Annotated in this window: 51 protein-coding genes (1 of these 51 only partly in view); 27 read left to right on the top strand and 24 right to left on the bottom strand. The window is 43.4% G+C overall.

The window, feature by feature from the left end:
- The 5 genes from OH456_RS17980 to OH456_RS17960 all read left to right on the top strand — a co-directional run.
- Positions 1-291, top strand: the 3' portion of a protein-coding gene (locus OH456_RS17980; protein ID WP_252038103.1) for a formate C-acetyltransferase. 2,010 nt of this gene lie to the left of the window's left edge; only the last 291 of its 2,301 coding nucleotides appear in the window; its start codon lies off the left edge, out of view; the stop codon is at positions 289-291.
- Entirely contained in the window at positions 281-1,168 is an 888-nt protein-coding gene (locus OH456_RS17975) for a [formate-C-acetyltransferase]-activating enzyme (RefSeq protein WP_270033998.1), read from the top strand. Before OH456_RS17980 ends, OH456_RS17975 begins: the two co-directional genes overlap by 11 nt.
- A 2-nt stretch (positions 1,169-1,170) precedes the next feature.
- Positions 1,171-2,028, top strand: a complete 858-nt coding sequence (locus tag OH456_RS17970; RefSeq protein ID WP_252038101.1) for an SDR family oxidoreductase — start codon at positions 1,171-1,173, stop codon at positions 2,026-2,028.
- Between the two features lie 64 nt (positions 2,029-2,092).
- The gene (locus OH456_RS17965) at positions 2,093-2,770 is read left to right on the top strand and encodes a fructose-6-phosphate aldolase (protein WP_006071774.1); all 678 of its coding nucleotides are present in this window, start codon (positions 2,093-2,095) and stop codon (positions 2,768-2,770) included.
- A gap of 101 nt (positions 2,771-2,871) precedes the next feature.
- Entirely contained in the window at positions 2,872-3,207 is a 336-nt protein-coding gene (locus tag OH456_RS17960; protein ID WP_006071772.1) for a PTS fructose transporter subunit IIB, read from the top strand.
- Between the two features lie 2 nt (positions 3,208-3,209).
- Here the strand turns inward: OH456_RS17960 and OH456_RS17955 are convergent, their stop codons facing one another.
- Positions 3,210-4,070, bottom strand: a complete 861-nt coding sequence (locus tag OH456_RS17955; protein WP_270033997.1) for a helix-turn-helix transcriptional regulator — start codon at positions 4,068-4,070, stop codon at positions 3,210-3,212.
- Between the two features lie 204 nt (positions 4,071-4,274).
- Here OH456_RS17955 and OH456_RS17950 point away from each other — a divergent pair, with 204 nt between their 5' ends.
- Entirely contained in the window at positions 4,275-5,033 is a 759-nt protein-coding gene (locus tag OH456_RS17950) for a phytanoyl-CoA dioxygenase family protein (protein ID WP_270033996.1), read from the top strand.
- A gap of 62 nt (positions 5,034-5,095) precedes the next feature.
- Here OH456_RS17950 and OH456_RS17945 read toward each other — a convergent pair whose 3' ends face one another.
- The 4 genes from OH456_RS17945 to dsrO form a co-directional block, all read right to left on the bottom strand.
- Positions 5,096-5,338, bottom strand: a complete 243-nt coding sequence (locus OH456_RS17945) for a hypothetical protein (protein ID WP_038231183.1) — start codon at positions 5,336-5,338, stop codon at positions 5,096-5,098.
- Positions 5,339-5,591: 253 nt separating this feature from the next.
- On the bottom strand, positions 5,592-8,684 hold the full coding sequence (locus OH456_RS17940; RefSeq protein ID WP_270033995.1) for a tetrathionate reductase subunit A: 3,093 nt from the start codon (positions 8,682-8,684) through the stop codon (positions 5,592-5,594).
- A gap of 17 nt (positions 8,685-8,701) precedes the next feature.
- Positions 8,702-9,799, bottom strand: a complete 1,098-nt coding sequence (gene nrfD / locus OH456_RS17935) for an NrfD/PsrC family molybdoenzyme membrane anchor subunit (protein ID WP_270033994.1) — start codon at positions 9,797-9,799, stop codon at positions 8,702-8,704.
- Positions 9,796-10,563 (bottom strand): sulfate reduction electron transfer complex DsrMKJOP subunit DsrO, encoded by a 768-nt coding sequence (dsrO, locus tag OH456_RS17930; RefSeq protein WP_088877523.1) that lies wholly within the window; start codon positions 10,561-10,563, stop codon positions 9,796-9,798. The genes nrfD and dsrO overlap by 4 nt, the downstream gene beginning before the upstream one ends.
- A 170-nt stretch (positions 10,564-10,733) precedes the next feature.
- On the opposite strand from dsrO, the gene OH456_RS17925 reads away from it, so the two are divergent.
- Positions 10,734-12,569 (top strand): sensor histidine kinase, encoded by a 1,836-nt coding sequence (locus OH456_RS17925; protein WP_270033993.1) that lies wholly within the window; start codon positions 10,734-10,736, stop codon positions 12,567-12,569.
- Between the two features lie 17 nt (positions 12,570-12,586).
- Positions 12,587-13,189: a response regulator transcription factor gene (locus tag OH456_RS17920; RefSeq protein ID WP_171390912.1), complete on the top strand. Its 603-nt coding sequence runs from the start codon at positions 12,587-12,589 to the stop codon at positions 13,187-13,189.
- A gap of 19 nt (positions 13,190-13,208) precedes the next feature.
- On the opposite strand, the gene OH456_RS17915 is transcribed toward OH456_RS17920, so the two are convergent.
- Entirely contained in the window at positions 13,209-14,096 is an 888-nt protein-coding gene (locus OH456_RS17915; RefSeq protein ID WP_216610841.1) for a LysR family transcriptional regulator, read from the bottom strand.
- 133 nt (positions 14,097-14,229) lie between these two features.
- Here OH456_RS17915 and OH456_RS17910 point away from each other — a divergent pair, with 133 nt between their 5' ends.
- Together OH456_RS17910 and OH456_RS17905 are read left to right on the top strand one after the other, a co-directional pair.
- Positions 14,230-15,300 carry an HlyD family secretion protein gene (locus tag OH456_RS17910; RefSeq protein WP_270033992.1) on the top strand — a complete coding sequence of 357 codons (1,071 nt, stop codon included), beginning with the start codon at positions 14,230-14,232 and terminating at the stop codon, positions 15,298-15,300.
- Between the two features lie 372 nt (positions 15,301-15,672).
- Positions 15,673-16,305: a hypothetical protein gene (locus OH456_RS17905; RefSeq protein ID WP_270033991.1), complete on the top strand. Its 633-nt coding sequence runs from the start codon at positions 15,673-15,675 to the stop codon at positions 16,303-16,305.
- A gap of 113 nt (positions 16,306-16,418) precedes the next feature.
- Here the strand turns inward: OH456_RS17905 and OH456_RS17900 are convergent, their stop codons facing one another.
- From OH456_RS17900 to OH456_RS17875, 6 genes are all read right to left on the bottom strand, one after another.
- Positions 16,419-17,321 (bottom strand): LysR family transcriptional regulator, encoded by a 903-nt coding sequence (locus OH456_RS17900; protein ID WP_038231195.1) that lies wholly within the window; start codon positions 17,319-17,321, stop codon positions 16,419-16,421.
- 141 nt (positions 17,322-17,462) lie between these two features.
- Positions 17,463-17,861: a hypothetical protein gene (locus OH456_RS17895; protein ID WP_038231198.1), complete on the bottom strand. Its 399-nt coding sequence runs from the start codon at positions 17,859-17,861 to the stop codon at positions 17,463-17,465.
- Positions 17,862-17,868: 7 nt separating this feature from the next.
- A complete protein-coding gene (locus OH456_RS17890) occupies positions 17,869-18,858 on the bottom strand; it encodes a tetratricopeptide repeat protein (protein ID WP_240206020.1) in 990 nt (329 codons plus the stop codon).
- Between the two features lie 2 nt (positions 18,859-18,860).
- Entirely contained in the window at positions 18,861-20,189 is a 1,329-nt protein-coding gene (locus OH456_RS17885) for an anaerobic sulfatase maturase (RefSeq protein WP_088877515.1), read from the bottom strand.
- Positions 20,190-20,311: 122 nt separating this feature from the next.
- The gene (locus OH456_RS17880) at positions 20,312-20,668 is read right to left on the bottom strand and encodes a hypothetical protein (protein ID WP_270033990.1); all 357 of its coding nucleotides are present in this window, start codon (positions 20,666-20,668) and stop codon (positions 20,312-20,314) included.
- Positions 20,669-20,729: 61 nt separating this feature from the next.
- Positions 20,730-22,376 carry an arylsulfatase gene (locus OH456_RS17875; protein WP_240206019.1) on the bottom strand — a complete coding sequence of 549 codons (1,647 nt, stop codon included), beginning with the start codon at positions 22,374-22,376 and terminating at the stop codon, positions 20,730-20,732.
- 279 nt (positions 22,377-22,655) lie between these two features.
- On the opposite strand from OH456_RS17875, the gene OH456_RS17870 reads away from it, so the two are divergent.
- From OH456_RS17870 to OH456_RS17845, 6 genes are read left to right on the top strand one after another with little or no spacing between them, the layout of a single operon-like run.
- Entirely contained in the window at positions 22,656-23,618 is a 963-nt protein-coding gene (locus OH456_RS17870) for an AAA family ATPase (protein WP_239922244.1), read from the top strand.
- Positions 23,618-24,544 (top strand): DUF58 domain-containing protein, encoded by a 927-nt coding sequence (locus tag OH456_RS17865; RefSeq protein ID WP_270033989.1) that lies wholly within the window; start codon positions 23,618-23,620, stop codon positions 24,542-24,544. Before OH456_RS17870 ends, OH456_RS17865 begins: the two co-directional genes overlap by 1 nt.
- A complete protein-coding gene (locus OH456_RS17860) occupies positions 24,541-25,059 on the top strand; it encodes a DUF4381 domain-containing protein (protein ID WP_252038090.1) in 519 nt (172 codons plus the stop codon). The genes OH456_RS17865 and OH456_RS17860 overlap by 4 nt, the downstream gene beginning before the upstream one ends.
- Positions 25,056-26,045 (top strand): VWA domain-containing protein, encoded by a 990-nt coding sequence (locus OH456_RS17855; RefSeq protein ID WP_164491415.1) that lies wholly within the window; start codon positions 25,056-25,058, stop codon positions 26,043-26,045. Before OH456_RS17860 ends, OH456_RS17855 begins: the two co-directional genes overlap by 4 nt.
- The gene (locus OH456_RS17850; RefSeq protein ID WP_270033988.1) at positions 26,038-27,561 is read left to right on the top strand and encodes a tetratricopeptide repeat protein; all 1,524 of its coding nucleotides are present in this window, start codon (positions 26,038-26,040) and stop codon (positions 27,559-27,561) included. Before OH456_RS17855 ends, OH456_RS17850 begins: the two co-directional genes overlap by 8 nt.
- Positions 27,561-28,667 (top strand): BatD family protein, encoded by a 1,107-nt coding sequence (locus OH456_RS17845; RefSeq protein ID WP_270033987.1) that lies wholly within the window; start codon positions 27,561-27,563, stop codon positions 28,665-28,667. Before OH456_RS17850 ends, OH456_RS17845 begins: the two co-directional genes overlap by 1 nt.
- Before the next feature lie 106 nt (positions 28,668-28,773).
- Here OH456_RS17845 and OH456_RS17840 read toward each other — a convergent pair whose 3' ends face one another.
- The 6 genes from OH456_RS17840 to OH456_RS17815 all read right to left on the bottom strand — a co-directional run bounded on the left by OH456_RS17840 (position 28,774) and on the right by OH456_RS17815 (position 34,975).
- Positions 28,774-29,760 (bottom strand): HAD family hydrolase, encoded by a 987-nt coding sequence (locus OH456_RS17840; RefSeq protein WP_270033986.1) that lies wholly within the window; start codon positions 29,758-29,760, stop codon positions 28,774-28,776.
- A 523-nt stretch (positions 29,761-30,283) separates the two neighbouring features.
- On the bottom strand, positions 30,284-30,562 hold the full coding sequence (gene rplY, locus OH456_RS17835) for a 50S ribosomal protein L25 (RefSeq protein ID WP_006071740.1): 279 nt from the start codon (positions 30,560-30,562) through the stop codon (positions 30,284-30,286).
- A gap of 167 nt (positions 30,563-30,729) precedes the next feature.
- On the bottom strand, positions 30,730-32,091 hold the full coding sequence (locus tag OH456_RS17830; protein ID WP_270033985.1) for an ATP-binding protein: 1,362 nt from the start codon (positions 32,089-32,091) through the stop codon (positions 30,730-30,732).
- Entirely contained in the window at positions 32,084-32,740 is a 657-nt protein-coding gene (locus tag OH456_RS17825; protein WP_038230203.1) for a response regulator transcription factor, read from the bottom strand. Before OH456_RS17825 ends, OH456_RS17830 begins: the two co-directional genes overlap by 8 nt.
- Before the next feature lie 14 nt (positions 32,741-32,754).
- Complete coding sequence (locus OH456_RS17820) at positions 32,755-33,168, bottom strand: PepSY domain-containing protein (protein ID WP_031497177.1); 414 nt, start codon at positions 33,166-33,168, stop codon at positions 32,755-32,757.
- A 70-nt stretch (positions 33,169-33,238) separates the two neighbouring features.
- A complete protein-coding gene (locus OH456_RS17815; RefSeq protein WP_062459370.1) occupies positions 33,239-34,975 on the bottom strand; it encodes a DEAD/DEAH box helicase in 1,737 nt (578 codons plus the stop codon).
- 70 nt (positions 34,976-35,045) lie between these two features.
- Between OH456_RS17815 and rsuA the strand changes: the two genes are divergently transcribed.
- From rsuA to OH456_RS17800, 3 genes are all read left to right on the top strand, one after another.
- Positions 35,046-35,744 carry a 16S rRNA pseudouridine(516) synthase RsuA gene (rsuA, locus tag OH456_RS17810; RefSeq protein ID WP_270033984.1) on the top strand — a complete coding sequence of 233 codons (699 nt, stop codon included), beginning with the start codon at positions 35,046-35,048 and terminating at the stop codon, positions 35,742-35,744.
- A 228-nt stretch (positions 35,745-35,972) separates the two neighbouring features.
- Complete coding sequence (locus tag OH456_RS17805) at positions 35,973-37,178, top strand: Bcr/CflA family multidrug efflux MFS transporter (protein WP_270033983.1); 1,206 nt, start codon at positions 35,973-35,975, stop codon at positions 37,176-37,178.
- Positions 37,178-37,831, top strand: a complete 654-nt coding sequence (locus OH456_RS17800; protein ID WP_270033982.1) for a DUF2913 family protein — start codon at positions 37,178-37,180, stop codon at positions 37,829-37,831. Before OH456_RS17805 ends, OH456_RS17800 begins: the two co-directional genes overlap by 1 nt.
- A gap of 65 nt (positions 37,832-37,896) precedes the next feature.
- Here the strand turns inward: OH456_RS17800 and OH456_RS17795 are convergent, their stop codons facing one another.
- Positions 37,897-39,318, bottom strand: coding sequence for a DUF2867 domain-containing protein (locus tag OH456_RS17795; RefSeq protein ID WP_270033981.1), 1,422 nt, complete (start codon positions 39,316-39,318; stop codon positions 37,897-37,899).
- 266 nt (positions 39,319-39,584) lie between these two features.
- Between OH456_RS17795 and OH456_RS17790 the strand changes: the two genes are divergently transcribed.
- The 7 genes from OH456_RS17790 (at position 39,585) to fabV (ending at position 50,064) form a co-directional block, all read left to right on the top strand.
- Positions 39,585-40,256 (top strand): ABC transporter ATP-binding protein, encoded by a 672-nt coding sequence (locus OH456_RS17790; protein ID WP_006074745.1) that lies wholly within the window; start codon positions 39,585-39,587, stop codon positions 40,254-40,256.
- Positions 40,237-42,690: an ABC transporter permease gene (locus OH456_RS17785; protein WP_006074744.1), complete on the top strand. Its 2,454-nt coding sequence runs from the start codon at positions 40,237-40,239 to the stop codon at positions 42,688-42,690. The genes OH456_RS17790 and OH456_RS17785 overlap by 20 nt, the downstream gene beginning before the upstream one ends.
- Entirely contained in the window at positions 42,691-43,806 is a 1,116-nt protein-coding gene (locus OH456_RS17780; protein ID WP_006074743.1) for a lipocalin-like domain-containing protein, read from the top strand.
- 309 nt (positions 43,807-44,115) lie between these two features.
- Entirely contained in the window at positions 44,116-45,285 is a 1,170-nt protein-coding gene (gene nhaA, locus OH456_RS17775) for a Na+/H+ antiporter NhaA (RefSeq protein WP_006074742.1), read from the top strand.
- A gap of 391 nt (positions 45,286-45,676) precedes the next feature.
- The gene (locus OH456_RS17770) at positions 45,677-46,312 is read left to right on the top strand and encodes a TetR/AcrR family transcriptional regulator (RefSeq protein WP_081411584.1); all 636 of its coding nucleotides are present in this window, start codon (positions 45,677-45,679) and stop codon (positions 46,310-46,312) included.
- A 79-nt stretch (positions 46,313-46,391) separates the two neighbouring features.
- The gene (locus OH456_RS17765) at positions 46,392-48,674 is read left to right on the top strand and encodes an acyl-CoA dehydrogenase (RefSeq protein WP_270033980.1); all 2,283 of its coding nucleotides are present in this window, start codon (positions 46,392-46,394) and stop codon (positions 48,672-48,674) included.
- 187 nt (positions 48,675-48,861) lie between these two features.
- Positions 48,862-50,064, top strand: coding sequence for an enoyl-ACP reductase FabV (gene fabV, locus OH456_RS17760; protein ID WP_006074739.1), 1,203 nt, complete (start codon positions 48,862-48,864; stop codon positions 50,062-50,064).
- Between the two features lie 115 nt (positions 50,065-50,179).
- Here the strand turns inward: fabV and OH456_RS17755 are convergent, their stop codons facing one another.
- Both OH456_RS17755 and OH456_RS17750 read right to left on the bottom strand, forming a co-directional pair.
- Complete coding sequence (locus OH456_RS17755; RefSeq protein WP_006074738.1) at positions 50,180-51,862, bottom strand: aspartate:alanine antiporter; 1,683 nt, start codon at positions 51,860-51,862, stop codon at positions 50,180-50,182.
- A gap of 254 nt (positions 51,863-52,116) precedes the next feature.
- Positions 52,117-52,383 (bottom strand): GrxA family glutaredoxin, encoded by a 267-nt coding sequence (locus tag OH456_RS17750; protein ID WP_006074737.1) that lies wholly within the window; start codon positions 52,381-52,383, stop codon positions 52,117-52,119.
- A 409-nt stretch (positions 52,384-52,792) separates the two neighbouring features.
- Between OH456_RS17750 and OH456_RS17745 the strand changes: the two genes are divergently transcribed.
- The gene (locus OH456_RS17745) at positions 52,793-54,019 is read left to right on the top strand and encodes an iron-containing alcohol dehydrogenase (RefSeq protein WP_006074736.1); all 1,227 of its coding nucleotides are present in this window, start codon (positions 52,793-52,795) and stop codon (positions 54,017-54,019) included.
- A 52-nt stretch (positions 54,020-54,071) separates the two neighbouring features.
- On the opposite strand, the gene OH456_RS17740 is transcribed toward OH456_RS17745, so the two are convergent.
- The 3 genes from OH456_RS17740 to OH456_RS17730 all read right to left on the bottom strand — a co-directional run bounded on the left by OH456_RS17740 (position 54,072) and on the right by OH456_RS17730 (position 57,611).
- On the bottom strand, positions 54,072-54,926 hold the full coding sequence (locus tag OH456_RS17740) for a MurR/RpiR family transcriptional regulator (RefSeq protein ID WP_006074735.1): 855 nt from the start codon (positions 54,924-54,926) through the stop codon (positions 54,072-54,074).
- Positions 54,927-55,261: 335 nt separating this feature from the next.
- Positions 55,262-56,914: a pyridoxal-dependent aspartate 1-decarboxylase PanP gene (gene panP / locus OH456_RS17735; RefSeq protein WP_198557925.1), complete on the bottom strand. Its 1,653-nt coding sequence runs from the start codon at positions 56,912-56,914 to the stop codon at positions 55,262-55,264.
- Positions 56,915-57,098: 184 nt separating this feature from the next.
- Entirely contained in the window at positions 57,099-57,611 is a 513-nt protein-coding gene (locus tag OH456_RS17730) for a hypothetical protein (RefSeq protein WP_006074733.1), read from the bottom strand.
- Between the last annotated feature and the right edge of the window lie 60 nt (positions 57,612-57,671).

The following is a 57,671-nucleotide window of genomic DNA, read 5'->3' as shown; positions in this document are numbered from 1 at the left end:
AACTACTTACTGTCGAATGGTAGCTTGCTCAATGTGAAGTTCACGCCATCAACCCTAGAGGGAGAGCAGGGCATTACCAAATTAGGGGATTTCTTACGAGCATTTATGAAGCTCAAGCTGCAACACATTCAGTTCAATGTATTGAATGCAGACACGTTACGTAAGGCGCAAGAAAAGCCCGAAGATTACGCAGGATTGGTGGTGAGAGTAGCCGGCTATAGCGCTTTCTTCGTGGAACTATCGAAAGAAATTCAAGATGACATTATCCGAAGAACCGCTCATGAGCTGTAATTGCCAAACGAGCGAAACAGGTTGTTCAGAATCTGGGGAGTTTAGTGCGCCCCAGCTCAAAGCGCGAGTATTTAACATCCAGCGATACTCGTTAAATGATGGTGAAGGTATTCGTACCGTGGTCTTTTTTAAAGGCTGTCCTTTGAAATGTCCTTGGTGTGCTAACCCAGAGTCACGTTCGATTGATTTGGTAAACATTCGCAGGGAAGCCAAGTGCTTACACTGTGATGTTTGCGAGCAGGACGCGGATGAGTGTCCAAGTGGTGCGTTTGAACAAGTCGGTTATGACGTCACTATTGAAGAGCTGGTAAAAGAAATTGCTAAAGATGATGTGTTCTATCAAACATCAGGCGGTGGCGTCACCTTGTCTGGTGGTGAGATTCTGGTGCATGGCAGATTTTGCATCGAACTTCTAAAGCAGCTAAGAAGACTGGGATACAAAACGGCGATTGAAACCTCAGGACATGGAAATAGTAAGCAGTTGAGCGATATGGCTCAATATTGCGATGAAATTCTGTTTGATTTCAAATTGATGGATGAGGTCAGAGCTAAGGAGATCATCGGCATTAATCTGGATAAGGTACTCGAAAGCTTTAAGACGTTAATGGCCAAACCTTGCAAGGTCATCCCCAGATTACCGCTAATACCAGGCTACACCCTCGATCTCATTAATGTTGATAGGGTACTTGGCTTTATTGCTCCTTACGATATTGAAGAGGTCCACTTATTGCCATTTCATCAATTTGGCTCAAATAAATACGACACATTGGGGATGCACTACACCATGAAAGACATCCCAGTACCGACAAAACAAGAAATTGATGCGATTCAGCGCCATGTCGAAGCGCATGGATATAAAGTCGTCATAGGAGGCTAGACATGAGCAAGAAACGAATTTTGATTACAGGAGCGGGTGGTTTTTTTGGTACTCGATTTATAAATCGTTACCAAGGTGAATTTGAGATTAAAGGGACGGACGTTGCGCAACTGGATATCACTGATAACAGAGCCGTTAACCAGATATTTACCGAATTTCAGCCTGATTTCGTGATTCACGCTGCTGCTATTGCTGTAACGGATTTTTGTAATGAGCATCCTGAAGTTGCTCATAAAGTGAATGTCCAAGGTGCAATCAATGTCGCCAAAGCATGTAAGCAAGTTGGCGCGAAGCTAGTATTCATATCTACTGAGCAAGTTTTCAATGGTAACTCTGAAGCGGGTCCTTACACAGAACAATCAATCCCGGTTCCTGACACCGTTTATGGTCAGAACAAACTGGAAGCAGAGCGAGAGTTAGCGAGCATTCTGCCAGAAATGTGGGTGTTGAGGTTCACGTGGTTGTTTGGGTTGCCTGAAAGAAACACCACGATCAATCCCAATGTGGTTTGGAATGCCATTCAAACCTTATTCAAAGGGGGAGTGATGTACGAACGTGGTAATGAGTTCCGAGGTTTAACCTATGTGCACGAGCTTATCGAGCAGTTTCCTAAGATCTTTGACATCCCTTATGGCACCTATCATACCGGCGCACACAATGACGCGAGTCGTTATGACATTGCCGAGCATATTCTGACGGAACTCAAATTAGAGCAGCGTTTGCCGGACATATTGGTGCAATGCGATGCGCCTAAGACGCGTGATGTTCGTTTAGACACGAGTAAGCTCGCGGCACAGGGCATCCGCTTTACTGAGAGTAAACAAGCCATTACTCAGTGTTTAAAAGAATTTGGTTATTAAAAAAGTAAACGACGAACCGAAATGAGAGGGCGTCGTGACTAGTGAAAGTTATTGGAGATGTACCATGATTTATATGTTAGATACCGCCAATTTAGATGCGATTAAGAAAGCGGTAGACCTGTATCCGATTGCGGGTGTGACGACCAATCCAACGATCATCGCAAAAGAAAACCGTTCACTGCGCGATATCATTTTGGATATTCGTGAGTTAATTGGCTCTGAGCGTATGCTTCATGCTCAGGTGGTAGGTGACACTGCAGAGGTGATGCTGGAAGAAGCAAAGGCACTGCGTAAGCTTGACCCTGAAATCATTATTAAAGTGCCGGTGACACCGCAAGGTATTAAAGCGATGAAGCTGATCAGCGCTGAAGGTATTCGAATTACTGCAACGGCGATTTTGACTCCGCAGCAAGCATTGATGGCCGCTATGGCGGGTGCTGAATTCCTTGCTCCTTATGTGAACCGCTTGGACAACATCTGTGGTGATGGCACGTTGGTTGCGGCTGAAATGGCCCACCTAATTGATGTCTATAATCTAGATGCAAAAGTACTTGCTGCTTCATTTAAAAACGTTCAACAAGTCCATGAAGTGGCAAAAGCAGGGGTTCAATCCGTTACGATTGCACCAGATGTGTTTGACCAATTGCTTGTTCATCCGTTAACCGATTCTGGTGTCGCTGGCTTTATGAGTGATTGGCATGGCGCTTACGGTGAAGGCAAAACGGTTCTTGATCTATTATGAACATGATTAAAAACAAGTTTAGCTAGGATAGACAAAGACACGGATGCCTAGTGAGATTATACTCACTAGGCTTTTTGCTATAGGAAGATCTTAGGGTAATAATGAAGTTAGTTGGAGTTACGGCTTGTATCAGTGGCGTTGCGCATACCTATATGGCAGCGGAGTTGCTGGAGAAAGCAGCCAAAAAAGCAGGTTATAAAATCCAGGTGGAGACACAGGGAGCATTAGGCGCTGAGAATTCCTTAGAGCAAGCAGCAATTGATGCCGCGGACGTCGCATTTATCATTTCAGAGATCAACATTGAAGGGGCTGAGAGGTTCGAGCAATCACGCTTAATCAAGATGTCGATTTCAGATTTTTTGCGTAGTCCAGAGCTGGCGATTAACGCTATCGAGCGCGCTAAAGTAGCCCCAGCAGGGACTGTTATAAGCGTTTAGCTTTATTCTATCGTTCCGCTTTGGTAATGCGCCCGATATTCAGAAGGGGAGCGGTCTGTCTGCTGTTTAAATACTCGGCAGAAGTAGTTGCTGTCGTTGAATCCGCAGCGATGCGCAATCTCTTTCACTTTGGTGTCATACTGTTTGAGTAAGTACTTTGCCCTCTCTAAGCGAATATGCGTTAAATACTCATTGAACTTCACTTTTCCCTCTTTGTTAAAAAGTTGCGACAGGTAGTTAGGTGAGACGTAGAAATGTTTAGCGACTGACTCTCGCGTCAATGGCTCATGATAGTTCTGCTCCAAGTAATCTCTTACTGCATCGAACAACGCCTTACTCTTAGACGGCGTTTCGGGTGGGTTATGGATCAGGTCATGGATATGACTAAAGAGGCTGCTAGCCAAAAGGTGCAACGTATTCTGATCTTGAGAGTGCCATGATAATTCCTCAATGGCTTGAAGAATGAAGGAGCCTGTTCTCGGTCCGCGCCTTGCGACGTTCTCTTTTATTGCCGAATCGAACTTTTCACCATCCCAACTCAAAAGACTCATCCCAAAACTTTGCTTACCCACAAGGACTGACATGGTGACCACAGGTTTATCCCAATTAGGTTTATTCCAACTTTCGGTTGGTAAGTAGAGAACATCACCTTGTTTGAGAGTGACCTCCGTATCTGTTCCTATGCTATTACCAACGTCCATTTCCAGTTCACCAATTAACACCATTTCAATACGAGGAAAGTGAACTTGATACGCAAGCGGCGGTGGACTTGGTAGGTTACCTGCAAACAGCAATGAGTGGATTTGCTCCGTATGCGTTGCGTAGTGTTCTAAGGCTTCGATGAGGTAGGTTCTATCTAACATGCTTTATAACATTCTTCTAGGTGGTGGAGGCGGAACTAAATAAGAATCCAGTATACGCGACAAGCTTAATTGGTCTATTTGCGTTGCTTCACATTTAGTAAACGATCTTACAAATATCCAGTTTATCGTAGATATTGCCTACAGGATTATTACGGCTTTAACAGTAGATTGATAGGGGAAAAGTCAGCCGAGAAGGATAATAAAATGAGTCACGAATCTACAATAACTAGCCTCTACTCTTTAGAGGGATTAACACCGCATCAATATGATGATTTAGACACTCATGGCTTCACCATCATTCATGATGTGATTGACCCGGAGTGGCTTCAAGAACTCAGAGCAAAGTTTGACTACCTTGTAGAGAAAGAGGGAGATAACTTAGCCATTGAGCACCACCAAGAAGAGACGGTGACTCGAATTGCCAATTTGATTAATAAGGGCACCGTCTGGGAAAAAATCTGGTGTCATCCATTAGTGCTTGATGCCTGTGAGCATATCTTTAATGGCGAGTTCAAACTGTCGAGCTTGAATGGCCGCGAGGCTCACCCTGGTGGTGGCTTGCAACCGCTGCATGGCGATTGGAAGAAACCAAGGCCCGATTTCCCCAAAGTGCATTTAGTGAATTCTATCTGGGCACTTGATGATCTTTGTAGAGGCAATGGCGCCCCTCGGATTATTCCGGGCACTCATTTACGTCCAGAGTTACCAGAAGATGTTTTAGAAGATACCGAAGCAACGCATCCAGATGAAGTCTACCTTGAGTGTCCTGCTGGCAGTATTATGATTTTTAATGCCCACACCTGGCACGGAGGTACGGTCAATACGCTAGGTACGCGTCGCCGTGTATTGCATGGGTTGTATGTCGCTAAAGACGGGGTTCAGCAGCAAGACCAGAAGAAATGGTTAACGGCAGAAACCTCAATGAGACTTAATCAGTCGCAACGTCGACTGTTGGATGTTTAAGTTAACGGGTGTGTTGGGTAAATAAGTTGGCGCTAAGTATTCAACGCCAACTTTTCGTCTCCTTAGCGAACTTCTAATCCTAAATTGTACTGAGCGAGACAGCGCGTAACATAACTCACTTTCAGCAAGCCTGCGATGACGATAGTACTAATGTGCGCAGCGATTTGTTGAGGTAGCGTAAACAGGTGTGCATAGGGGTAAGACACCAGAATACTCACGATCATGGCAATAAAGGTGGCCACTAATGCGATGTTTGAGAAAGTGAGTAGGTGGTCGAAGTTAAATTTATTATGTTGAGCAGTCATAAGTTACCTCACTGGGATATTGTTTTTTTAATACTAATCTCACCTATTTCATTATCTGTGCCATGTTGTACTTTTGTTTTATTACAGTTACTTATGGTTTTTCTTTTCTTATTTTTATCAAAAAGACAATAACTAGTTTGTGTCATTTTGACTCTAATGTGTTTGAGTTGTTGGTGATTTGAGCGTAAATAAAGATAACAAAAAAGGCTTCTTACAAGATTGAAAGAAGCCCTGAAGAATTAGTAGAGGTAGATTAAGCTTTGCGAATCTTCGCGGGCAATGATTGGCGAGCAGCCGCGCCAACAACCCAATCCAGCATGACGCCTTTACCCTCTCGGGTAGGGTCAGTTAAGCCGATGTCATTGATATTTACTCCATCCATTTGACGACTTTTGATAGGTTGCTGCTTGTCACCAATCCAGTGAGCTCGTTGTCCTAATTCGGTATGCCCAAAACCATGCTCGAATCCAAGTGTGCCTTGAAGGATTCCTGGCACAACCATCGCAAGGGCCGTGGTGCTTGCTCCTGGCGTTTCGATGATGAACTCATCACCTGTTTTAATTCCTGCGTTGCTGGCATCATCCGGGTGAATGTAGACCGGATTGATACCTTTAATTGAGTTCAACCTTGGTGAAAGGTTAGAGACCGCACTATGAATATTGGATTTAAAGTTTGTTAAGCTAAATGGCCATTTGTCTTTTGGATAGCGATCTTCTAATGGTGTTCCATCTGCTAGCTTCTGCGGGTGCCATGTCGGGCAGCCACTGTAGTATTCACCAGTCATTGTGTTTCTTGAGCTGCCCACACGCTCGTTCCAAACAGCAAGCGGACGAGACCATTTGTACTTCATCTGTTCGCCTTTATAAGCCTCGGTAGCATTTTCAAATCGTCCTCCTCGAGCGAAAATGTAAGCAACGCGACTCACTTCCTCTGGTGTTAATGTCTTTTGCATACTCGGTAGTAGTCGTTCTAAGCCTGACCAGGCGATGTCTTCTGCATTGACGTCAGGTACTCCACCTTTCACATAAGCTAGGTTAGCGGCTGAACGCAAATAATAGTCGTCCGCAGAATGGATCCCATGCCATTGACCATTGGTATCTCGAATTGCTTTTTCACCGAAACCTCCCAATTCCATTTCTTTAGCGACATCGATTAAGAAGTTTTCTAAGCAGATAGAGCGACCGTCGGCAGATTTTTCTGTTCGAGCTTCGACGATAGGCCAACGTGCAGTTACAGTTTTTACTGGAACATCATGCCAGGGTGTTGCCATCCCCCAACTTTCGTAGGTGACAGTATCAGGTACGATGTAATCAGATAATGCAGTGGTTTCGTTGATAAAGGCATCGACAGAGACAATTAATCCGAGTTGCTTCGGGTCTCTTAGCTTGTCCTCTAATAATGTCTTTAGTCCTGGTACACCGTAAATAGGGTTTGCCATATGGTTAATCCATGCCTTAATGCGATACGGGTAACCATCAATGGCAGCGGATAAGTGCTCAGTCAGTAAAGGCGCTGCAAACGGATACCACGGTGCTCGCGTAGGGTATGGGGATTCTCCAGCTGCAACACGACGTTTGTACTCATTGGTCTTTTCATATGGAAATTTGCTGCGTGACAAGAAAACGCCTTTTGGCGCAGTTTTGCCAGGGAACTTCGTAAAGTCATAACGCGGGCCAGCAGCAGATGTAGGATAGCCGCCGGCTTTCGCCATTGCGCCTCCTTTCATGTTGATATTACCGATGAGCGCATTGAGCATCATTATGGTAAACGCGTTATAGAACCCATTGGTGTGCATGTTGCCACCGTGTGTATCCACTACCGCCTTAGTGCCATAGCTTGTGAATTTCTTAGCCAAAGCAGTGATTTCATTAACGGGGACTTCACACTGTTTGCTATAGACGTTTAAATCATGTTTAAAAGCTTCTTCTTTTAATCGCTGCAGAGACGATTTAACTCGGACTTTGCCTGAGGATAGCTCGACGGTTTGGTCAACAAACAACTCCGCTGAACCCGTTTGTGTGTTTAAACCAAATTGCCCAGATCGCGCATCAATAATCACGTAAGGATCGTTGTCAGATAGCGCTTCACCTTCGAATGGTAGGTTTAAATCGGAGGCGCGCAAAAAGGTACCATAGCGCGGATGATTTTCGTCACTAATCACCAAGTGCGTAGCGTTACACCAATGTGCGGTACCCGCGTTATGCATGGCATTCACACCAGGTTGGCTTAGGAAATTCTCATTGTATCGCCTGTTTTTGATGATCCATTGAATCATTCCTAGCACTAATGCGGAATCTGCCCCTGGTTTGATAGGTAGCCAATGGTTGGTATCAGCTGCAGCGAGACTAGAAGAGCCTGCCGGCAAGCTCGGAGTTACTATGGTGTAGGTAAGCTTGCCTTCTGTTCGTGCTTTAGCAAGTTGGCGTGCTTGACGTTTGAACGGATTACCAGCTTGAGCGGGAGACATGCCGATGAAAATGATGTACTCAGCGTTGTCGAAGTCAGGTTTAAGATGGGCAAATTTGTCTAGGTCATTCATAAATGCACCACTGCCTGCTCGGAACGCATAACCGCAATATGAGCCGTGATGGCCGAAGTTTCTGGTTCCAAAACTGTTGAAGGCAAATCGTTTAAAGATGTCATCTCTACCTTCATTACCAGCGTTGGTCATCAAAAGTTGATTGGCTTTAGGTCCATATTCTGGGTTATCTGCATCGACAGGAGTTACAAGATCTCGAATATCTTTGAGACCTTCGACATGCCCCTCACCGAATAAGTCTCCGCCGTGTACGACTTCTTGAATCAATTTCTCATAACTGATGGGTTGCCATTTCCCATCACCTCGCTTGCCCACACGTTTCAATGGTTGGGTAATTCGATAGGGACTATTGCGAATCTCCATCATGCCGTTGCCGCGAGCACAAGCTGTAGATCGCCTTTCGAGGCCAGATTCGCCAGCCATGCCTAAATAAGCATCCTTAACAGGCGTATTGAATGGAATATGCTGTTGGTGAGAGAGTGGATGGTATGGGTTACCAGCAATACGCAGTATTTCGTCATTGCGATTGTCGATACGTACACGTAAACCACATAAGGTCCAACATCCAAAACACATAGAAGGTGCCACGCGCTGGTTCTGGTTTGGTATTAGGTCGCCCGTTGGTGTCACTTTGTATTCAGGTTCGAGTGAGTTTCCATGGTGAATATTACGGGTTTTCTGTCCTGCAGTGCCTTCAACGACTCCATCGACCATATGCTTAGTAGTAGTTGAATAGCCAGCTGAAAAAGCACCCAGACCACCGACAGCTAGGCCAGATTTCAGAAACTGACGACGTTTGTTATCCATAGTGAAATCCTCTTAAATCAGTGTTGGTTTAGGGTAGTGGAGTTGATGTTCTGTTTAGACTGAACAAGCTCAGAGCAAAGTAAAGCAAGAGCAATCCACAGGCCAAACATACCTATAATCCCGAGCAAGCCATTGCTGCCCACAGGAAGGTGATAAGGGTAAGGACCAACATCAAATTTCGCGATGGTTTGTACTTCCATCATGGTGACCCAGCGAACACTCCATGCGCTGACAAGGCAGATAAAGGACAAGATAAACAAATAGAAAAAATGTGTTTTGTTGTCGCGTAGGCAGAAGAGCGACAACAGTATGTTGGCAACAAGCAGAACGGTAAGCAGTGCAATTTTATTAACCCACTGCGAGTTGGCATAAAGTGAAAACGCGGAATTATTCGATGCCCAAAGAGGGATTAATATGAGGGCTAATACGCTACTCAATATCATAGTCTGTTTCACTAGACGGGTATCTCCCAATGACAGTGCTTTCGGTTTTGAGGGAATAAGGAGCAGAATTAGCAGAGTGAAGCCAATTGCTGCTGAGAAAGCTGTGACGAACCAAATGAGTGGCGAGGCAGGTTGATTCCATAATGGACGGGACTGAACAACGGCTATCTCTGCGCCGGTATAGAGAGCAATTGTCAAACCAGAAATCACGGTGGTAATGGCTGCGCTCATCATTAGTTTACGGCTGGTGGTCCATTGCCCTAGTGATAACTTAGCAAAGAGTCGAAGCAGTTTATTGTTCTGATGTTGCAGCGCCACTAGGTCATTTCGAAGATAAAGCCAAGCTGTCGCCATCGCCAATAACGAAAATAGAGGTAGAAAAATCGAACCTAAAGACATCCAAGACCAAGGTGTGAAGTGTGCATAAAAGTGCCAAGCTCTACCTGGTTGATGCAGATCTCCGGTTAAGGCAAGTGGTCCAACAATCGCACCGATGGCCAAGGTCAGTGCTAAAGCAGCGCGCAAATGATGGCTGGTGTGAGATTGAAACGTGAGAGCAATCAAAAACAAAATAGCTGCAGCATAGGCTGAGCCAATGTAAAAAAAGTACTGTACCGCCCACGGGAGCCATGCGATAGTCTGAGGTTGAACTAGAACTTCAGTAATGTTCATACTTGCTCTCCTTGTGGTTCGTAAATAGCGGGTTGACCTTCAATGTGCTGAGTAAAACGTTCATTCATGCCGATATAAAACACGTGGGGATCGGTTCCTTCTTCCGGTTTTAACACCTTAATATCATCACTATGCTCGCTCATTAAGCGTCGAACTTCGCTGTGGGGATCATTCAGGTCACCAATGACACGTGCACCTCCAACACAAGTCTCGACACAGGCAGGTAGTAAGCCTTGCTCCAGCCTATGTGCACAGAAGGTACATTTATCTGCAGTCAAAGTGTCTTCATTGATAAAACGCGCGTCGTACGGACACGCTTGAACGCAGTAAGCACAGGCAACACAACGACTGTTATCAACCATAACGATGCCATCTTCACGTTGAAAAGTAGCTTGAACTGGGCAAACTGCTACGCAAGGCGGGTTATCGCAATGGTTGCAAAGGCGCGGCAGCATAAAGGATTTCACTTCTTTGGTAGCGGTTGAACCGTCATCCAAAGTGACTTCATATTGTTTTACCGTGGTTCGGAACTGACCAATTGGAGCTTGATTTTCGATACTGCAACCGACTGTGCATGCTTGGCACCCTACGCATTTGCGAAGATCGACAATCATGGCAAATCGTTTTCCAGTTTGGCCTTTTCGGTCGGGTTCCTGATTGTTCCTTATAACTGTACTGGCGGTAGCTGTACCAACGCCTGCAACAGGGATGAGTGCAGCGCCAGCTGTAATGGCGCTAAGAAAGCGACGTTTGGTGGAATCCATAACTCACCTGCTAAGATTAATGAAAGCCTGTTGGTATTGTCAGAATTGTTACTCGCTGTCGATATAGTGGATTTCCACATACCACGATCAAAGTTGATCTAAGACAAATGCCGAAGTGCCTCTATTGCTGCTATTCTGGTGCTCTAAATCTTAAGGATTAAAAACAATTCATGGTGAGAAGCACGCTACGTTGGGTTCGTTTATTGATGGTTATCGTTGGCACGATAACTGGATTTGCCTATGCAGGGCAGCAAGACCAAGGGACGAAGATAGATTCAACAACTAAGGCACAAGTGGATGTAGGGGTATTAGCTATCAGAGGGCATTTATATGCTCAGCAACGTTGGCAGCCGACTATTGATTGGTTAAATCAACAGATCCCTGGCGCGCATTTTGTACTGCATCCTTTAGATCTTGATGGAATGGCGAAATCGGTTAGAGAGCAGCGCATGGATTTCGTTTTAACGAATCCAGGGCAAGCCGTTCAATTAGGTCGTCAATACCCATTATCGTGGATAGCGACGATAGTAAGTCAAGCGCCAGAACGCTCAAACTACGGCATTGGTTCGGCTTTGGTTGTTCGGTCTGCCTCCCCATATAAGACACCAAGTGACGTTGCAGGTTTATCGATTGCTGCTGTTTCTAAAGATGCTTTTGGTGGATATCTAACGATGCGATACCAAGTTCTAACCGACGGAGGCGATCCTAATAGTTTCTTCTCCGATGTGCGCTACTTGGGGTTTCCAATTGATGCCAACCTATATCAACTTCGTGATAAGGCGGTAGAAGCGGCGGTTGTACCAGCGTGCTTGTTGGAACAAATGGAGAAGGAAGGATTGATAGATAAAGGGTTGTTGCGTGTGCTGAACCCTCTTGAACAAACGCATTCATCATGTGCTGTTTCTACACCTCTGTATCCTAACTGGTCGTTTGCAAAAACGGAACGCGGCTCATCTCAACTCGCCAAAGAAATCAGCCGAGCTTTGCTTGCTATGCCTGCTGACAGCCCAGCTGCGATTGCCTCAAAAGCGTCAGGCTGGACTTCTCCGGTTAGTTTACTCTCCATTGATAAACTATTTCAGGCTATGGATTTGCATCCGCTTCAGCAGCCTTGGTGGAAGGAAGCGATTCGTTGGTTAAGGTTGCATCAAGAATGGGCATGGACACTGTTTTTATTCGTGATTGTATTGAACGCGTATCACTTTTGGCTTGAATATCGTTTTAGCAAGAGTAAACACGACTTAGAACAGACATTACTGCGCCTCAAAGAAAAAAGTGAAATGTTAGAACATACACAGAGAGTCGCGATTATTGGTGAATTAGGCAGTAGTTTGGCGCATGAAATTAACCAACCATTAGCTGCCATTCGAAACTACAGTGAAGGTGGCTTGCTGCGCCTTGCCAAAAAGCGTCCTCCAGAAGACATTGTGCCAGTGTTGGAAAAAATCCAAGACCAAGTTGAGCGCGCCGATGCAATTATCAGCCGACTAAGGGATCTCATAAAGAAACGTGCGATCGCGAAGACAGAATGTGATGTTGAACAGTTGCTAGGGGATAGCATCGAGCTACTTAAATATCGATTAGACAAAAATGGTATTGAGATGGTTCGGAGTACAGAAGGGCAACAACGACTCGTCAATGTTGACGCGGTGGGTATACAACAAGTCCTTGTTAACGTGATCAACAATGCTATTGAGGCCTGCTCAAAGCTTGCTGAAAAACAACGTGACTATAAAGGAACGATAGCTCTTCATACTGAATATCAATCTCAAATGTTATCTATTCGAATCGCAGACAACGGTACGGGCTTGGAGCAAGATAACCCGACGCAAGCTTTTATAAGCAGTAAAAAAGATGGCCTAGGGTTAGGCTTGGCAATATGCCGCGATGTAGTGGAGATGCACAACGGAGAGTTACAAATACAATCAACGCAGCCGCATGGCTGTTTAGTCGTGATTACTTTGCCATACCATCCACCAGCAGACACCATGCTCACCGACGAGTAGCCAAGGAGTGATATAAATTGTGTGATAACCAACTGCCTGTATACGTCGTTGATGATGACGAATCTGTCAGAGATTCATTGGCGTTTATGCTTGAAGAGCAGGACTTTAATGTAACCAGCTTTCCTGATGGTGTGACTTTTTTAAATAGCGCTGATATCCAACAAGCGGGTTGTGTGATTTTAGATAGTCGTATGCCAAAGCTTCGCGGCCAACAAGTACATCAAATCCTGACAGAAGCACACAGTCCACTCGCGGTTATTTATCTGACGGGACATGGTGATGTTCCAATGGCTGTAGATGCCTTACAGTCTGGAGCCGTCAACTTCTTCCAAAAGCCAGTGAAAGGTTCAGAGTTAGCTCAAGCGATAGTCCTAGGGTTGGCTCAGTCATCTGCCAACCTAGATACAATGGAAGCAAAAAACGCGTATGCGTCGCTAACACCGCGAGAAAAAGATATTCTGCGCTTGATCATAGCCGGAAAGCGCAATATTCGTATTGCTGATGAATTGTGTATCGCTATGCGGACGGTGGAAGTTCATCGAGCCAGTTTACTGAGAAAATTCAAAGCAAAAACGGTGGCTGAGTTGGCGTTTATTTATGGTTTGACCAAAAACAGCTAGTCGAAGGAATTTTACCTCATTAAAGAAAGTAACTCTTCATGTGAGCTAAGAAGTATTCAACGCGCATTGGCTTTAGTTTTCGCTCTTTGTATACCATGTTAACAGACGATTGCTGATAGATTTCGTTTGGAAGGACAGGCACTAGCGTTTTATCGGTATCGTATTTTTCTACTAGGTTAGGCATGATGAAAGCTAGTCCTAGGCCTGAAGCACAAGCTTTGAAAATGGTATAGCCGCTATTGACTGTCAATGCCACTGGTAGCTGTTTAAGTACTGACTTATCTGACTCTTGATAAATGAATGGATTTTTAGATTTGAGCTGTCTATGAGGCGCTTTTAGGTCAGCAATAGAGCTAATGTCGCCATATTCTGAAAGATATGTCTTTGATGCCATAAGGTATCGTTTATATGATAGTAACTCACTTGAAATCAAGCTTTTATTACTTACTTCTCCAATACAAAACCAAATGTCGATGCCTTCTTCAAGCATATCGACTTGCCGGTTAGAAAAATCAAGATCGAGCAAAACTTTAGGGTACTTTCGGGAAAAACTCACGAGGGCGTCTTGAAGTAGGAGGTTACCAAGGTCAACAGGTACAACAACTTTCAAAATGCCTGTGGGCTCAAGTTGGTGGTGCATTATTTCATCTTCTGAACGTCTTAACACATCGTCCACATTTTGACAGTAGCGGTAGAGTGCTTTTCCCTCCTCAGTTAGGTCAAGTGCTCGTGTTGAACGTATGAGGAGTTTAACGCCGTAGTATGCTTCTATTTCTGATATCTTACGGCTTACAGTAGAGGCATTGATTCCTAGCTCTTCAGCGGCTTTAGACAACGAGTTTAGGTCTACTACACGCCGAAAGATGACAAGTGTATTTAAGTCAAAGCGATTATTGTTTCTGTGCAAAACTGTTCCTGATTTCGAGCCATTTAACCATAAGTCTATATGTAGATAATATGAAATCAATACACAGTATCTGATTGTAGTTTGCTCTTTCTAGGTATTGACGTTAATAGTACCGAATGAAGGACATTCTAAGATGAATTTAACTCTCCATAATCTTTCGAAACCTCTAACTTTAGCTGCCATTGTTCTATTGGTAATATCTGCTGTCAGCATGATTCTTAGTGACTTGTATTCTCCATTTACAACGGATAGTTACGTGATAAGTGATATATCGAAAATATCTACTGATATTGACGGTGTGGTAGAGCACATATACGTAAGAAATGGTCAATTTGTTAAAAAAGGTGACCCTCTTTTTAAAATTGAAACTGATGAACTTCAATCTAAGTACGATACCGCCTATGCAAATTTGATTATTCTAGAACAGAACTTTAAGAAGATTGAACTTGAAATGGGCTTGATTGAAAGCGAAATAAAGCAAAAAACAGAAATTGCCAGTAATAAAAAACAGCACTATATCAGGATGAAAACCCTTTTACGTAATAAAGCAATTAACCAGCAACAATATGATGATGCTTACACAGCATACATTGATGAAATAAGAGAAATAGAACAACTTAAAATCAAGTTACAGATTAACCACGTTAAGCTTGGCTCAGAACAAGGTGGAAACGGTGGGCTGATGTTAGGGAAAGCTATATTAGAAAAAGCTAGGAAAAACCTTAATAAAGCTACAGTACATGCTCCATTTGACGGAGTAATTACCAATATGCAGCTCGTAAAAGGTCATTTTGTATCAAAGAACTCACCGCAAATCGTCATAACCTCTCAATCACAGAGACAGCTCGTCGCTGATTTTAACGAAAAAGGTTTAGATCTTTTACCCAATGCGGATTGCTTGGTTGTGTTTGATGCTATACCCGGCAGAATATTCAAGACACAAGTAACTAGCATAGACCAAGCGATAACTGTAACTGGGGTTGGCGATCAAAAGTTAGGAGAGACCGCTACGGTAGCTCAGGGAGATAGATGGGTACGCAAAAGCCAATATGTTCGCTCTACTCTAAATATGCCAGATGTTGATAGCAGTTTAATTTCAGGTTCTCGAGCAACAGTAATGGTAGTTCGTGACGATAGCAAATACTGGAATTCGTTTTCATATATGACGATGCATATTATTGCATTATTTCGTTACCTATACTAATGAAAGATATATCCTATGTTTAACATAAAAGCACCAATGATAAGAAGTGCACTGTTCTTTACTCTATCGATTGTTATCACTGATATGCTGCATTTAGGAATGCCAGTATTTAGTGTTTTTTTAGGTCCAGCTTTGATCTTACGAGATAAGTTTAGCTTGAATAGATCATTAGTGTTCATATCTTTAGTTAGCATCTATTTTATTTCGGGCTCCTTGGCTGCGACAATACTCGACCATAACCAGTGGGCGTTAATAGTAATCTCGGTTTTCGTCATATATAGCTATTTGCGAATTGAAAAACTTGCATCATTTTCAACGGCGCCGCTATTTTTATATTGTTATGGACTTATCAATACAACATATGGAACTTCGATGGAGTTGTATTTTTACCAACTTCTACATGTCGCGTTCATGATGCTACTACTAGCAAAAGCTATTTTTTGGATTTTACCGACCCCAACTAACCAAATGTCATCCAGACAAAATCAAAAAGTCGCTAGGCGTTCTAAGACTCTGAATGTGATATCCACCATCATCATATCTCTATCCTTGGTTTACTTTCTATCGATTGAAGTTGGCAAGGCCATATTCTGCCTTTCAGTGATAATAAGTATTGTTTGTAGACCAGATTATGCTTCGATCATAAAAGGCCTAAAAAGTATCTTACCGCTGCAGGTATCCGGCTGTTTTATTGCGCTAGTATTGCATATGCTTGTGGCCGGTCATGGCCAAAATATACTGATGTTATCGCTAGTGATATTTGGCTTCTCCATTGTTGTATTTTACTTCGCTCATAGTTCGGAGAAAATCTCCAAGAAAATACCAAATTTCGAAATTGGACTCCTAGCAGCTACGCTGACACCGTTTACACTGTACACTCATTCAAGTGGATTCGATATTGGTCCATTTATTCGACGAGCTGCGAATATGGGTGTTATTTGGGGGTTGGGTACACTCATGATTGTGCTGCTGCCATGGTGTCTATCGTGGTTCAAGCGTATGTAAATTACTCTACGACTAGTTATTTTGTAGAAAGATAAGAGTATCAATATGATGTTTTAAGTAGGTACCAAAAGTGTGCTAGCTCAAACATTCAATGTGAGTACAGTAATAGAGTACTATCCAATGCTCTTAAATATAGTTTTAATCGTTTCACGAAGCCACTCATGACCTTTATCTTTCTTTTGTGATTGATGCCATGTCATGTATATGGGAACTTTCTTTGCAGAAAATGGTAATGGGAGTACATTCAAATCTAATCGTTCCGAAAATTTATTTGCATACCATTCACCACATACACTAAGCCACTCAGTTTCTGAAGCCAATTGCATGGCTGTTAGCAGTGAACCTGTAGAATAGGCTACTTTTCTAGTTGGAAGTTGGCCTTCGATAGCAAGAGAGTCTAGTGTATGAGTACTAAGACGTTGGCTGCGCCATGTAACGTGATGTGCTTGCATAAAGTCATCGAAAGATAATGAATCTTGAATAGTAGGATGCGACTTACTCGCTACAACAACTGCTTTTTGTTCCATTATAAGTTCATTGTGGTAGCCGTGTTCAGAGAGGGGAACGGTCGCCAGAATGACATCAACGGTTCTTCGGCGAAGGTCATCTTGTCTATCTGCTTCGTTCAAGTGTTCTACGTCTGCTTGAATCGTAATATGAGGAGCGTATTTCTGCTTATATTTGGTAATCGCAGGTACCATCATCAAATCAAAATCTTTATGGCTTGATATGCGGAAAGTTCTTTGACTCTTAGAAGGAATAAATTCTTGTTTAGAACTGGTGCCATTGAGCAGAAAACTCAAGGGGCCTTGTATTTCACTGTGCAGTTGAAGAGCAAAATTGGTAGGCGTTATCCCTCTGCCTTGTCGAATAAAAAGAGGGTCTTGATACTGATCTCTAAGGCGGTTGAGAGCGTGACTCACAGCCGGAGCAGTAATATTTAAGACCTCGGCCGCCTCGCTAACGCTTTTAGACTTCATTACAACATCAAAGGTTTTTAATAAATTAAGATCCATAACCTACTCTTTAAGCAACATTACAAAATGATAATGCATTCTATATGTATGATAGTCAATTTGTGGCTTAAGCAGTAATGAGAAAGTTACTGCTGGTGGGATGTATTACGATTAACGAGAAGTCTGTTGAAGTTTACTTATCTATGTTTTGATGTCGTCTATCATACAGATGTTGTAAGGCTTTCCTACCGACTGGCAGTGCTCCACCCATCTAGTTGGCCAAAAGATACGGCTAGACTTTCCTATTTGTATGCACGTCATTTCAACTCCTTGGTAACTAATCTGTTTGCCCAGAGGTAACGATTTATCTTTAGACAAATAACAGTGTTGTTTCAGTTCGTTTTTTTGGGCTAATTGGTAAACCCAGTTATCCTCGTTACTTTGCTTAAAAGCACTATAGTATGACGCGTTTGCATTGGTCACGGCGGAAACCTCTTGCTGTTGAGCTAACAATTGTCCTGCATCGGCTGTGAAGCTAATCGGTGCCACTATCATTGGTAAAAGGGTTAAGCATCGTTTTAACTGCGTAACTTTGTACATATCGTTATCATCTCTTTGTTTTGTGGAGAAGTTCATACTGTAAAGCATCATAATTCGCCTGAGGTACTCTAGGTTTTAGCTCATTTAGGCAAGACTTGGCAGCCGTATTGTTCGACTCTATGTAAACACTACATAGTGTGTACAGTTGCTCGGCAGAGCCTGACAGTTGATACGCATGTTCGAAAAGCGGTACAGATTTTTCGAGGTCAAAACCTTTTTGCGCTACGGCATATAAATACCAATAATAGCTATTCGTTTCAGCTAAAATGGCAGCGGATTTGAAGTCGGACAGCGCTTCGCGTTTGTTATCATTTCGTACACGAGCAAGTGCTCTGGCGTAATACAGTTGTGAAGCATTGGGATTTAACAGAATGCCTTCGTTCAGTACATCTAAAGCTTTGTCAGTATGACTGTCTGCGCGATAGGATTCTGATAATCCAACCCAAAAAGCTTGATTACTTGAGTCTTCTTCAATAAGTGATTTATAGGTCGTTATTGCTTTTTTAGTGTCACCTGATGCTTGATACACTTCAGCCAGTTTAAAGGTTGAAAAGGCGTCATGCTTCGATTTGTAATACTGTTCTAGTTTCGGGATATATAAATCAAGCTTGTGTCTCATAGATGTTGTTAACTTCGGATACATCTTTGCTAAGCTGTATGTTGCCGCATAGCTTAAGGTCGGGCTAGTATCACCTAAAAAAGGTGAAATGAGCTCCCAACGATAGTCGAGTGCTAACCCATCACTACCTACTATTGCTGCATGTTGAATGCGTTCATTATCCTCTTTGAGTGCTCGAGCGATGGCTATTAGAGCATTTTGGGAAGGCGTGATTCTTAACGATTCTAACGCGTCAATTCGTTGCTCGATTGGCTGAGACTTATCCTGAGCGACATATGCAGGATCATTTTTATTTGGATTGAAGTTTTCAGACGGTACTCCTGAAGCAAACACAGAAAACGACAACAAACCAATAAAGATTAAAGATAACGACTTCATGCCTATGCCTTGTGTTCAGAGATTATTTGATTATCGATTAGGGCTTGGTCACTATGCTTTCCATGAGCGACGGGTAAACCAAGTCTTCGCAGTGTAAATGCAAAGCCTGCATCTGCATGACGAAAGAACTTATTCCATCCCGCACACAGGTAGTTCAGGCCATTTTCGCCTTCTTTGGTCTTGATGAATCGATTTTTTGGACACTCTCCAAAGCATGCAAACTTATAGTCACATTCTCTGCATTGTTTAGGGAGGGATTTTGACTTCGCTGTACCGAACTGTTGTTGTTTAGCAGAGAACGCCATGTTTTCGAGTTCGGTCTCGGCAATATTACCGATTTTGTACTCTGGATAAACATAGTGATCGCACGTGTATACATCACCATTAGGTTCCATCGCTAAGCCCTTTCCGCACATTTCACCCAGAGTACAAAGAGGGTTTCTATGTCCCATCCACGCCTCAAGAAATGCTTCGAAATACTGAACAAATACGGTTCCCACATCGTTACATATCCATTCATTGAAAATAGCGATGAGAAAATTGCCCCATGCATGATCAGAAACACAGAACGGTTCCACTACGGAGTCTTTGTAGCCTGGAATAAGGCGTTTGTCACCTTGCATTAATCTCTCGTCAATCTGCCAAGTATTTGGTGCAGTTTCGCGGAAGGTTTTCATTTCAACAATTGGGATGAACTGCATCTGAGGTGACTTCACTACATCCCTTAAAAAGCGGTACACCTCTAATGGGTTGCGACTAGTTATATTGTTCACACAGGTAAGTGTTGCAAAGCTCACTTGGTGTTTATGTAACAATTCAACAGCTCTCATTACTTGCTTGAAGGTACCACGACCAGATTTGTTGGTACGATAGGTATTGTGCAGCAGTTCAGGACCATCAATGCTTAAGCCAACAAGAAAGTTGTTCTGTTTGAGAAACTTACACCATTTGTCATTTAAAAGGGTGCCATTGGTTTGAAGGTCGTTGGAAATAGTTACACCTTCAGGTTGGTATTTTTTTTGAAATTCAACGATCTTTTCAAAATAAGGAAGACCTAACATAGTAGCTTCGCCGCCCTGCCATGAAAAAGTAATCTGCGGTGTATTTTGGCCTTGAATATAATCTTTAATGAATTTTTCTAGTTTTTGGTCATCCAGTTTTGGTGAACATCCTTTTTTATACTCAAGCAGGTCTTCTTTACTTAAATAATAACAGTAATCGCAGTCTAAATTACATGCTGCGCCAATCGGCTTTGCCATTACATGCATGCGCTTAGATGGTTTGCCATTAAATTGTGGTCCCGCTTGAATTACAGGGCTGGTATCACTCATAAATAACCTTTCTCGTGTTTCGTTGATAGGGGTACTATAAGGCGTCCAATGCCAATTAATTGAATAGCGGTGCTTATTAGTTATTTAACTAAAACTAAATCCAACTATATGTGTATGCTCAATCAAGAACTCAAGGCACTGATTAGCTTCATTTTATCTTTCTCTGTAAGGTTCCCACTTTCAATTAAGATTTTGATGGATTGATAAACAGAAGACTCAGCACGTGCTGGTGCGGCCGTTTGTTTACTGGATGTCGTGGTAGTAGGCATGACAATTTGGGGCTGGCTTGGTGCCTTCTGGTATTGTTGTTGGCTAATTTGAACCATATCTGATTGGCCATTAGACATTTCTTTTGCCGTTTGCTCGTACTTATTAAAACGAGCGATATTTTCTAGTACTGCGCTGTTAGAGTCATCTGCAGTCGTTGCATGAGCGCAAGCTGATGTGACCAATAACAGTATTAAAGCTGCTTTATTCATGGTTTTCTCCAAAAAAGAGGGTGAACGTCAATTCACCCTTGTATCGTTAGTTGAGTTTTGTCTAGTGAGCAGTTTGAACTTTTGAGCCACCAGCACCTATACCAAAGTTTTTGTAAACCGTTTCACTTGCGCCAGACATGGTGAAAGATCCAGGACGTTGTGATGGTGGGTAATCCTTGTATGTCATTAGGTGTTCTTTAACCAACTGGTTAGCTTTATAAAACACAAATACATTGTCAATTTCCCAGTTCCAGTAGCCATTAGCGTTTTGATCAGCACGCTCAAATGGGTCTTGGCGAAGGTTGAATATTTTAGGCAGACGTAACCATGTGAACGGTTCTGCCCATAGAGCCATTGTTTTCGCACGTTGTTCACCGTACACAACTTTCCAATCCGTGCTGTGGTTTTTACCGCCACCGATGTAGTTGTCTTGTGAGTAGCGCATAGCAACGATCTGAGCGTCGGCGTTGTATAACATAATGCTCTTACGTGGAGTTTCTTTAGTGCGACCTGCGAAGTAATCATTCATGTTATAACCATCAAGATGGATCTTGAACTCTTTGTTGTTCGCTTTAAATCCACCTTTTAGAAGGTCTTGTTTGATGTGTGAGTTACCTGCAGCAGCGACTAGTGTTGGTAGCATATCTAGACCAGAAACCATGCCGTTTAGTACTCGACCACCATCCCAGTGACCGGCAGGCCAGCGAACGAATGCAGGTACGCGCCATGCACCTTCCCAGTTAGTTTCTTTTTCTGAGCGGAATGGAGTGATTGCACCGTCAGGCCATGCGTTATAGTGTGGACCGTTGTCGGTACCATACATGACTATGGTGTTGTCAGTTAGGTTGTTATCATCAAGATAATCGAGAAGTTGGCCGATGTTTCTGTCGTGAGACACCATGGCATCATTGTAGAAACCCTGACCAGAAATACCTCTGTCTTTCGGATTAAGGTGCGTTTTGAAGTGCATCTTGGATGAGTTCCACCAAACAAAGAATGGCTTGTGCGCAGCTTGTGCCTTGTCCATAAACTTAATAGCGTGTGCTGTAACGTCATCATCAATGATTTCCATGCGTTTTGTGGTCAATGGGCCTGTATCCTTGATTTGACCATCAGCCGTTGAATGGATGACACCACGAGGACCGTATTGCTCGGCAAACTTAGGATCTTTAGGGTAGAAGTCATGCTCAGGTTCTTCCATCGCGTCTAGATGATAAAGGAAACCGTAAAACTCATCGAAGCCGTGATTTGTAGGCAAGTCTTTATCTTTGTCACCTAGGTGGTTTTTACCAAATTGGCCTGTCATATAACCCATATCTTTAAGCGCTTCGGCAATCGTCATATCATCGTCAGCGATGCCTTGTGGAGCACCAGGAAGACCAACCTTAGTCATTCCGGTACGCAAGCCATCTTGACCGGTAATAAACGCACTACGACCCGCAGTACAAGATTGTTCTCCGTAGTAATCAGTGAAAGCGACGCCTTCATTGGCGACTCTATCTATATTGGGAGTTTCATAGCCCATTAATCCACGGTTCCAGTAGCTGATATTCCACATACCAATATCGTCACCCCACATCACTAGAATGTTGGGTTTTTCGGTGGGTGTAGATGGAGTTGATGGGGCAGCAGTTGCATTAACAGACGTCAATGCGGATAGCGCGAGCATTGCGGACGTTAATAGTGTCTTCTTACATGGTATTTTCATTTATCTTCACCAGTATGTATTTGAATTTAAATTATCATTCAGCATCTAAGCTTGAGGTGAATATTAATGATGTTTGGTGATTTGAATAATTACTAATGCTTAAAGTATTATTTATCTTAATTTAAATCATGGCTAAAGTGCTGATTTTTATATGCATTGTTGCTGCCTTTGTTGTGTTTTGCATGAGATTAGTATTGCTAAATGCTATTTTAAATACAATTAATTTATCTCAGTTTTCTTAAGGGCTAATATTTTCTCTTCAACTTATTGGAGGTAAATATGTCAGTGACAAGTATTAGCCGAGATATACAAACGTTATCTGAATCACTAACACATAAAATAATCGGTCAACAACATGTTGTTGATTCCCTCTTAATTGCACTCTTGACCGATGGTCATGTACTTTTAGAGGGTTTGCCGGGGACTGCTAAAACACGTTCAGTACGTTCGTTAGCACAGAGTCTCGATCTGGATCTAAACCGTATTCAATTTACCCCAGACCTTATGCCTAGCGATGTTGTGGGTTATGAATCTCTTAATGACGAAGGAATGATGTCTTTTGTCAAAGGGCCGGCGTTTACCAATATTCTGCTTGCCGATGAGATTAACCGCGCGCCTCCTAAGGTGCAATCTGCATTACTTGAAGCGATGGAAGAAAGACAAATCACTGTAGGTGGACAGAGCCATGAACTGCCTGAAATCTTCCTGGTTTTAGCGACACAAAATCCAGTTGAGCAAGAGGGTACCTACCCATTACCAGAGGCTCAGTTAGACCGTTTCTTAATGAAAATTGTTGTTGATTATCCCAAACGTGCCGATGAGCTAGCGATATTAAAGCTTGTCAAAAAAGAGCAACAATTTGTGGAAGCACTAATGCAGGTTGAGCCTTCTGTGGTGCTAGATGCTAGAAAGGCCATTCTAGACGTTTATGTCTCTGATTCTATCGAAAGTTATATTGTAGATTTGGTAATGGCAACACGCTCCCCAGACTTATATCAGACCAGCCAATTGTCCAAATGGATTCGAATTGGGGCGAGCCCCAGAGCAACAATAGCCTTAGACAAAGCGGCGCGAGCTTATGCTTTTCTCAAAAATAAAGACTATGTTGACACTGATGATGTTAGAGCGGTTGCGCATAGCGTACTCTGCCATCGTATTACTCTGAGTTTTGATGCGATGTCTGATGCCATTGATAGTAAAGCGGTAGTGGATGAGCTCATTAACGTGGTGGAAATTGTCTAATGCCTATATCTGACCCCAGAATAGTTGTGGATCGTGCCACGTTAATGGACCTCAAAAATAAAGCAAAGCGATTAACTCTTTATGCGAAGTTCAAGCCTGACGGTATCTTTTCGGGCCAAAATAGTTCCAAGTTTCGTGGGCAAGGGCTGAGTTTTGAAGAACTCCGAACATATCGAACTGGTGACAATATTAAGGACATTGACTGGAAAGCGAGTATGCGAGCGAATGGTCGTGTCACCAAAGTTTTTACCCAAGAGACGGATAGACCTGCTTTAGTACTTTGTGACCAACGTGCAAATATGTTCTTCGGTAGCCAACGTTACATGAAGTCGGTTGTTGCAGCGCAACTTGCTACGCTAATCGCTTGGTTACTGCACCTTCAAGGAGATCGTGTTGGTGGAATTACCATGGGTGCCAACCAAACTTTAGTTCAATATCCATCACGAACGACATCTCAAATATTGCGTTACATATCTGATATAACGACACTAAATAAAGCTCTACGCGACTCACCTAAAGAGAAAGCTCCCGCGTTTGTTCCGCTTCAAGAAACGTTGACGACTTATACTCCTTTGTTAGGCAGCAGTGGTACGTTAGTACTAGTTATAGATGGATTGGCGCTGACAAATCAAGAGCTTGACCAGCTTAAACGTTTGTCAATAAAGCATAACGTGATGGTCTTTCTCGTCACCGACTTGCTGGAACAGGATTACCAGTCGGCATCTGAGTTGTTAATAAGTGATGGTTCAAAGCAAATAAAACTTGATAACAACGCTCAAGATATACTGCGATATCAAACCGCATCTAATGAGCACTTTGCTAAAGTTCGCCGTTCGGTTCATCACTCTGGTTTACCTTTTGGTCTGTTTAATACTGTTGATGAACCCTACCTTCAGTTAAGTCAGCTTCTAAGAGAGGGCGGATGATGTTTACATATCAGATCCCTGAACCAGAAGTCTTTGGTAATTATATGTTAAAGGGTTTTAACGGCATCATCATGCCTAAGTACGTGTCGTTGACGCCAAAAACCCCAGCTGCTTGGGGCTTGATCCTATGTCTTGTAGTGATATTAGCCCTTACTATTTGGTGGCAGATTCACAAATGGCGAGCTAATGCATATCGACGAAAAGCGATATCACTGCTCCATAGGTTGCCGTTGGAGCAGGGTATTGCGCTCATTCCAAACGAATTGCGCCAGGTCGCTTCTATTGCTTATCCAAATTTACCTATAGGCACCTTAACTGGGCAAGAGTGGTACGAATTTCTAAATTCATCCGCAAAGACGACAATATTTACTAAGGCTATTCAAAAACATATTGAAGCCATTGCGTTTCAGAATCCAAGAGTTTGGACGTCGAATGTTGAACTCAACTCACAATGTTTAAGTGCCGCTATAGATTGGATTGCACACCATGGGGCAGAAAAAGGAGTCTCTTTATGACTTTATTAACACCTTGGTGGCTTCTCTTGGGATTAGTTGCACCGCTAGTCTATTTCTTGATGCCTGCGTATCGAGAAAGCGAAAGTGCTGTGCGAGTGTCATTTTTCCAGAAAGTGCTAGACACTACGAACAAGAGTGCGCAAAAAAACAGCTGCATTCCTCTTCGATCTAAAGTACAGAAAATATCACTGTTAATTACATGGGGCTTATTGGTTTTGTGTGCCGCTCAGCCTGTGATTCTTGGGGACAAAATCACTGAACAAAAGTCAGCTCGAGACTTAATGGTTGCTTTAGATCTCTCGAAGTCTATGAATAAAATTGACTTTCCTCAGCAAGACGGGCAGCTATCATCTCGATGGGGAGCACTACAAAAACTCATGTGGAAGTTTGGGGCAGAGCGACAAGGAGATAGGCTGGGTTTGATCGTGTTTGGCAGCGGCGCTTATTTACAAGTGCCTTTTACTCAGGAACTAGAAACGTGGACACAAGTTGTTGAAGGTTTGGAAACTGAGATTGCCGGTCCTGCGACAGCAATTGGTGATGCAATTGGCTTGAGTATACGCGCTTTTGACAAATCTGATGCAAAACAAAAAGTCTTGATTTTAGTCACTGATGGTAGCGATACGTCAAGTCAACTACCGCCGGTTGAGGCAGCAAAAGTGGCGAAAACACGTGATATTAAAATCTATACTATTGCGATGGGCAATCCTGATACAAAGGACGAAAATGCCAAAGTCGATGTGAACACTCTACGTCAAGTTGCCGCTTTAACGGGTGGAAAAAACTATTTGGCAATGAACAAAGATGCCCTTAAATCGGTGTTGCAACAAATTAACCAGATTGAGCAAAGCAAATATCAACAAAGCAGCTTTCAACCATATATCTATCTTTACCCATATCTTCTAACTAGCCTCCTTGCCTATTATGCTGTGATGTGGCTTGGGTTGTCTGTCGTTGAATGGAGAACGAGGAGTTCACATGGCTGATTATTTCCGAGCATTCCACTTTTTAGCGCCAGAGTATTTATGGTTGGTTCTACCACTCATTGCTTTGATCGGGTTTTTATTCAAAAAGCGCCACAATAAATTATCCATATCGACGACAGCAATCGCACCACATTTGCTCTCGGAGCTAGTAGAACAACCTAATAAAAAAGAAGGATATGGGCCTATTTTGGCGGTATCAATTGTTCTATTGATTGTTATTGGCACGTTGTCTAAACCAGTTTGGCAAGTTGCAGATACCTCATCACAAGACAATCCACCACTTTACGTTGTAATGGATGAATCATCTTCAATGAATAAGGTAGATATTCCACCTAGTCGAAATCTAAAAGCACAGCTGATCGTAAAACACCTGCAACAAACTGGAATGAATCGTCCCATATCGATAATTGCAATGGCCGGTAGTAGCCATGTTTTGCTACCACCGTCATCAGATCAGGATTTATTGACGCTCTATCTATCTTACTTAGCGCCAAACGTGATGCCCTTTGATGGCGGGGACTTATCCAATCTGATAGCGCGATTAAATAACACCAAAGGGCTGAAGTTAGATGAATCTCAATTGTTGTTGGTCACTGATGGCGTTTCTTCAGGAGAGCAACAGTTAACGTCTTTTATCGAAAAACATCACATAACAGCGGCGGTGCTTTATCTCAATGAACTAGGTTTGCAAACGGCAAAGAACCTAACAGTTACTTCATTTGATGGAAGAGATATGACGATAAGTGATAACTCGCTTAGAAATTACTTTCTGAATTTCCATGAAAAGAGCTCAAAAGGCAATCACTGGCAGGATGAGTCGCACTGGTTGATCATTATATTGTCAATCTTTGTAGCGTTATGGTTTCGAAAAGGATGGACATTGCAATGGACTCTTTGTCTGTTATTACTGCTTCCTCACAGTCAAACTGCTGAAGCTGGTGCGTTAGATTGGTTTATGACCAAAGACCAGCAGGGGATGGTACTAATGTATATGGGTAAATTTCAACAAGCAGAGCAATCATTCCAAGACCCTAACTGGAAAGGGGTCGCTTGCTACTACCAAGAAAATTTCAAATGTGCAGAGACAGAATTTGCCAAAATAGGTAATGCCACAGCGATTTTCAATATGGCTAATGCAGCGGCTCAGGATGGAAGATATAAGAAAGCTCATCAACTGTATTTAGCCCTGCTAGAAGTAGACCCAAATAATGTTAAAGCTCAGCAGAACCTTGACAAGGTAGATGCAATTCTACTCGAAATGAAGCTACTTAGTGAAAATCAGCATGATCAACACCCGCCACCTAAAGATGCGCCACCGCCGCCTAAAGATGTTAACGATATATCGGATGGTGCTAAGCGAAAATCGCTAGGGCAAGTCCCTCACTCGACGCTTAAAGCTTCAGATGTGTTGAGGAATGAGACAGCGACAAATAAATGGTTAAGAGATATTAGTCGTGACCCTAAAGACTTTATTCGACGGAAATTTCTGAATGAATATAACCGGGAGTTGAACTGATGTACCGATTGATGTCATTACTACTATCGTTAATAGTTTCTATGCCTGCTATTTCAGCGGCAAACGTATCCGTCTCTTTAGATAAGCAAAATGTTGTACCCGGTGAGCAAGTGAACCTAGAGTTTATTGCTACAACAGATCAATATTTTGTAGACAGTCCAGAGTTCTCAGTACCTTATGTGGCAGACGCAATGGTTAAGCAAGAACAAACGTCTGTTCTATCTGGCTTTTCTTATGTAGATGGGAAGAAATATACCAGTCAACGTTGGTCCATACAGGTATACCCTAATAATGAAGGAGTGTACCTTATACCATCTATAGATGTGACGCTACTCACTGCTGGAGATGGGGGGAATTCGGTAAAAACGCACCATAAAACACAACCGATGGCAATTATGGTGAATGCTCCTGCCACTATGAAGGGCAAGTCTGGCTACTTAGTTTCACCAGCGGTCACAGTAACCGATAAATGGTCACCGAATGTAGGACAAAATGAACAGTTTAAAAAAGGGGACATAATACAACGAACCGTAACAATAAAAGCAGACGATACATCTACTTTTATGATGCCAGATTTTATACCATTGGCTCCAAACGGGATAAGTATATCGATATCTGAGCCTCAACTTTCATCCAATTACACTCGAGGAGAGCATCATTCAACCCTTACTCAGAAGGTAAGCTATAGCATTGATGAACCCGGGCACTATTCACTAGGAGGAGAAGCGTTATTTTGGTGGAACCCGAGCCAGAAAGTGAAGCAGAGTTGGACCGCGAAGCACTATTCTATTGATTCTGGTGGATTTGATTATAAACAATTGACTAAGTGGTTGATTGGTCTGTTCGGAGCATTAATCGCTAGCGTGGGCGGAGTCATTTGCGCCAAAACAAACTCGAAAAGAACACTAAGGTTAAAACGATTGTTTTTTGGACAAAATGCCACTTGGATTAATAGTTGCTATTCGAAAGCAAGTGATAAATCTTTTATGTTACTCATTGATGCTTCGAGTGATGATCAAGTTTTAAAAAATGTATTAAAAGAACAGTTTATGCGAGAAAAGCCCGTTGGGAAATGGCAAAGATTCAAAGCATACATGACGTTATAAATAGTCTGTTACTAACCCCAGTTGCTCTAAGTGACAACCGGGGTTAATGAATGCTATGTAAATATAAAATAAGTGTAATAGCTATTACAGAAGTGCTTAACCTTAATCAAAATACTACTTTCCATTCTGTACTCATATTAATCGGTTTTATAAGTCCTTTGCTTGTTAGTTTCTGCAATTCATCTGTGTGCTTGTCGTATTTATCTTCACGTTCTGGGTCGTCATGGTGTAGCCACAAAGATAAGCCGCCATGGCTAGCGGTATAATGAAGCATTTGTTGGTCTCCGTTCGAATTGCCAACAGCAATTACTGGGACTAACTCACCAAATGTACGCTGGATGAGTTCAGATTTATGTGCCCAGTTATTAATCCAAAGTGGCTGCGCAGAGCGAGTTAATACGCCAATTCCATTTTCGAAGGTTAAGTCGTGTTTAATAGAAGTCCCAAATACTCTTTCTGGTGGAATACCGTAAAGTTGTTGGCTAAGCGGCCTCAAGAAATCAACTTCATCTGCAGTGAATATAAATACTTTGAACTGGTTTTGATGTAAGTAATCTATCAGCTCCTTCATTGGTGCGTAAGTTAAATCTTGATATCCCACATCATATTTAGAGTGTTTCCATGTTTTTAGAAACTGCTCGTTGTGTTTCGTGAAGGCACTGCTCGTCATCCCGGAATAGGGAACACCAAGCAATTGTTCGACGATGCTATCTAAGCCAAAACTCTCTATATCAAATAACTGACCGTAATGAGAAAGGTCTGGTTTACCACTTGCAATCGTTGCCCAGGGCTGCCTTGTCGCGAGACTCTTATCTCTTTTAAGTTGCTCGCCTAAGGTATGAAAGACTGCTTGAAAATGAATGTAAGTAGGCTTTTCGTTCCAAAGAGTACCGTCATTATCAAAGACCGCGATGCGCTCTTCCGGTGGTCTATACTGAGCACTGGATTCATCGACTATATCAGCAACAAAATCCATAATATGTTGCTTAAGAACGGTATCATGCCAATTAGCCAAGGATTGCTCAGCTTGCGCCAAACGCATAGAGATTATGATTATAAAAAGAAGGCTTAATGCTATTTTTAGTAGTTTCACGAGCAAGTCCTTTCGCATCCAATCAGAGTCATAAATATTGGCTAGCATTAGGAAAAATACAAGCATAAATGCTTGGTTAAGCCACTCGAACTATCTGGCAATTGCAGCTGACCCAAGTAATTGTAGATACGTCAATATTTCTCATAAGTCAGCTGATTTTTATTCTTAATTTTCTGTTGGGGAAGACCACCCCGAAATCACTATCAATCGATACATACGATATGGTGTTATTAAGAGGAGGAGATATAAGGCGGTGGTGTGCTTGGAAATGTTGGAGTGACCACGACATTGGCACACTAACAATACGCCCGTAAAGCTAGTGGGTAGTTCAAATATCGAGTTACTTTCTAAAGATATGAGGATAAGTGTGGTTTCAATAGATTTCTTAACGTCAAAAACGGTGAAACCCCGATGTTGGTAGCATCGGGGTTTCGAATTTTTCAAGAATTCTTGGTTGGTAAAGCCGAGAATCTTTTTTATGCAAAAGGTTTGGATTTGATCCGAATAATTCCTTGGTAGGGAATTAGATGCGGATGAAGTCCATGTGCTCAACTTTTGGCTTGAACGCGTGACGTTGAACGTCTTGTGGCTTAACCTTAACTTCTGCGCCGTCGATCACTAGAGTGATGCCTTCGTAGAATGCTGGCTTGTCCATTTGGTTGATCACGTCATCGTGGTTTAGAGCGATAGAAACAGGTGCTGCTTCACCACCGTAAACGATTGCTGGGAATTGGCCAGCGTGACGTAGGCGGCGGCTCGCACCCTTACCTAGTTCAGTACGTACTACTGCTTCGAATTTCATAGTATTTACTCTCAAAATAGTAAAATTAAAGTAACTGTTTTGACGTAGCGACCTAGTCAAAACTATAGCCGTTCCGAAGTATCGAATCGATACATTCAAAACGAGCGCGGATACTAACATTCAAATCTAGGCGGAGCAATAGCAAATCGCTTATAACGTTACAATTTTTACTCTTTTGCACGTTGCAGTTTAAGGACTGCTCGTAAACCGCCCAATTTGCTCGATTCCAAAGCTAAATCACCTCGATAGCTATGCGCCATCTCATTGACTATATTAAGCCCTAAACCGGTGCCGGGAGTCGTTTCATCTAGGCGAACTCCACGTTTCAGCACTTCTTTTAGCTTCTCTTGAGGTATACCTGGGCCATCATCTTCGACGAAGATAGCGATCTCGTGATTATCGAGCAGTTCGGAATATACGCGGATGAAGCTGTTACCCCATTTGTAGGCATTTTCTAGTAAGTTACCAAGCATCTCGTCGAGGTCCGCTTTTTCTACGGCGACGTATTGATCGGTATCCAGTTCGCTCACCAAAGCGATATCGCGCTGAGCGTAAACCTTATCGAAAGCCAATGAAATAGCATCGACGCGTTCACTCGGAGATGACTTAACAGAGAGAATATTCATTGCGCCTGCCATTCGAGTTCGACCCAAATGGTAATCGATATGTGCTTGAATCTGCTCTATCGAGGGTTGTAGTCTCTGTCGGTCTTGTTCTGAAAGTTGGTGTAACTCATTCTTTAACACCGAGAGCGGTGTTTTGAGTGCGTGCGAGAGGTTACCTGCGTGATTACGTGCGCGCGCTAATAACTCTTGATAGTGGAACAATAAGGCATTGAGGTCGCTTACGAGTGGGGCAATTTCTTTTGGATATTGTTCGTCCAGTGTTTGTTGCTCACCCGTTTTTAATAGTTTCAGTTCTTTCTGCATCTTCCCTAAAGGTCTGAGTGACCAGCTGACTTGAACCACCACTAAAGTAAGAATACCAATGGAAAGAACACCTAAGATCAACCAAAGTTGGCCTGTCAGTAAATTTAGGGTGTCATCGATACGATCTTCATCTTGCCCAATAATTATTGTGACGCCGTCACTTATGTCAGGTAAGAAGACGGTTCGCTTTATGGCAATAAGTTTCTCGTCTTTGGCACCGAAGTAAGTCGCTTTGTGTTTCTCATTCTTTATTCGAATGGTGCGGTCCCATAAGGAGCGAGAGCGTAGTTTGTCTGAACCACTGTCGACGCTCCAGTACATACCACTGTATGGCTGATTAAAGCGTGGGTCTGAAAGACGAGTTTGTAAAACCAGTTGTCCTTGTTTATTCACTTCTAGATTAGCGGCGATTTCATCCATAGTCAGTCCAAGCTTAGTTTCTAAGTCTTGACTAAGGTAATCACGGACTAGACCTGGAATGAGAATACCGGCGGCGATCATCATGGCTGACAACCACAAGGTGGCTGCCAGCAATAATCGCGTTTTTAGACTGAGTCGCTTGAACTCTGTTTTGAGCCGAGTCGCGCTAATATCAGGCATTAAGTTGATACCCTAAGCCACGTACGGTTTTGATGATTTTGGGAGCGATTTTTTTACGGATTCTACCGATGAACACTTCAATTGTGTTTGAGTCTCTATCAAAGTCTTGTTTGTAGATATGCTCGACTAACTCAGTACGAGAAATGACCTTGTCGGCATTATGCATAAAGTAAGCAACGACCTTATATTCCAGTGCGGTTAAGCTTACTGCGTTACCTTGCCACATTACTTTTGAAGTTCGTGTATCTAAGCTTAAGTCACCGACTTGCATCAACGGAGAGGCGTTGCCAGAAGCGCGTCGTAGTTGAGCTCGGATACGTGCAATAAGCTCTATCATCTCAAATGGCTTGGTAAGGTAATCATCTGCACCAGCATTTAGGCCCTCAACGCGCTGACTTAAAGTGTCACGTGCGCTAAGAATGACGACTGGTGTGTTAATGTTTTCGTCTCGAATGCCTTTAAGTACCGTCAAGCCATCAATCTTAGGAAGTCCTAAGTCCAAAACAATAGCATCCCATTCTTCTGACGTAGCGCGGTAAAGCGCATCGATACCGTCTTGGGCAAGTTCTGGCACCCAACCTGCGCTTTCTAGAGTTTCTAATATTTGTTCACCCAGTCTTGGGTCATCTTCCACGACAAGAATTTTCATTATTGTTCTCTATTTTATTTTCTTATGACTCTTTGAAGATTATGGCCTTTGATTTCCATCATCTCCAGTGTGGTGGCGTTATATTCGACTTTAATAACATCTTGTTCATGAAGCAATTTTAGCTCGTAAATCCACTCATCGTCGTCTTCTTCTAGTTCGACTTTGATCACTCGACCATTGAGGTCGCGTTCTACCGTCGCAAACAACTCAGAAAACGGTTTGATAAGCCCTTGCTGTACAGCGTCATAGACCTCGTCTTGGTCCTCTTCAAACTCAATGCGGGCACCATCCGGTTGCACATCCTGCACGAGGTCGTGACCACTTGGCTTGCTTGAGTCTGAGAAAAATTCGGCATGGGCGCTAAGCGGTACTGCCAATAATAGGGAGAGCGAGACGATAGATATTGTCTGTTTGGTTTTATTTAGCATGGCGGAGACCCAATATTTTCAACATAGTTAAAATATACATTTGTAAACATGAATGAAAGCTGAACAGTGATTAGTTCAGTTCGTCGTCAAAGACTTTATCTCTCATTTTCCAAAATCGACCACTTTTTCTGGCTATGACGAACGCGGGCAATCGGAAACGATGTTGATTGTTCACGACTTTTGTTGGCGAAGTGGCATCAAACTCACGATGCTTGTCGGCCAAATGTGGGCGTACAAACTTAGCGAGAAACGATTCTTTCTGCTTTTTGGTATTTAACGACCAAAACTCGCTGACTTGGGCATCGTTCTCTCCAATATAGTTAACTCTGAGACTGTTTTTACCTTTTTCATCTTTATGAACAACAAGGTTCATGTCGGTGCATTCGAAGACTAGCGCGTCTTTGAGGTTAAGGGCTTCTTTGAGTTTTTTATCTGGGTCTACCAAAGTGGCGTCGCATTCGTGGCAGATTCGCGCGGCGATATCGTTATCCGCGCCGCATTCAGAGCAGTACTTGGCTCTAAAGCGATAGTCACAGTGTTCACGTTCTCCGGTTTCTTCGTCGGTGAAATAGCCCTGACATTTGCGACCAAAGTGCTCAATTAAAAAACCATTGGCATCGAGTTTACCCCAGAAGTCATTATTGAACCCGCACGCAGGGCAGGGGATGGTGATAATTTCGGAATCGGAATCAGGTTTAGGGTTGCCGACTTCAGGTTGATACAAATCGTACGTGTTGCCCGCATAGTCTAGAACGAGACACTCTGACTTGCCCTCTGATAATCGTAAACCACGGCCAACGATTTGCTGATATAAACTGACGGATTCGGTTGGGCGAAGAATTGCAATCAGATCAACATGGGGCGCATCGAATCCAGTAGTTAAAACCGAAACGTTAACCAAGAACTTGATCTTACGATTTTTGAAGTCACTGATGATAGCGTCGCGCTCAGGCGTTGGCGTATCACCAATGACAATTTGGCTGTTTTCACTCGGTAGCAGCGACAGGATTTCCTGCGCATGACGAACCGTCGCAGCGAAAATCATGACACCTTGTTTGTCTTCACTATAGCGTTTTATTTGCTCCACAATTTGCGGTGTTGCGCGCTTTGATTGCTCAATAACAAGATCCATTTCAGATTCTTTGTATTTACCCATACTGGTAGGTTTGAGCTGAGAAAAGTCGTAACTAAGGACTGGAGCGTCGATGAGTTTCGCAGGTGTTAAAAAGCCCTCATCGAGCAAGTATTGGATAGGAAGCTCGAAGATACAATCTTTAAAGAAACGAGCTTCGTCGCTGCGAACCAGTCCTTTGGTGTGATATTGATAGATCCAGCCAACGCCAAGACGATAGGGGGTTGCGGTTAAACCGAGGATCTTAATTCCAGGATTAATCTCGCATAGGTGGCTGATCACTTTTTGATAGCTTGATGTTTTGGTTTCTGGTACACGGTGACATTCGTCGATAACAAGCAGTGAAAATTGATTGGCAAATGCATCCAAGTTTCTAACTACTGATTGAACGGAGGCGAACACCACTTGTTCGGATGTCTCTTTTCTACCTAAGCCGGCAGAGAAAATAGAGCCTTTGAGTCCATAGCCTTCGTATTTTGCGTGATTTTGTTCTACGAGCTCTTTAACGTGCGCTAGAACCAAAACACGACCTCGCGCTAGCCTTGCAAGTTCGGCAATAACTAAGCTTTTTCCAGCCCCAGTGGGCAATACGATCACCGCTGGGGTGTCGTTTTTGCGGAAATAATGGATAACAGCTTTAACAGAATCGGCTTGGTAGGGGCGAAGCGTGTACATACGGCTCAGTTTTACTCTACATTTCAAAAAACCGCTCTATAATACCTCACGAAATGAAAACGAGGTATTCATGCGTTTAGATAAGTTTTTGTGTGACGCTTTAGGCGCAACACGTAAAGAAGCAACAAAAATCATTAAATCCGGTGATGTTACCGTTGATGGCGTAGTACAAAAGAGCGGTGCATTTAAAGTCTCTGAGGATAACAGTGTCGAATGGCAAGATAGAGAGGTCCGCATGCAGGGGCCGCGCTATATCATGCTATTCAAACCAGATGGCTTTGTTTGTTCTCATGAAGATGGCTTTAATCACACTGCGTTTGTGTTGCTCGATGAGGTCAAAATGGAGAACCTTCATTTTGCAGGTCGCTTAGATGTTGATACTACAGGTTTGGTGTTAATTACAGACGATGGTCAATGGTCTCATCGAATTACCTCACCGAAACATAAATGTGCAAAAACTTATCGCGTATGGTTAGCAGACCCTGTGCAAGATAATTACATCAAGGCATTCGAAGAGGGCATTGAGCTAAGAAATGAGAAAGCGCCAACTCTGCCAGCACAACTTGAAATTATTGATGAAAAAGAAGTGTTATTAACCATTCACGAAGGCAAATATCACCAAGTCAAGCGTATGTTTGCGGCGCTAGGTAATAAAGTTGAAGGTCTACATCGTGAAAGCGTCGGTGACATTGTTCTTGATGAAATGCTTGAGCCAGGAGAGTATCGATATCTCACTCAAGAAGAAATTGACTCTGTCTGGAAAAAGTAATACTAATAAACTGTTTTGATAGATAAAACGTCTACTCGTCCAGAGTAAAAGTAATACCCGTAATGAGTCATTACTCTCGAACTCTGAGAGCCTTCCTTATATTACGGTTACCCCGAAGATAGCGCTCTGTTGTTGCGCTATCTCACATCACTCAATGGGATAATTGAGTCTAGGTTGTTTATTTGTTGGCACGGATCGCACACAAATAAAGATTTCATTAGGAGCGATATGAGTTCTAAACCAGTATCGCAGCCCGACATACCTCAACTAGGTTTAGTTCTTTTCCTAGTTCTCGGAGCCATAGGCGCGTTAACGCCTCTTGCTATCGATATGTACTTGCCCGCGATGCCAACTATCGCACAAGATTTAGGGGTAACAGCCGGGGCTGTTCAGATTACATTAACGGTATACACTGCCGGATTTGCTATCGGCCAACTTTTACATGGTCCTCTCGCTGATAGTTTTGGTCGCCGGCCGATCCTGCTATTTGGCGTGTTCTTTTTTGGCGTTGCTTCAGCGATATCAGCCACCGCGACAACCATTGAATCTTTAACTTATATTCGTACTGCCCAAGGCTTTGCGGGTGCAGCGGCAGCGGTCATTATCCAAGCAGTGGTTCGCGACATGTTCGATAAGGAAGATTTCGCGCGTACCATGTCTTTTGTCACCTTGGTCATTACCTTGGCTCCGTTAGTTGCGCCTATGATAGGGGGCCATTTGGCGGTCTGGTTTGGGTGGCGTTCGATATTTTGGGTGCTGACAGCATTTTCTGTAGTGGTAATAGCAGCGGTACTTTGGAAAATTCCGGAGACTTTGGCGCCAGAAAACAGACAGCCACTTCGTTTTCGAACCACGATCAGAAACTACCTGAGGTTGTGCAAGAATCCGGTCGCGATGGGACTGATCTTCTCTGGAGCGTTTTCGTTTGCTGGTATGTTTGCCTTTCTTACCGCGGGCTCGTTTGTCTATATTGATATCTATGGTGTGACGCCAGATCAGTTTGGATATCTGTTTGGCCTGAACATTGTCACAATGATCATCATGACCAGCATTAATGGCCGTATGGTGAAGAAAGTTGGCTTACATGGCATGCTTCGTTTTGGGCTAAGCATTCAGCTGTTCGCCGGTCTAGGACTGTTAGCGAGTGGTATTTTAGATCTTGGGGTTTGGGGTACGGTTCCTTTCGTTATGCTATTTATTGGTACGCTGTCGACCATCGGTAGTAATTCAATGGGCTTGTTGTTAAGCGGTTATCCAACGATGGCGGGCACGGCTTCCTCCCTTGCAGGAACATTGCGATTTGGTACTGGCTCAGTCATTGGGGCGATTGTGGCAATGCTTCCGGGTGGAACAGTTTGGCCTATGATTGCATTAATGGCTATTTGTTCGGTATTATCCGCCGCCTTATATTGGACGTTTGGGAAAAAAGCATAATGTCTGACTACTATTCAGAGATCCAAAAAGTCGTAAACTGTGCACTAGAAGAATTGGCGAATGAGCATGCTTCAGGCAAGTTGATTAATTCTCCAGTGACTAACAATCACTTTCTTGTTCGATGGGTAACAAAAGCGATAAAAACTCAGCGTTTTGGGAAAACGACCAGTGCTAACCTAATTCAATGGCAGAAATCTGGGCGTTCCAAGGGTAATGATTCAATGCTTGAACCTTTGTTTAAGCGCATTTCTGCTTACTATGCTGAGTTTTTTTCTGGTGACGTACAGCCAGTAACTGATGCAAAGATTGAACAGTTTATTGAAGACATGGAAGCGGCGGGTTGGGGTGTCTGCACCTCAGAGGTTCTGACTGATGGCAGTAAAGTTCAATTCTTCACCGATGGTCATAACTCTTTCGCACTGTGCGCGAATCAGTGTGACGACTGCTTTGATGCAGAAAACTTGGTGAAGCCGATGAGTTGGTTTGTACGTGGTAATCATGCGGAGTTTGTGACTAAAGCGTACGAGGCTGGCTTTATGCTCCACAAACGCACTGATTACAAATCGAAAGTAAAGTATCACGGCGAATATCTTATTTATCCAATGAACAAAGGGACACAGCTAGCTGAAATCCCTCTGTCATTTAAAGCTTAAGTTAAAGCTTAGTGGTATGAGAGCATAATTGTCGCAAAGCATAGAGGTTGAAGTATTTGTAACGACTAGGCTTTGCGACAGATCGCCCTTACCATTCCTTTAAAAATGAACAAGTGTGCAGGCATCATTGCAAACCAATAAAGCAGCCCTTTGAATCCTTGCGGGTGCCACCACGCAGTCACGTTGATTTCTCTTTTGTCGCCATGATCAGTAATGGTGAATTCCAGTCGCCCCAGTCCAGGGCCTTTCATTCCGAACAATAGTGACAGAAAATGCGGCTTGTCACATCGAATGACTTTCCATGAATCGATAAAGTCACCCACTTTTAATTCTGGTCCTTCAGGTGAGCGCCTTATTGGTCTTCCTGCACCAAACAGTACATCTAACCATTCTCGAGTGCGCCACAGTGTGTTAGCAAAGAAATAGCCTTCTTTCGGACTGCCGATTTGTTTGACGACCTCCCAAAGCTGCTCAGTGGATTTATCAGTGAAATAGCTGGCCCCAGTCTTCTTTGGGTAATAGCCAAATCCTGCTTGCCATCGCGTTAATGCCGCAGGGTCGTAGCCCCAAACATTGCTACGAACAAAGGTACCTTCTTTTTCTATGGTCTCTGAGACTGAGTCAGAGTAGGAAACCATATCTTGTGGGTAACGAGCTCTGATTGCTTGAGAATCGGCGATAAAGTCATGCTCTAGCCCCGCCAATAGTGCTTTGCCAATGCTTGAAGGAACCGAAGTTACAACGCCGAGCCAGTATGAGGCGAGTTTAGGTGTAAGAAATCGCGTTGACCAGAGTCGTAGTGGTTTGTTTATTTTGCTGCAAATAACGGCGAACTGCTCGCGGTAAGACAAGGTATCGGGGCCACCAACCTCATAAATAATTGAATCGGGTGATGTCTCTTTAGCCAGTTCTACTAGGTAATAATTGAGGTTTTGTAAAGCAATAGGATTCGCTTTGGAGTCCACCCATTTGGGGGCGATTAAGATAGGTAGGTTATAGACGAAATCCCTCATGATTTCGTAAGCGGCAGAGCCGGGGCCTATAATAACACCTGCACGCAGTTCGGTAATTGGCACTTTACTGGTACGAAGAAGCTTGCCGGTTGCTTTTCTGGCTGCAAGGTGCTCGGAATTACCAGTTTGAGGTTGAATTGCGCTGAGATAGATGACGTGTTCAACATGACTAATATCGAGCGCATCTTTGAAGTTTTGAGCAAGAGAGAGCTCGTAGTCCAAAAAGTCATGGCCATGAGCCATACCATGTACCAAGAAATAAACGATATCGAACTTAGGAATGAGTGCCATTGTGGCTTCTCGATTAGCGAGATCAAGATACTCAAACTTAAGCATCGAGTGGGGGACGACACGGCTTTTTAGGTAGTCTATTTGACGAGCCGCTGCTGTTACTTCGTAGCCTTGGTCCAGTAGGATAGGAATGAGCTGAGAACCGACATAACCCGACGCCCCTAATACCAATACGCGCTTCATATTCCGTTATCTCTCTTAATTGTTATCTCTATAAAATTTAACACATTTTTCTAGTTTATCTTCATTTGTTTACAATACATGATGGCTGATTAGGGTGTTTTCACGCGTATATGTTCCAAATTCCAATTCTTTTAAAAAACGATATCTTGAATCGAAATTGAGCTAAACCGACTCAATGTAGGGGCTTTATGGCCAAATTTGCTTCCTAGAACTGCAAATTTAGTGTAGATTCACACTCCAAATTTACCAGTGATTGAAGAGATTGAATGCTTAAGTTGTCAGACCTTTGTAAAGGCTATATTGACGGTGGAGAATTCCATCCTGTATTGCAAAGTGCAGAGCTAACACTGTCGCAAGGTGAACAACTGGCATTGATGGGTGAAAGTGGCTCGGGTAAGAGTACACTACTTAACTTAATCGCTGGCATCGATAAGGTCGATTCTGGGGAAATCTGGTACCCCGATTTTGCTATGCATGACGCAAAAGAAAGTCTTAGAACGGCTTATCGAAGAAATAACATTGGTCATATCTTTCAGCAGTTCAATTTGCTACCAACTCTTAATATTGCTGACAATATTCGATTCTGCAGACAGATTAAAGGACTGCCAGAAGATCGAGGGCTTTGGCGTCAGATTTTATCCGCTTTAGATTTAATGGCGTTGCTTGGTCGTTATCCAGAAGAGCTTTCTGGGGGGCAACAGCAGCGTGCGGCTATTGCTCGCGCGCTCTATATGGAGCCAAAAATCCTGCTAGCCGATGAGCCAACGGGTAGCTTGGATGAGCGTAACGCTGAAGCGGTAATGCGACTTCTTACTTCACTCACAAGACATCTAGAGTGTACCTTGCTTGTCGTCACCCACAGTGAAAAAGTCGCTTCTCACATGGACGGTTCTATCCGCCTTCAAGGGGGGCAACTTCATGTTATGGCCCGTAGTTAAAGCACTACTTGGCCATTATCGTCGCCACCCGCTACAAATACTTCTCGTCTGGCTTGGTTTAACGCTTGGTGTATCGTTATTAGTTGGCGTTACGGCTATAAACCACCACGCTAAACAGGCTTACGCAAGCGGTGAAAAACTTTTCGCTAATCCCGTTCCATACCGCATTCGCCCTAAGCACGCAGAAACCAAAATTCCGCAAGGCTTCTATATCCAACTGCGCCGCGAAGGGTTCAAACAATGTGTTCCTTTTGATATCCAAAAAGTAACTACAGTCGATGGTTTGGAACTTAACCTAGTTGGTGTAGATCCAATTTCTTTATTGCAGCTGCGTAATGTCGTCACTATTGGCGATATCGCATCGCAAGATATGATAAAAGTCCCGACGACAATTATTGTGAGTCATGATCTTGCCGAGCTTAAGGGTTGGCAAAATGGTGATACGTTGACGCTCAATAATGGGATTCAGTTAGGCCCTATCAAGATTGATTCTAAGAAAGGTATTCGCGGCACGCGTATCTTAGCGGATATGTCTTTAGTCCGTGCGATGAAAAAATCGTCTGGGTTGTCTGTCATTGCGTGTGGTGAGATGAGTGCAGCCAAACTTGAGAATCTTCGTAAGATGATTCCAAATGGTATGACGTTATCACGCAGCTCACAATCAGAACTGGAGTCGCTCACTAAAGCATTCCATACCAACTTGTCTGCGATGAGTATGCTGTCTTTCGTTGTTGGCCTGTTTATCTTCTATCAAGCGATGTCGTTGTCTTTAGCTCAGCGTCAGCCTTTGGTTGGTAGTCTGCGCCAAGTCGGTGTCTCGGGGTGGCAGTTGACTCAAGCCTTGTGTCTTGAACTGGCGGCTTTAGTGTTCTTAAGCTGGCTTGGTGGCAACCTGTTTGGTTTAGCATTGGCAAATCAGTTGATTCCAGCAGTCTCACAGAGCTTGAATGATCTTTATGATGCGAACATTGGTTTGAGCATTGAGTGGAGCTGGCAATGGAGCCTTTATAGCTTCTTATTAGCGTTCACTGGTGCTGTGGTCTCGTGTGGCTGGCCGTTAGTCAGACTTTTGAAATCTCAACCTATTCGACTTTCTGCTCGTCTATCGTTAATGCGATTTACCGGAGCAGAGTTTACATGGCAAGCGTTTGTAGCATGTGGATTTTGTGTGGCTGCAGTCGCTATTTATCAAGCACCTAAGTCGCAGAACTCAGGTTATGCCATCATTGTTTTGATGTTGCTAAGTGTTGCATTGATTACGCCGTTTATTACTTGGAAAATCTTCACGTTATTCTCGTACTCTCTCCGCTGGGTAAAAGTCCGTTGGTTCTTTGCGGATGCAGCTGCCAGTATGAGCTACCGCGGTGTTGCCAATATGGCTTTCATGTTAGCTATGGCTGCTAATATGGGGGTTGAGACTATGGTTGGTAGTTTTAGAGATACTACTGACCGATGGTTAACCCAAAGGCTTGCGGCCGATATTTACGTCTATCCAACCAATAATAATGCAGTTCGCATGAGTAAATGGTTGGAAGCTCAACCCGAAGTTGATCGCGTCTGGTGGCGCTGGGAAGAGGAGATCCCGACAGATCATGGCATGATGCAAGTGGTTAGTACGGGTGACTCAGAAGGTGAACGCGACGCGTTAACTGTTAAAATTGCTGTTCCTAACTATTGGTATAATCTTCACCACTCTCGCAGTGTCATGATCAGCGAATCTATGGCACTTAAGTTGGATATTCGTCCGGGCGATTATGTCGATTTAGGTCCGCCACTGGGTGGGAACTGGCACGTGATTGGTGTCTACTATGATTACGGAAACCCTTATCATCAAGTATTGTTATCGCAAAATCGTTGGCTAGCCAACTTAGAAGGTTCTGGTGATGTGGCGTTAGGAGCGGTACTGAATGATAAGTCTCAATCGTTGTTTGTCGAAAGACGCCTGCAATCGACATTTAGGTTAAACAGTGAACGGATTTACGACAACACGTCTATTCACGCTAAAGCGATGACGACCTTTGATCGTACTTTTGCGATTGCAGACACCCTGGGCAATATCACCTTGGTGATTGCCGTGTTTGGTATCTTCTTTGCAACAATAGCAGGGGAAATATCTAGACAACGTCATACCTCCTTGCTGCGCTGTCTGGGTATTTCCGCAAAAGAGCTGGTGTTAATGGGTGGCTTACAGTTGCTGGTGTTTGGGCTTATCTCTGCCATTATTGCTATGCCGCTTGGTATTGCACTGGCGCAACTGATTGTGGATATTGTGATCAAGCAGTCGTTCGGTTGGTCTTTACAACTGCAGATTGTCCCATGGCAGTATCTCACCACATGTTTGTGGTCTCTGTTGGCCTTGGTAGTTGCAGGAGCGCTACCAGTGCTGAAGTTGATACGTAATACACCGATTCATTCGTTAAGGGATGCGTTATAGATGAATCGTATGCAGAAGCTTATTTTCTCATGCTTGCTGGTAGTGGTGGTCGCTAGCACTTCAATTTGGCTAACGGAATCACGCGAGTCAAAGCCCAGTGTGACTAAAGCGACCTATATCAATACTGTATTTGGTTCTCCAGGTCGTAAGGTTTTTGAACCTGTTTTACCCGACCGAGAGGTTGAGTTACCAAGAGACTTCCGTTTTCATCCTGAATTCCAACATGAATGGTGGCAAATGGTGGTGCAGCTGAAAGACGAATCCGGTCAGGCATACTGGCTAAGATGGCGCTTTTTTCGCTATGCCAGCGATGACCGTATTGCAACGGGTTGGCAAGATCCACAGATCTACATCGCAAATTTAGTGATGAATAGCCATTTAGGAATGTTTACCGATCAGCGCATCGCTCGTGGTGGTATCGGTCAGGCGGGAGGTCTTAGCCGTCCATTTCGCGTTTGGATTGATGAGTGGTCTTGGCGTTCTCTGTCTAATCAGCCACTGCCTGGGAATCTGCGCTTATCCAGCGATAACTTCAGTGTGAATCTTCAGTTAAAACAAACCGGGCCATATGCTCTTATTGGCGAAAATGGCTACCACGCCAAACATGATCTACTCCCTCGCGCATCTTATACTTTTGAATCGCCGTTTGTTGCATCAACAGGAGAGTTGACCCTATCAGATGGTAAGGTGCTGAAAGTGACAGGCCGCGCTTGGTTAAGTAAAGAGTGGGGTAGTGAGCTTGTTGGTGCAAATTATGTCGGCGAAGATAACTTTCTTCTTTGGCTGAGTGATACTGAAGCGCTACAGGTGAGCCAATATCGTTACAAAGACAATATGCCCTATACCACGGCTGCTTTGATTGATATTAAAGGTAACATCATTAACATCCCATCGGAGGACATCATACTTAAGGCACTCAACTATACGGAATTTGCGTCAGGAACTCGTGTGCCTCTATCCTGGAATCTACAAATCCCCAGCCAAAATATCGACTTGGTTATTAATGCTCGTAAGCGAGATAACTGGGTGAATTTCGTCGTACCACAATGGCAAGGGTCAGTTACGGCCAAAGGTTCAGATTCTGCCATTGGCTTTATGCAACTTAGTGGTTATTAGGTAAGAAAAACCTTTTTGTTGTTATATAGTTACAAGTAACAATCTGTTACTAATTCTCTTCTGCCTTCAACTCTCAAATGATATTGACTACAGCTAAGTGATTGAATTTATCAATGACTAGCTGCTCATCTATGCACTATACTTCTATCTAACACGGCCATTACTTGTGAGGATATCTCGAACGGTTTAGTTTTATATTTCGGAAATTCCTTATTATAAACTCCGTAGAATCGATTTTTTCTGAAAATTAACTAGATATACAATTTTTAACATTCTGACAAGATGAATAACTATTAAGGGCTTTACAACATGAATGACGTCATTCGTAATTTTTTCAAGATGGAGTCAGCTGGAGGTATCATCCTCGTTATCGCTGCTGCGATCGCTATGTTCGTCGCAAACTCTCCATTGAACGAAATGTATCAAGGCGTGCTTCATACCTACGTGTTTGGTCTGTCTATCTCACACTGGATCAACGATGGTTTGATGGCGATCTTCTTCTTCCTGATCGGTTTGGAAGTAAAACGTGAGCTACTCGAAGGTGCATTGAAGTCTAGAGAGACTGCTATTTTCCCTGCGATTGCAGCGGTCGGTGGCATGTTAGCTCCGGCACTTATTTATGTACTGTTTAACATGGGTGATCCTGAAGCTATGAGTGGCTGGGCGATCCCAGCAGCAACGGATATCGCGTTTGCTTTAGGTATTATGGCGTTGTTGGGTAAGCGTGTCCCTGTAGCTCTGAAAGTATTCCTACTTGCACTTGCTATCATTGATGACTTAGGCGTTATCGTTATTATTGCGTTGTTTTATAGCAGCGATCTGTCTACGTTGGCGTTAACTATTGGCTTCATAATGACCGCCGTGTTGTTCATGTTGAACGCGAAGAAGGTGACAAGCATACCTGTTTACCTCTTGGTTGGTGCGGTTCTTTGGGTGAGTGTATTGGCCTCTGGAGTGCACGCAACCTTAGCTGGTGTGGTATTAGGCTTTGCTATTCCTCTTAAAGGTAATGAAGGTGAAAAGTCACCGCTGAAACATATAGAACATGCGCTTCATCCATACGTCGCATTCTTGATTCTACCTATCTTCGCGTTTGCCAATGCAGGCATTTCGTTGGAAGGCGTATCAATGTCGGGTCTAACGTCGATGTTGCCACTTGGTATTGCACTAGGTCTCTTGGTTGGTAAACCACTAGGTATCTTCAGCTTTAGTTGGTTAGCAGTGAAACTTGGTGTGGCAAAACTGCCTGATGGTGTGGACTTTAAGCAGGTGTTTGCGGTGTCTGTTTTGTGTGGTATTGGCTTCACCATGTCGATTTTCATATCATCTCTGGCGTTTACTGGAGTGAGCCCCGAGTTTGATACATACGCTAGATTGGGCATTTTGATGGGCTCAACAACAGCAGCTGTTCTTGGCTACATATTGCTTAACTTCTCGCTTCCTAAAGAAGAGGCGCCAGAACCGAAGGTTCAATACTAACTGCCAGAAACCATGATTACACAAACCCAGCTTAGGCTGGGTTTTTTTATGTTTGAAAAACGGATAAAAAAAGCCCAAACCAATGTTGGTTTGGGCGGATACAAAAAATAGGAGTTAATAAGAAAAAGCAGCATATGTCATCAACAATAACAATGGAAATCAGTGTCATGTCGGTAAAACAAGTCATTGTTGATAACACTTAAATAGACCCGATAACGATGAGTTAGTTCATTAAAAAAACACGTTTTTTTGAGAAAGTTTTCAAAATTTAATGAAAACAGGTAGTTATAAACCTTATCCGACCAGTCTTGCGTATTTATTAAAAAGTTTGATGTTAATCACTTGTTATCTTGCTGTTGCGAGAGTATATTCAAACATGTGTTTGATACGGATGATTGAAATGACCAATAGAGTAACTACCAAGGATAAGATTCTCGATGTCGCAGAGATACTGTTCGCTGAGCATGGATTCAACGATACCTCTCTACGAACTATCACTAGCAAGGCTAACGTGAATTTAGCCTCCGTGAACTATCATTTTGGCGATAAAAAAACTCTGGTTCGAGCAGTACTTAATCGTTATCTAGAAGCGTTTATGCCAGCTGTAGAAGCGGCGCTCTACGAACTGAATGAGCGTGAGCACTACACAATGGCCGATGTATTTGGTGCGCTGAAGTCACCTTTGCTTAGCTTGAACCAAGTGAAGCCGGGAGGAGCGAGCAGATTCATGTCGCTAGTTGGACGTGGCTATACTGATGTTCAAGGCCACTTGCGCTGGTTTATCACTACTCGGTACACCGAAGCGCTAGCGATGTTCACTCAATCTGTGATGAAAGCGAATCCAAAGTTAGATGCAGAAACCCTGTTTTGGCGTTTGCACCTAACACTGGGTACATGCGTATTCACTATGGCATCGAGTCAAGCATTATCAGAAATTGCTTTGAGTTCCTTTGATAAAGAAGTAGACGCAGAAGCAATCATCAACCAAATAATTCCCTATCTCGCTGCAGGTGTAGCGGCGGAATAATGACTACCAAGCTAAAACCTTAATCAAACTAATAACCCAAATAATAACAAGAAATAATCTGAACAAAAGGATAGGTATCATGAGCTCTCTGAGAAGAAAATGGATAAGTGACCCTGCATTCAAAATGTTTAAGAAGGTATTGCCACCACTATCGGCAACCGAGAAAGAAGCAATGGAAGCAGGGAGCGTATGGTGGGATGGAGAGTTATTCTCTGGAACGCCTAACTTTAAAACACTGCACCAATACCCTAAGCCGACGCTGTCAGCAGCAGAGCAGTCCTTTATGGACAATGAGCTTGAAACACTGCTAGAGATGCTAGATGACAACAAAATCGTGAAAGAAGACCGCGATTTACCGAAAGAAGTATGGGAATACTTGCGTAAAGAGCGTTTCTTTTCTCTCATTATCTCTAAAAAGTTTGGCGGTAGAGAGTTTTCGCCACTAGCGAACTCTACCATTGTAACTAAAATTGCGACTCGCAGTATTAGTGCTGCCGTATCGGTTATGGTTCCAAACTCACTAGGCCCGGGTGAGCTTCTGTCTCACTACGGAACGCAAGAGCAGAAAGATTATTGGTTGCCACGCTTGGCTGACGGTACTGATATCCCATGTTTCGCATTGACGGGCCCTGAAGCGGGTTCTGACGCTGGCGGTATCCCAGATAAAGGTATCGTGTGTTATGGCGAGCATGAAGGCAAAGAAGTATTAGGGATTCGCCTTAATTGGAATAAGCGTTATATCACGCTTGCACCAGTTGCGACTGTGTTAGGTCTCGCTTTCAAATTGCACGATCCCGACAAACTTATGGGTGACAAAGAAGATATCGGTATCACTTGTGCACTGATTCCAGCAGACCATAAAGGTGTTGAGATCGGTGAGCGTCATGACCCATTGCATTTGGCATTCATGAACGGTCCGACACGTGGTAAAGATGTATTTATCCCAATGGATTGGCTGATTGGTGGTCAAGAGTATGCTGGTCGTGGATGGAGAATGTTGGTTGAATGTCTGTCCGCAGGTCGAGGTATCTCACTCCCAGCACTAGGTACCGCTATTGGACACCTAACAACACGAACAACGGGTGCTTACGCTTATGTTCGTAAACAGTTTGGTATGTCTATCGGTAAGTTTGAGGGTGTAGCAGAAGCTATGGGCCGTATTGGTGGCTTAACCTACCTACTTGAAGCGACTCGAACATTAACGACTACCTCGCTGGATATGGGGGAAAAACCAGGAATCGTTACAGCGATTGCCAAATACCATATGACTGAGATGGCACGTACTATTCTCAATGACTCTATGGATATTCACGCTGGACGTGCCATCCAAGATGGTCCTATGAATTACCTTGCTTCGAGCTATTTGGGTATCCCGGTAGCGATAACAGTAGAAGGTGCAAACATCCTCACTCGTAACTTGATGATCTTTGGTCAGGGCGCAACACGTTGTCATCCATATGTCCTTAAAGAGATGGAAGCAGCAGCCAACCCAGATGAGAAACAGGCTGCTGAGGACTTTGATAAGCTACTGTTCAAACATATCGGTCATGCAACTAAAAACACCTTGGGTGCCTTTACTGCAGCATTAACAGGTTCTGCATTTGTCGGTGCTCATATGAGTGGTCCAACGAAACGCTACTACAAAGACCTAACTCGCCTAAGTAAAGCCTTAGCAGTGAGTGCAGACTTTGCCATGTTGACACTGGGTGGTGATCTGAAACGTAAAGAGATGATCTCAGCACGTTTAGGTGACGGTCTTGCTTACCTGTTCATGGCTTCTGCGGCGCTGAAGAAGTATGAAGATGATGGTCGTCAACAAGCTGACTTGGATTACGTTCATTACTCGGTTCAACATTGTTTCTACCATGCAGCGAAGTCACTGAACGAAGCTTACCGCAACTTCCCAGCACGATGGGCAGGGGTGACTTTGAAAGGTCTATTATTCCCGATTGGTAACCATTTTGAGAAACCATCAGACGATCTAGGGTTGAAACTAGCAAAAAGTATGATGGTACCGGGTGCGCATCGTGATCGCCTGACTCACCTATGTTACATCGGGCCAAAAGAGGACGATAATGTCGGTCTTATGGAAAACGCCTTTATCGCGATGTACAACATTCGTGACCTAGAGAAAAAGCTGTTTGTTGGTGTGAAAGAAGGCAAAGTGGCGAAGAAAGGTCTATTGGAAGATCGATTGAATCAAGCACTTGAAGCTAATGTTCTGACTGAAGAAGAAGTCGCTAGAATTCGTGAAGCGGATGCTCTTCGCTACAAAGCGATTCAAGTTGACCACTTTAGCCATGACATGTCTGAAGTAAGAACGCACTCAGAGTCCAAACCAAAGTTGAATAGTGTTGCCTAACTTGGACAGAAACTATTCTTGTTAATAGCAAAAAGCGCCTTTTTATAGGGCGCTTTTTTTATAGAAATCGAGGATTAGGCGCCGAAAGTGCTCCAACCACTTAGAAAATTCAAGGAAATTGACAGAAATAAGATGCGAACTGGGATTGAAACTCTTATCCTACTAGGGATTTTTTGAGGAACTGAATATGATCATCAAACCAAGAATTCGTGGATTTATTTGTACTACTACTCACCCAGTAGGTTGTGAAGCAAACGTAAAAGAACAAATCGCTTATACCAAAGCTCAAGGACCAATTGCAAACGCGCCAAAGCGTGTACTTGTTGTTGGTTCTTCTAGTGGTTATGGCCTGTCTTCTCGTATCGCTGCGGCATTCGGTGGTGGTGCGGCGACAATCGGCGTATTTTTCGAAAAACCAGGTACAGAACGTAAGCCTGGTACAGCAGGTTTCTATAACTCTGCTGCTTTTGACAAGCTAGCAAAAGAAGAAGGCTTGTACTCGAAGAGCATCAACGGTGATGCTTTCTCTAACGAAGCAAAACAAAAAGTTATTGATTTAATCAAAGAAGATCTTGGTCAAATCGACATGGTGGTTTACTCATTGGCTTCTCCAGTACGTAAGCTTCCAGAAACGGGTGAGCTGATTCGTTCATCGCTAAAACCAATTGGTGAGACTTACACTTCGACAGCAGTAGACACAAACTCAGACACAATCATTGAAGCAAGTGTTGAGCCAGCGACAGAACAAGAGATTGAAGATACTGTTACTGTCATGGGCGGCCAAGATTGGGAGCTATGGATTAACGCGCTATCAGATGCTGGTGTACTTGCAGACGGTTGTAAGACGGTTGCGTATTCATACATTGGTACTGAGCTGACATGGCCTATCTATTGGGAAGGAGCACTAGGTAAAGCAAAAATGGACCTAGATCGTGCCGCTACCGAGCTTAACGATAAGTTGGCTAAAACTGGTGGTAGTGCCAATGTAGCGGTTCTTAAGTCTGTTGTGACTCAAGCAAGTTCGGCGATTCCTGTTATGCCTCTTTATATCGCAATGGTATTTAAGAAGATGCGTGAAGAGGGTATCCACGAAGGCTGTATGGAGCAGATCTTCCGTATGTTCTCTCAGCGTCTTTACAAAGCTGACGGTAGCGCTGCAGAGGTCGATGAAAAGAATCGTCTACGTCTAGATGACTGGGAACTGCGTGATGATATCCAGAAGCACTGTGCAGAACTTTGGCCACAAATCACAACTGAAAATCTGAAAGAGCTAACTGACTACGTTGAGTACAAAGAAGAGTTCTTGAAGCTATTTGGTTTCGGTGTTGACGGTGTGGACTATGATGCAGATGTATCACCACTTGTAGAGTTTGATGTTATCGACCTATAATTGAGACATTAGCTGATAATGAAAAGGGGCGCTTTATGCGCCCCTTTGCTATTTGCTGTATATAGAAATAACAGTTTTGATAGAACCGTTGCCCTAGAGCTTTCGTTATAAAAGACTAGGACAAAATGATAAGTATGGTACCTGCTAGTGTCATTAGTATATTAGCAATAGCATAGGTGCCCGCATAACCAAGTGCCGGTATAGTTGAACGTGCGTGTTCATTAACAACATCCATAGCCGGTGCGCAAGTTCGTGCACCCACAATCGCACCTATCAACAACGCCCGGTTCATTTTCAGAATGTACGCTCCAACAAGGTAAGCTAAAACAACAGGCACAACGCTAACTAAGAAAGCTATCGCTATGACCTGAGGACCGACTTGAGTTAAGTGCTCAAACATCTTGCCGCCTGCACTCAAGCCAATACCAACCATAAAGAACATCAAGCCAAGATCTTTGACCATGTTCAAGGCTCCCTGAGGAACATAACCAAAAGTAGGGTGGTTGGCTCTTAAGAAACCGAGCGTGATCCCTGCAAGCAAAAGACCTACAGCGTTACCTAGACCAAACGAAACTTGTCCAAAAGTCATGGTAATCAAACCAAACATAATGCCAAGAATAAAGAAGCTACAAAACGCGAGCAGGTCGGCCATTTGACTGTGGATCGAAATGAAACCAATTTTCTCTGCAAGGCCATGTACACGACTCTTTTCACCACTGACTTGAAGAATATCCCCTTTTGCCAGCACGATATTGGCGTCCATTGGCATTTCAATTTGCGCTCGAACGACTCGGTTGAGGAAACAGCCATACTCGGAAAGGTTTAGGCTCGATAAGCTCTTTCCTGCAATGTTGTCACTTTTTACTACGATCTCTTCTTCAACGATTCGCAGGTCGAGCAAGTTGCGGTCGAATACTTCTTTACCGTTGCGGAAGCTTGGGTCTAGACGAGCGTGACTATCAGGGAAGCCAACCAAGGCAATCTCATCGCCTTCTTGTAAAATAGCATCGCCATCTGGGTGCGCCAAGATGCCATTGCGGCGAATTCGCTCGATATAACAGCCTGTTTGGCGATAAATACCAAGCTCTCTCAAGTTTTTCCCGTCCGTCCAGTCGATTAGCTCTTGTCCGACACGGTAAGCACGAATAATAGGCAGATAGACTTTTCTCTGGCCTGAGCCGCCCAACCCTCGTTCTTGCGCGATTTGCTGTGCAGAGTCATGCAGGTTTTGCTTTTGCAACTTAGGCAGTAACTTGGCAAGCATGATCATACTGATAAGGCCGATCAGGTAAGCCATTGCATAACCTACAGAAAGGTTCTCTATGACCAAAGAGAAGTCCATTCCACGCGGAATCGTCGCAAGCCCTGAATTTAAGGCGTCTTGAGCACCTACTAACACTGGTGTAGCGGTCAAAGCACCGGCCATCACACCCGCGGAAAGACCGTAATCAAGTCCCAAGTAGTGGCTAGCAAAATAGGTCACTGTCAATGCGGTGACCAACACAACAAGACTGAGAATTAAATAATGTTTTCCGTCACGGAAAAAGATGCCAAAGAAGTTGGGACCAGCTTCAATACCCACACAGTAGATAAATAGCATAAAGCCGATGGTTAAGGCTTCCGCATTAAAACTGAAACCTAAATGTCCCATGACGAGAGAGGCAATTAAAACACCAATAGAGTTGCCGAGTTGAAGATTACCAAAGCGAATTTTGCCAAAAGCAAGGCCAATCGCTAAAGCGACAAAGATGAGAAGAATCGGGTTTTGATCTAGCAAATTTACTACGTCGATATTCACTGTATGTAGCTGCTCGAAGAGGCTTAAGTTGAGATTAATAAAGTGTGGCGATTGTAGCCGAAATAATCAAAAAGATAAGTGATTTTTTTTATGTTTTACTATTAGATTACGTATTTCTATCCTAATCCAGACAAAGCCTGACAATCGATGACAGTCTTGATGAAAACGGATGCAGCTCGCAAATAAAAAAGCCAGCTTATATCAGCTGGCTATTGAGACTCTTTTTTCAACTATACTATTGATAGTGCAGACGATTATTCGTCAAAAAGGCCAAGATTTTCTTTAGCGTAGGCTTCGAATTCAGTACAGCCGCCAATGTGCTCTTGGTCAATGAAGATTTGAGGTACTGTTTCAACAGGTTTACCTACAGTTTTCTCTAAATCTGCTTTTGAGATACCTTCTGCATGGATATCAACGTAACGGTAGTTAAAATCGTCACGTTTTTCTTTTAGCTTTTCAGCGTGCTCTTTTGCACGAACACAGAATGGACAACCAGGGCGACCAAAAATCACTACGAACATTGACTTTCTCCTTGAAGATTAAACTTTTTCTGAGCATCTAAAGAGACCAAGTCTCAGCTCTTTCATATTGTTGGAAACCACTATGCCTCAAGATGAAAAGGAAATAAAGTGGCAAATCCCACTTGCTCTAATAGGTGAAAACTATCAGAGCATAATTTACTCAGTTAGATGCAAAGTTGAACATAACGGAGTGTGATTTATGGCAAAGTTGTCGATATAAAATAGAGCAAAAACTAAGTAGCTTGGTTTAAATCAAGTTTTTGCAGCAAAGGAAACTGCATGCTTATCGAAGCTTTTCTTTTCTATGTTTGCACTACCAATAAGACTCACACTTAGAGTATTTGTATTGCTAGTTTCATAGGCAATGGTTTGATTAGTGAGTCGAATGGTATACCTAAAGGATATTGGTATGTTTCAGTTCATGACGTCTAGTCGTATTATCTTCGGAGAGGGCGCGCTTCAATCTTCCCTCTCAATCATCAATCAGTTTGGATACAGTGTGTTGCTGGTAACAGGGCAGGAGCGTCAAAGAGCCGACCCTGTGATTCATTATCTTCACAGCCAAAACATGCGTTATCAGCATGTCGCCATTCGTGGCGAGCCTAACATTACCATGGTCGAGGAAACGGCGATCATGGGTAGGCGTTTTAAGCCTGACATGGTGGTTGCTATTGGTGGTGGCAGTGTTTTAGATATGGGTAAGGCACTTGCTGCGATCATTCCCAATCAGGGTGATGTCTACGACTATGTTGAAGTTGTGGGTCGAAATGTGCCATTAAAAACCAAACCTATTCCCATGATCGCAATTCCAACTACAGCCAGTACCGGAGCTGAAGTGACCAAAAATGCGGTACTTAAATCTGGACAAGATAAGGTTAAAGTGAGTTTACGGAATCCGGATATGTTGCCTGATGTGGCGATTGTCGACCCTGTTCTAACCTACGGTACCGATGCTTACACTTCGGGGCGGGGTGCAATGGATGCATTTACTCACTTAATGGAAGCGTACGTTTGTGGTGAACCCAACCCATTGACTGATATGGTTTGTGAAGAAGGTTTGAGACGCCTCAGTTATTCCATTATCTCAGGTTGCAAACAAGATAATCCCAAATCACGTGCGGATCTGTCCTTTGCCGCGATGCTCGGCGGGATGGCGATAACTAATGCCAAATTGGGGGCTGCTCATGGCCTTGCCTCAGCGCTTGGTGGCAAAATTACCGCGCCACATAGCGTGATTACCGCACGACTTGCTCCACATGTTATGACTGAGAACATTAAAGCAGCGAAAAGAGCAGGACGCAGTGACGTGTTGAATCGATACCGTAATATGGCGCAAATTCTTACTGGACGAACCAATGCCAGTATTGAAGACAGCGTGCTTTGGGTGAATATGATACTCGAAAGGCTTGAACTGCCGCTACTATCGGAGTTTGGCGTTTGTAATACGTCTTTCGAGCAGGTTGCTGCTGATGCAATGAAGTCAGTAGCTATTAAAGGCAACCCTATACCATTAACTGAAGACAGACTTATTTTTATTCTGAATCAAGTGTGTCAATGTCAGTGCGATGGTCATCCGCAAACCCATGAGGACTCAAACCAAGTAGAGATTCGCAATAATCCAGTCGAGACAGATTAACGAGCAATAAAAAAGAGGCCATTGGCCTCTTTTTTTAACGGATTTTCTATGACTAGTAGTTAGGCATTTTGTTGTAGCGAGAATCTTTTAATGCTTCTTTCACGCGTTTTAGGTTGTCTCTGAAGCCAGAGCCACGACGCAATGTAAAGCCTGTCGCTAAGACATCGATGATGGTCATCTGTACCACACGGCTAGCCATCGGCATGTAAACGTCAGTGTCTTCTGGTACGTCAACAGTAATAGATAGTGAACTGGCCTTATCTAACGGCGAGTCTTTCGCGGTAACGGCAATAACTGTTGCACCGTTCTCCCTAGCAAGGTGAGCAATTTCAACTTGGCTCTTAGTACGACCTGTGTGAGAAATCAGTACGATAACATCGTTGTCTGAACAGTTGATGCAGCTCATACGTTGCATTACTACGTCTTCGTAACAAGAGATCGGAATGTTGAAACGGATAAACTTGTTTTGAGCATCTCGAGCAACCGATGAGGAAGCACCTAGACCAAAGAAAGAGATTCGCTTTGCTTGAGTCAGCAAGTCAACCGCACGATTGATTTGCATCGGGTCTAGGCTGTTCTTAGCAACGTCCAAGCATGCCATTGTCGACTCAAAAATCTTGTGAGTATAGGCATCCGGACCGTCGTCTTCTTCGACGTTACGGTTCACATAAGGTGTACCATTCGCCAAACTTTGTGCGAGGTGCAGTTTAAAGTCTGGGAAACCTTTGGTGTCTAAACGACGGCAGAAGCGGTTAACAGTTGGCTCACTAACATCCGCCATCTTAGCGAGTGTCGCGATACTTGAGTGTATGGCAGTCTGGGGGGATGCCATAATAACTTCAGCAACCTTACGTTCAGATTTGCTGAAGTTCTCTAAATTTTTTTGGACTTTCTCTAGTGTATTCATAGTGTTCACAGGGTAAAGAGAACAACTTGCTGGCGATTCTATTAGTGAAGAGCAAAAAGTAATTTCGCAAATCTCAATCTAACATTGAGTTCTTATAGTACGTTAGAAATACGCCAACTCCATGTCCTCAGTATAAACGAAGCAGCATACGAGCTGTAATAAAAGCTCACATGAAATCTTTAGAATATGACAGGCATCAAACAAAAAAATGGAAGAAAAAAACAATTGAAGAAAAAACAGCCAGAAATCGCCAGTTTCTAGCTCGTTTTTACCGTATTACTCCCACAAAACAGAAAGAAATTTTCATAACTGCGAGAATGAAATTGATTTCACTTTTAGTCTTTTGTACGAAGGATCTCGTGAGAGACTTGATCAAGTCTTGCCATTAAGTTAGGCACCGTTTTAGCAATATCTCTTTGTTCTTCAAGTACTGAACTTAACACATCCGTTGTAGTTAAAGGGTTGGCTAGTACTACTCTAAACACAATAGTGTCGCGCAGTGTCCATTGAATTGGATTAAGTTGTGTGCGAGATACAAAGGAGAGCCCAGTTTCTCGCTGTTTTTTCTGAATGACTTTGGTCAGTTCATTTAGCAAGTTATGGATCTCGGTTGTCTGCTCGGTTGAAGCACTAGCCAGTGCATTACGGACATATTTTGGAACGTAGCGATAGGTCAGGAGACACAATTCTGGTTCGCTTACGAGCTCGAAATCGTCTTGTTGTTTAATGAGGTCAGCAAAGTAACGAGCTTTCTCTATGCTTTGATTGATCAACAGCTCATAACCTGGACGGCTAATTATATGCATTGCGGCATACACGAGCATTGCCATGCCTGAGCGTGAACCTTCTAGAGTGTGACTGCCCAAGTCTTTCGACCCTTTACGCAAAATATACTGAGCGTGGTGTTCGATGCTCTTCATGGCATCTGGTTGCTTGAACAACACCATACCCGCACCCATAGGGATATAAAGCTGCTTATGCGCATCAATTGTCACTGAATCCGCCAGTTCCACACCATCTAGTAGATAGCGATATTTAGCCGACATCAAAGTAGCGCCGCCCCATGCCGCATCAACGTGAAAGTGACAAGACTCTTGTTGGCAGATTTGAGCGATTTCTCTTAATGGATCAACGTTACCTGTTTCGGTTGTCCCGGCAACGCCAATGACCGCAAAAGGTTTGATCTTATCTTCTTTGAGCTGAGCAAATTTGGCTTTTAGATCTTCAGGGCAGATTCGGTTAGAACTATCCGTTTTAACTGCGACCAGACCTTGTTGACCAATTCCAAGGACGTCGGCAGCTTTTTTTAGAGAATAATGCCCACGTTCAGAGACAAGCACGGCTAGACCTTCATAACCGTAATGCTTCATTGCCTTAAACAACCCTTCTTTTTCCACGCCAAGGAAATCACCTTGCGCTTTTAAAGCGTTGTTGCGTGCCACCCAAAGTGCGGTGATATTGGCAATGGTGCCTCCCGAGCAAAATGCACCAAGAGAATGGTTAGCACTGTGCATCCATCGACTATAGAAAGGGTCGGACTCACCATAAATCAGTTTATGGAGCATACCCAGAACTTGGCGTTCTAGAGGCGTGAATGCTTTGGAGGTTTCAATCTTTACCAAGTTCTGATTTAGCGCGATCATAATTTTCGACAACGGCATCAAGAAATAAGGCAAGGCCGAGGTCATATGACCAATAAAACTTGGTGAAGAGGTGTGTACCGAGTGCGATACTAACGTATCAAGAAGGTGTTCAGTATGGTCCGAAACAAACGCTGGTTGTTCTGGAATAACAGCACTAGAAAAGTCCTTTTCAATTTCATGTAAAGGCTTTTCTTCTGCCACTATATGTTCGCGCAAAAACTGGTTTAAGTTCTTGGACAATCCTTCTTCGATTTGGGTCAGAGTTGAATCTGGTCCTTCAGGGATAGTGAAGATTCGAAGAAGGCTTTCGAAGCTGACATCAGCAATTTTCTGCTCAGATACCATACCGTGATCTACTATTATTCCGTTACTGCAAGCGGCACAATCTAAACCAATTAGCGGTGAAAGTCTCGCAAAAATTGGAATGGGAACTTAATTTTCATGGGGTTGCGTGCGAAGCATTGTGTGAATGGTCAAATAAAATGCAAAAAGCTGGCAGTTTGCCAGCTTTTTATATGTCGTTAATCCACTATTTACACTCGGTTTTTTCTACCTTCTGGATAGCCGAGTTGTATTTATTAAGTGCGGTGTCGATCTTCTTTGGGTGGCTGAGTAAATCAGCAAACGCGCTACGCAGATCGTAGTTCTGTTCATGAGGTTTAGCTTGACGATCAGCGAAGCTCTTAGCAGCAGCTTTACCTAACATGTCGTTACGCTGTGCTAGCGCTTTTACATCTTGTTGCTCTAGTTGTAGCCAACTTTCGATTGAGCGCTCGGTTGCCACTTTGGTTGGTTCGTTCTTTAAGTAGTAATGAACGGCTTCGCGATTAAGTTCAAAATGGTTTTTACGACCATCTAGAAACCATTGTCCAACGCTTTCAAGTTCTGGATATTGCTGGGTCGTTAATTGAACGAGATCATCATACCATTGGATAGATGCATCGATATAAGCATCGTATTTCTTCTCTAAGCATTGCGTGTCAGCTGAAAATGAGGAAAAAGAAGTTCCGACGAGCATTGCTGCGATAAGCCATTTTTTCATTATATTGTCCTTTGAATTGGGCTAACTAAATTATTAATACGTCTTTATTGTTGTTTTGAT

Origin of the sequence: Vibrio sp. La 4.2.2 (genome assembly GCF_027586995.1) — a bacterium.
Classification (GTDB): domain Bacteria; phylum Pseudomonadota; class Gammaproteobacteria; order Enterobacterales; family Vibrionaceae; genus Vibrio; species Vibrio mediterranei.
Note: the sequence above shows the minus strand (reverse complement) of the source record. Positions and strands in the feature narration are given on the sequence as shown.

Coding starts and splice junctions, on each gene's coding strand:
- OH456_RS17975 (WP_270033998.1), top strand. CDS start 281: ATGAGCTGTAATTGCCAAACGAGCGAAACAGGTTGTTCAGAATCTGGG.
- OH456_RS17970 (WP_252038101.1), top strand. CDS start 1,171: ATGAGCAAGAAACGAATTTTGATTACAGGAGCGGGTGGTTTTTTTGGT.
- OH456_RS17965 (WP_006071774.1), top strand. CDS start 2,093: ATGATTTATATGTTAGATACCGCCAATTTAGATGCGATTAAGAAAGCG.
- OH456_RS17960 (WP_006071772.1), top strand. CDS start 2,872: ATGAAGTTAGTTGGAGTTACGGCTTGTATCAGTGGCGTTGCGCATACC.
- OH456_RS17955 (WP_270033997.1), bottom strand. CDS start 4,070: ATGTTAGATAGAACCTACCTCATCGAAGCCTTAGAACACTACGCAACG.
- OH456_RS17950 (WP_270033996.1), top strand. CDS start 4,275: ATGAGTCACGAATCTACAATAACTAGCCTCTACTCTTTAGAGGGATTA.
- OH456_RS17945 (WP_038231183.1), bottom strand. CDS start 5,338: ATGACTGCTCAACATAATAAATTTAACTTCGACCACCTACTCACTTTC.
- OH456_RS17940 (WP_270033995.1), bottom strand. CDS start 8,684: ATGGATAACAAACGTCGTCAGTTTCTGAAATCTGGCCTAGCTGTCGGT.
- nrfD (WP_270033994.1), bottom strand. CDS start 9,799: ATGAACATTACTGAAGTTCTAGTTCAACCTCAGACTATCGCATGGCTC.
- dsrO (WP_088877523.1), bottom strand. CDS start 10,563: ATGGATTCCACCAAACGTCGCTTTCTTAGCGCCATTACAGCTGGCGCT.
- OH456_RS17925 (WP_270033993.1), top strand. CDS start 10,734: ATGGTGAGAAGCACGCTACGTTGGGTTCGTTTATTGATGGTTATCGTT.
- OH456_RS17910 (WP_270033992.1), top strand. CDS start 14,230: ATGAATTTAACTCTCCATAATCTTTCGAAACCTCTAACTTTAGCTGCC.
- OH456_RS17905 (WP_270033991.1), top strand. CDS start 15,673: ATGGAGTTGTATTTTTACCAACTTCTACATGTCGCGTTCATGATGCTA.
- OH456_RS17900 (WP_038231195.1), bottom strand. CDS start 17,321: ATGGATCTTAATTTATTAAAAACCTTTGATGTTGTAATGAAGTCTAAA.
- OH456_RS17895 (WP_038231198.1), bottom strand. CDS start 17,861: ATGTACAAAGTTACGCAGTTAAAACGATGCTTAACCCTTTTACCAATG.
- OH456_RS17890 (WP_240206020.1), bottom strand. CDS start 18,858: ATGAAGTCGTTATCTTTAATCTTTATTGGTTTGTTGTCGTTTTCTGTG.
- OH456_RS17885 (WP_088877515.1), bottom strand. CDS start 20,189: ATGAGTGATACCAGCCCTGTAATTCAAGCGGGACCACAATTTAATGGC.
- OH456_RS17880 (WP_270033990.1), bottom strand. CDS start 20,668: ATGAATAAAGCAGCTTTAATACTGTTATTGGTCACATCAGCTTGCGCT.
- OH456_RS17875 (WP_240206019.1), bottom strand. CDS start 22,376: ATGAAAATACCATGTAAGAAGACACTATTAACGTCCGCAATGCTCGCG.
- OH456_RS17870 (WP_239922244.1), top strand. CDS start 22,656: ATGTCAGTGACAAGTATTAGCCGAGATATACAAACGTTATCTGAATCA.
- OH456_RS17865 (WP_270033989.1), top strand. CDS start 23,618: ATGCCTATATCTGACCCCAGAATAGTTGTGGATCGTGCCACGTTAATG.
- OH456_RS17860 (WP_252038090.1), top strand. CDS start 24,541: ATGATGTTTACATATCAGATCCCTGAACCAGAAGTCTTTGGTAATTAT.
- OH456_RS17855 (WP_164491415.1), top strand. CDS start 25,056: ATGACTTTATTAACACCTTGGTGGCTTCTCTTGGGATTAGTTGCACCG.
- OH456_RS17850 (WP_270033988.1), top strand. CDS start 26,038: ATGGCTGATTATTTCCGAGCATTCCACTTTTTAGCGCCAGAGTATTTA.
- OH456_RS17845 (WP_270033987.1), top strand. CDS start 27,561: ATGTACCGATTGATGTCATTACTACTATCGTTAATAGTTTCTATGCCT.
- rplY (WP_006071740.1), bottom strand. CDS start 30,562: ATGAAATTCGAAGCAGTAGTACGTACTGAACTAGGTAAGGGTGCGAGC.
- OH456_RS17830 (WP_270033985.1), bottom strand. CDS start 32,091: ATGCCTGATATTAGCGCGACTCGGCTCAAAACAGAGTTCAAGCGACTC.
- OH456_RS17825 (WP_038230203.1), bottom strand. CDS start 32,740: ATGAAAATTCTTGTCGTGGAAGATGACCCAAGACTGGGTGAACAAATA.
- OH456_RS17820 (WP_031497177.1), bottom strand. CDS start 33,168: ATGCTAAATAAAACCAAACAGACAATATCTATCGTCTCGCTCTCCCTA.
- OH456_RS17815 (WP_062459370.1), bottom strand. CDS start 34,975: ATGTACACGCTTCGCCCCTACCAAGCCGATTCTGTTAAAGCTGTTATC.
- rsuA (WP_270033984.1), top strand. CDS start 35,046: ATGCGTTTAGATAAGTTTTTGTGTGACGCTTTAGGCGCAACACGTAAA.
- OH456_RS17805 (WP_270033983.1), top strand. CDS start 35,973: ATGAGTTCTAAACCAGTATCGCAGCCCGACATACCTCAACTAGGTTTA.
- OH456_RS17800 (WP_270033982.1), top strand. CDS start 37,178: ATGTCTGACTACTATTCAGAGATCCAAAAAGTCGTAAACTGTGCACTA.
- OH456_RS17795 (WP_270033981.1), bottom strand. CDS start 39,318: ATGAAGCGCGTATTGGTATTAGGGGCGTCGGGTTATGTCGGTTCTCAG.
- OH456_RS17790 (WP_006074745.1), top strand. CDS start 39,585: ATGCTTAAGTTGTCAGACCTTTGTAAAGGCTATATTGACGGTGGAGAA.
- OH456_RS17785 (WP_006074744.1), top strand. CDS start 40,237: ATGTTATGGCCCGTAGTTAAAGCACTACTTGGCCATTATCGTCGCCAC.
- OH456_RS17780 (WP_006074743.1), top strand. CDS start 42,691: ATGAATCGTATGCAGAAGCTTATTTTCTCATGCTTGCTGGTAGTGGTG.
- nhaA (WP_006074742.1), top strand. CDS start 44,116: ATGAATGACGTCATTCGTAATTTTTTCAAGATGGAGTCAGCTGGAGGT.
- OH456_RS17770 (WP_081411584.1), top strand. CDS start 45,677: ATGATTGAAATGACCAATAGAGTAACTACCAAGGATAAGATTCTCGAT.
- OH456_RS17765 (WP_270033980.1), top strand. CDS start 46,392: ATGAGCTCTCTGAGAAGAAAATGGATAAGTGACCCTGCATTCAAAATG.
- fabV (WP_006074739.1), top strand. CDS start 48,862: ATGATCATCAAACCAAGAATTCGTGGATTTATTTGTACTACTACTCAC.
- OH456_RS17750 (WP_006074737.1), bottom strand. CDS start 52,383: ATGTTCGTAGTGATTTTTGGTCGCCCTGGTTGTCCATTCTGTGTTCGT.
- OH456_RS17745 (WP_006074736.1), top strand. CDS start 52,793: ATGTTTCAGTTCATGACGTCTAGTCGTATTATCTTCGGAGAGGGCGCG.
- OH456_RS17740 (WP_006074735.1), bottom strand. CDS start 54,926: ATGAATACACTAGAGAAAGTCCAAAAAAATTTAGAGAACTTCAGCAAA.
- panP (WP_198557925.1), bottom strand. CDS start 56,914: ATGGTATCTGAGCAGAAAATTGCTGATGTCAGCTTCGAAAGCCTTCTT.
- OH456_RS17730 (WP_006074733.1), bottom strand. CDS start 57,611: ATGAAAAAATGGCTTATCGCAGCAATGCTCGTCGGAACTTCTTTTTCC.